Consider the following 57671-nt stretch of genomic DNA (forward strand, 5'->3'; position numbering starts at 1 on the left):
CAGCGACCACGAAGCGAGGGCCGCCTGACAAGGGTGACGCGAAGCGCGCACGGCCACGTTCAAGTCGCGCGGCCGTCTCCGCGGACGACGAGCGCAGCGCAACCGCCGTGTCGCCGTCGAGAACGACGTGAGCGCCGTTGGCGAGTGTCACGATGCGGACCTCGCCCGGCGCAGTGACGTATCGTGTCTCGGCCAACGATCCGAGGCCCGAGCCGGAGCGATGGATCACGAGCGCGCCGAGGCCGACCGCAAGGAAGATTGCGGCCGCCAATGCGGCGACGCGTGCGCCCGGACGCGTCCATAAAGGACGTGCGAGATCGAGATTGCGCGATCGCGACACGCCGGCGTTCGCGATGAAGGCGCTCTGATCCCAGCGCCGTTCCAACCGGAGATAAGCCGCATCGTGTGCGGGGTCCTCGGTTCGCCAGGCTTCGAAGGCGGCCCTCACCTCGGCTCTGTCGGAGGTGCGCAATCGCGACCACCAGTCCGCCGCCTCGCGCCGGATGCGGGACTCGGAATCCTCGATCATCGCGCCGACAGGACGCGGTCAATATAGGCTATCGCCCTGCTCATGTGCTTCTCGATGCACTTCACGCTCAGCCCCGTTCGTGCCGCGATCTCAGCATAGGAATATCCATCGACGCGGTGTGCGAGAAAGATCTCCCGCGTGCGCGGTTTAAGGCGCTGAATGGCAACTTCCAACCGGCGCAACATATCGCGCGCTTCCAGGGCCGCGACCTGGTCCGGCGCGACCAGCTCGACGTCCTCAAAGGGCACGTCGAGCTTCGACGTACGGGCGTTCTTGCGGCCATTGTCGATCGACAGGTTAGCGGCAATGCGCCGGAGATAGCCCGCGGGGCTGGCCAATACCGACCTTTTCTCGCCCGGCATTTCGGAGAATCGTACGAAGGTACGCTGAACGATGTCCCCCGCCTCGTCGCCGCTTCGGCTACCGAGAAATCTGAGCAGCCGCGGACGTTCGGCACGGTAAAGCGCATCGATGGAGGGGACATCGGCGACAACGCGGTCGTGCCCGGGCGGAATGGGGTCGTCTTCGGCCAGGGGCAGGCGAAGATCGCTACGGTGCTTGCTCAACCCCATGAATGATGCGCTTCGGGTTGAGCGGATGTGCGGTACATCGGGACAGCCTCACGTCTTCATCACGAGGCAGCCGGCAAAAGCCGGGAGTTGAGACCATGCTTGAAACATGTGCCTACGCTTTTAGCCGCAAGCGGCCTGGACATGTGCGTAGGCCACCCGGCCGCGCGAAGCGGATTGGTCATCGACATCAAGCGAGGGTCTCAAGCCTCGACACCGCGTTGGCGGTGCTCCGCTAGACTAGCGTGGCGATTCTGTGACGCAAGTCGGCGGCGGTCGCACATTCAGATCCTGCCGGCAGCGCAAGCGGGATCGGCAGGAGCCGGGAGTTGAGACCATGCCTGAGGGCATGCGCCCGCGCTTTTAGCCGCATGCGGCCTGGACATAGCGCGGGCCACCCGGCCGTATACCTGTGCGCTTGCGCGACCACTTCAAAGAAAACCGAGCGCCCGAAAGCTTCGGTGTTCGCCGAAACCGATGACGATGTGCTCCAGCACGGAGACGCCGAGCGGTTGGCCTGCCGCGGCTACGTGGCGGGTGAGCTCGATGTCGGCTTGGCTCGGCGTCGGGTCGCCGCTGGGGTGATTGTGGGCCAGGACAACGCCGGCCGCCGCGAGTTCGAGCGCCCTGCCCACGACCTGCCGCGGTGCGATGTCCGCGCTGCCAAGGCCCCCATCACAAACGATCTCGTCACTGATCAGGTGATGCCGGGCGCTCAGATAAAGGACACGAACGCGTTCGAATGGCAGGTGCTCGAGGTCGATCCGCAGATAATCCACGACGGTGCGGAGGTCGGGCAACAAGGGGCCGACAAGAATTTGCTCGGCCAAGCCATGCCGCATCGCCGTCGCGGCGCTGACCAGCAGCGCTACGATCGCGGGATGCGACGGTAGGCACGCGGCAAGCCGCGATCGCCGAGCGCCCAACACAGCCGACACCGACCCGAATTCGGCGAGCAGTAGCATCGCCAGCGCTTCACTCTCGCACGGCGTTACCTTGGCGATGAGGTCCGCCAGGACGGATCGTGTCCAGAACGCCTGACCCGCACCATATGCCGTGAGGTGCCGGCCAGCAGGATCAGCAGCCCGAGATAGGCCGGCGCGATCTCCAGCACCGCATAGGCCAGCGGCTGGGAGCGCCGCAGGCTCACGCCAAGATGGCTCATCACGGCGACGATCTGCAATACGGACAGGGCTATCGGCCAATGACGATCTGCCTTGATCGAGAGAAGAACGAAAAGCGCCGCCATCGATACGTCGATCACCATCAATGCGGGATCGATCGCCCCGAACCGGATATTGACGTCTCGATGTTCGAGCAGTGCCGAAGCGGCTTCGCCGCTAAGCATCAGCAGTGCGGCCATCCGTTCGGGTTTCCCACCCTTCCAAATCGCAAATGCCGCGACGAGAAGGAGCGGGAGAACGTATCTGAAGAATGGCGAAGGCATCCTGGAAAGGATGCCTCTCCACCTCGACAGGTCAAGCCGCAGCGCGGTCCACCACCACAACGAGCTGGCCGGTCGGCTTGGCGGCTTTGTCGGGACAGCCGTTGTCGCCGTAGCCGACTTCGCGTGCGACCTGCGCCATCAGCGGATGCACGTCCGCGATTTGCGCTTGTGCGATCACCGACTGGTGAACGGCGCCAGACAGCGCGACCAGCGCCTCGTTGCCGACGGTCGCGACGAGACCGGTTCTCGCACGCGCCTCGAACGCGTCGACGATGAGCTGTGCGCCGCGACGGGCGAGTTCGGTGGCACGTGCCTCGAGCTCCAAAAACTGCGTCTCGATCAGGTCGCCTGCCTGCTTGATGCGGTATTCCTGTGACATTCCTTAGCCCCGGCTGTTCGGGGAAGCCGTCAGACATCGCTAACGAAGCAGATCTTCGACCGATTTGAGCATCGCCGGAGCTGCGATGATCGCAAAAACGACCAGCACGGCGAGCAAGATTGTCCAGAAGACCAGTCCTTTCGTCGAAAATCCTGCTAGACGACTCCCGGTTTCGGTTCGATCGGAACCCGCGGCCGAAGCGATATCCAGACCGAAGGGTGGATATTCCTCCCTCAGGCTCGGAGCCGTCGTTCCTGCTGCGCGTCCGGGCTCCGATCTTGCAAGGTCGATGGCAATCGTCGTCCCCTCCTGAAGCATACCCTCCTTCGCGCCGGGGGTACGATCAAAGCGGGCGAAAGCTCGCGCTGCCTCGGCACTGGTCGCGCAGCCCAGCCGATTTCGCGCCTCGCCCAAATGCTCCTTGACGGTGTACTCGCTCAAACCCAGCCGCTTGGCCGTTTCCTTCGCGCTTTCGAGCGCGAGCACACCGCGCAGGCACTCCCTCTGGCGTTCAGTCAGCGAATCGATCTGCGGCGCGGTCGTCACGCCGTCATCCTATGCCGCGCTTCGCGAGCCTGTCATCGATTTCGCAAGCCGAACAAGACCGACGGAGAGGCATTCGGGGCAACAATCGCAGGTCGCCGCCGGAGACGTCGTGCGCGAACGCGGATACAATGGAAATCCGTGGCAAGATCGCGACCTCGATGCTGGCCGCTCACCCGCAGACACGGGTCACGCGGCCTAAGGATCTGGCATAAATTAAACCTATTGGTCTAGTAGGATTTGCTTTATTGAATTTCCTACTAAGTCACTGGGATAAGCCCCGGAACGGCTCAGGGGGAAATTCAGTGGCTAAGCGACATCTCGGTTCAGCAGTCTACATCGCTGGTTTGGGCATCGCTTTGGCCTGCTCTGGGGCGCTTACGCCATCCGCGCATGCACAGACGCCGAGGCCTATCAGCGGCCAGCCCGAGGCAGGTACGCCAGAAATCCTCGTCACCGCCCGCCGGCGCGCGGAAGATCCGCAGAACGTGCCGATCGCACTGACCGTCTTCGGCGGCGCGGAACTCGACAAGCAGAATGTCTTCACCATCGATCAACTCCAGCGCCAGGCGCCCAGCCTTCAGATAATCGGCAACAACCCGCGCAACACGAACATCAACATTCGCGGTTTGGGCGCCAACATCGGGCTGCAGAACGACGGACTAGAAAACGGCGTCGGAGTTTACGTCGACGATGTCTATTACGCGCGAACCGGCCAGGCCACGTTCGACCTGATCGATATCGACCATATCGAACTGCTGCGCGGGCCGCAGGGCACGTTGTTTGGCAAGAACACCACGGCCGGCGCGCTCAGCATCTACACGCGCGAACCCAGTTTCGAACCCGACGTCCGCGCGGACGCAACTGTCGGATCGCGCGGGAGCTATCAGGTGCGCGGCTCGGCGAGCGCGCCGCTCAGCGATAGTGTCGCCATTCGCTTGTCGGCCGCGCAAACGTCGCACGAGGGCTACGTGTTCAATACGGCATCCGGGCGACGCATCAACGATTACAACAACTTTTCCGTGAGGGGGCAGGTTCTCGCCGAGTTGGGCAACGTCAAAATACGTTTGATCGGCGATTATGGCCGTCAGCATGAAGACGGCTATGCGCCCGTCAACACCGGCATCGCCGCCGAGCGCGCCACACCGGCTGGTGTCACGAGCGTTATTCCCAACGGTATTACGCTGCGCGCGTCGCGCGCCGGGTATGTTTTGCCTGCCATCGACCCGTTCTCACGCAAGGTCGATCTCGATGTAACCCCGCAGGCGAGAATGGAGCAAGGCGGCGGTTCGGCGAAGGTCGACTGGACCCTTCCCAACCACATCCTGACATCGATCACCGCGTACCGGTTCTGGAACTGGTCACCCCGCAATGACGCCGACGGCACGTCGCTACCGATCCTGACGGCCGCCTATAACGAGAGCAAGCAGACCCAGTTCACGCAGGAGTTTCGGTTTGCTTCCGCCGGGAAACACACGATCGACTATGTCATCGGCGCCTTCTACTTCCACCAGAGTCTCGACAGCCATAATCTGACGTCCTACGGCTCGGCCGCACCGATCTGGCTTCTCGGCGCGGACAATCCCCGGAACCAGGCGGCGCTGAACGGTTTCGCGGTAACGGGTGATTCCACGCTGCGGACGAACAGCTACGCTGCCTTCGGACAGGCGACCTGGAATATCAGCGCACGCCTCGCGCTCACGGTCGGCGCCAGATACACCAACGAAACCAAGGACGGCACCTTTGTGCAGACCGTGGCGGGCGCGAGCCTTGCCACCCTGTCCCCCGCGGACCAGGCGATCGCGGTCGCCACGCGAGCCGCGTTCGGCGCACCGAATGCCTATGATATCCATACCAACGAAAGCAATCTATCCGGGCAGGCGAACCTCTCATACCGGTTCAGCGACACCGTTCTGGGCTATGCGACGTTCGCCCGCGGCTACAAGTCGGGCGGTCTGACGCTCACAAATGTGGCAGCGAACGTGCCGAAAACAATCGCGCCGGAATCGATCGACCATTACGAGATAGGGCTGAAAACACGCACCGCCGACCATGTCGCCACGCTGAATCTGGCGGCGTTCTGGACGATCGACCGGAACTATCAGGCGACGATCTCGGACCCATTCCGCACAACGACCTATGTGTCGAATGTGGGGGCCGTGCGATCCCGTGGCGTCGAGATCGAAGGAACGGTCGCCCCGGTGACAGGGCTCACCGCCTATGGCTCCCTCACCTATCTCGACGCGAGCTACCGCTCGTTCAAGGACTCGCCATGCCCGATCGAGAATGTCGCGACGACATGCGATCTCAGCGGACGCGTATTGCCGGGCGCGCCAAAATGGTCGGCAGCGCTGGGCGGTGAATATAGCCGGCCGGTGAGTGGCAAGGTCAGCGCCTATATCGGCGGCGACTACAGTTATCGATCCGGAATCTTCTTCGCCGCGAACTTATCGAAATACTCGTACATTCCGGGATACTCGCTGGTGAATGCGCGGGTCGGGGCCCGGATCGGCGAGAAGCTCGATCTGTCGCTCTGGGCGCGCAACCTGTTCGACCAGCACTATTACACCGTTCTCCAGCCTGGTGCCTTCAACACAGGTTTGATCACGGGATATCTCGGCGACCCGCGCGTCGTCGGCGTCACGGGTCGCGTGCACTTCTGACGGTCTTCCATACCAAAATAGCTTTTAGGAGAGCTGCAATGAACAAGCCGGTTCTAATGAACAGCGTCATGGGTATTCTTGCCGCGGTGATCGCCACACACGGAGTGTCTGCCGAGGCACCTGTCGCCGCCACGCCAGTCCTTGCGACACCCGAACAGCTCGCGGCGGAGAAGACGCTGCTCAAGCTGCTCGTCGACCCCGATGTACGAGCGGCGGAGGCCGGGATCGTGAAGGAGTTCCGTACCACCGCCGCGGCGCAGACGCCGGAAGGCAGCGCACGACTGGCTAGCGCTGTCGAACAATGGACGACCTCGCTGATCCTGCGCGAGATCGCCGCCGACCCGGTACACCCGGCGATCCTGTGGACGACGGACGATACGCCGCACCGGTGGTTCGGCTATTCGGTGCCCGGTATTGGCATTGCCGGCGACAATCCCGACCACATCTATCGCAGCTCCTTCGTCGACGGTGGCGGGCAATATGAAATCCGTGGCCAGATCGATCCTGCGCACCGTCCTGCGCAATTCAGTGTCGAGGTGACGCGCGGCCAACCCGGCAAATTGACGCTCGCCCGCCAGACCCGCGACCATCCCGACATGGGCAATCAGATTGCCATGCTCACCGACCAGAACATCAAGGTTGACGCCGATGGCACCTTCACCATCGCGGTGGGCGGCGCACCGAAGAACGCCAATTATGTGCCGCTTGCGGAAGGAAGTATCGCGCTCAACTTCCGGGACGTGCTGTCAGACTGGCGGCAGAAGCCCATCGCCCTCACCCTTCGCCGCCTCGACCCCGCCACCCCGGCGCCGCGCCCGGACTCCGAATTGCGCCAGAAAGTGATCGAGGATTTGCCCGGATATGTCCGCTTCTGGGCTGGATTCAAGGATACATGGCTCGGCGGTATCCAGCCCAACAAGCTCGTAGGCCCGGTACCGCGCGACGGCAATTGGGGGTTTCTGGCAGGCGGCCGTTACGATCTCGGGCCCGACGAGGTGATTGTTCTTACGACGACACATGGTGTTGCACGGTACACCGGCGTGCAGGTGACGGACCCGTGGATGATCGCCGCCGACGCGACCAAGTATCAGACCAGTATCAACACGTCGCAGGCGACGCCCAATGCCAACGGCAGCTTCACCTATGTCATAGGCCCGAAGGACCCTGGCGTGGCGAACTGGATCGACACGGCAGGGTTTCATCACGGCTACCTGCTCGCGCGCTGGCAAGGGTTCCCAGCCGGCGCATCGGGCGACGGCTTGCTCAAGGAGTATCGTGTGGCCAAGTTTGCCGACGTCGCGAACGGCCGGCTAGCAGGTGTCGCGAAAGCCGCCGCGAGCGAGCGGAGAAAACAGCTTTCGTTGCGCGCATCAGGCTATGCCAACCGAACCAGGTGACGAACCCTTTGGCGCGCGATTGCCTGGGCTGGCATGACTCGCGCGCCATCAGGTTTCAGGGCACCCATTTCAAACTCCGGGCTAGCCTTGCCCGTTCCGAGGAGATAGAGCGTATTTGACCAAACCGTCAAATTTGGCGCGGCTACTTTCGTGAAGGGAGAGATCTCATGGACGTCGAAAATCTTATCATCGTTAGCGTTGATGACCACGTCGTCGAGCCGCCGACCATGTTCGACCAGCATCTCTCCATTCAGCACAACGCGATCAAGCCGAGCGTCCAGAAGGATGCGAACGGAGCCGACTTCTGGCTGTTCGAGGGGCGCCGCGCTGGGAATATCGGACTCAACGCCGTCGTGGGCCGGATGCGTGAGGAATATGGGTGCGAGCCGGTTTCCTTTGAGCAGATGCGAAAAGGGTCGTGGGATCTCGACGCACGCATTGAGGATATGAACGCCAACGGGATATTGTCGTCGGTGAATTTTCCGAGCGTCGTCCGGTTCGATGGCGAGCTCTTCCACCATTTTACGGACAAGGCGGCGGCGCTGACGCTCTTGCGGGCGTACAACGACTGGCACATCGACGAATGGTGCGGACGGTATCCCGGTCGCAACATTCCGAACGCGATCGTGCCCTATTGGGATATCGACGAAACGGTCAAAGAGATCGCGCGCGTGGCCAAGAAAGGATGCCACGCGATATCGTTCAGCGACAACCCCGCACTGCGCGGCCAACCCTCGATCCATGATGATTATTGGGAGCCGCTCTGGAAGGCGTGTGCCGATCACCAGATCGTGATCAACCTGCACATCGGATCGGGCGCTGCGGCACCGCATGCCTCGATGGCCTCGCCGATCGATGCCTGGATCGTCACCATGCCGATCTCGATCGTCAACTCGGCCGCAGATTGGCTCTGGTTGAAGGCAATCCAGAAATACCCGCTGAAGATCGCCCTTTCCGAAGGCGGGATTGGCTGGATTCCCTATTTTCTGGAACGCTCCGACTTCACCTACGCACATCATCGCGCATGGACGCATTCGGATTTCGGCAAGAAGAAGCCGAGCGAGGTTTTCCGCGAGCATTTCATGACATGCTTTATCGACGACGCGTTCGGGCTGAAGAATCTCGACGCGATCGGCGAGGACAATGTCGCCTATGAATGCGATTATCCGCATTCGGATAGCGTCTGGCCGGAGTCGGCCGACCTACTGATGAAGACGCTCGGCGAGTTGCCTGATGCGCAGGTCGACAAGATCACGCATCTCAATGCGCTCAAGCTCTATCAGTTCGATGCCCTCGGGATGATGGGCGGTCGCGAGAACTGCACCACGGGCGCGCTGCGCAAGCTGGCGAGCCATATCAATACCGATCCGGTTTCGTTCGGCGGCCCTGCCCCGCTCGCCCCCGGCGAGACTGCGCGTGTCGTGACCTCCGGCGACATCACGAAGATGTTCGCTCAGGTTCGCGCCTATGACGATCAGTTGGGAGCCGAGGAGCTAGCTGCGGCGCAATAGGCCGCATGGTCCGGCTTCGGTTGCGGAAAGGCGGCTCGCACCGCTTTTCGGCAGCCCCTTGATGCCGTCGCCTTTGAGAGGCAGTGCGTAGGGACTTTCGAGGGTTTTCAAGGCGGCATGAGTATCGACGAGCCGGATCGGCACGAAGAAACCGACATCGTCCCACGGTGGGGGGCGCTGATTCTGCTGATGCTCGTCTATTGCGTGCATTCGATCGATCGCAACGCCTTCAATGTGCTGCTCCAGCCGATCAGTCGCGAATTCAAGCTGAGCGACGGTCAGACCGGTCTGCTGGCCGGCTTCGTATACACGATACCGTTTGCGCTTGCTGCGATCCCGCTTGCGACGCTCGCGGATCGGGTCAACCGCAAACACCTGTTGGCGATCCTCCTGACGACATGGAGCGTTGCCACCCTTCTAGCGCGTTGGGCCGGGAGCTTCGGTTCGTTGGCGGGTCTTCGCGCGTTGGTCGGCGCGGCGGAAGCAGGGTCGCCACCCACCTGCCTCTCGATGATATCCGATCATTTCCCACCCCGGCTCCGCCCGACCGCCGTATCTGTCTTCTACATCGGCGCGCCGATCGGCGTCCTGGTCGGCTCGGTGGTGGCGGGCAAGGTCAGCGGCGTGTGGGGTTGGCGCTGGGCGATGATGGCGATCGGTCTGCCGGGGATCCTGCTAGCCGTCATATTAATGCTGGCGCTTCGGAATCCGCCGCGCCGGACGGCACAAACGGACGTTCTGACCACCTCAGCCCCGGCTCGGCAGATTGTGGCCTGGTTTATGATCCCGGGAATCGCGTTGACTGTCCTCGCCATGGTCATCGCCAGTATGGTCGTGCTGGGTGTCGGATCATGGGCATCAGTGCTGCTCATTCGCGAGAGGAACGTGCCGATCGCCGCAGCCGGAGCAGCATTGGGATTGGTCTTGGGGGCAGGCGGCATCGCCGGGACGCTCCTGGGAGGCGTCGCGGCACGTTTCCGCGCCGACCGGGGCAATAGCGGGCTCCCGGTGATCGCCGGACTGGCCGCGCTGATCGGCGCGCCGTGTCTGGCAGTCGCGCTAGCGAGCCGTTCGGAAATCCTCACGCTTGTCGCGCTCGCACCCTATTCGGTTTTGCTTTCAGCATATTATGGACCGGCCTTCGGCTTCTGCCTCAATCTCGCGCCTTCCCCGGTTCGTGCCCGTGCGCTGTCCGTGGTTTTCATCCTCTGCAATGTCGTCGGGGGAGGCTTGGGGCCGTTAGCGATCGGATTGCTGAGCGACTGGCGACGGCTTTCGGGTGATCGATACCCGGTGTCTCATGCGCTAGGCCTGATGGTCGCACTGGCGATGCTGGCCGGCCTCCTGTTTCTTGGCGCCGGTTACAGCATGCGCCGGGCGGGCGAAGGCGCCAATGACGTTGGAGACGAATGACGCCAGATCGTTTTCGCTCGTCTAGCGGATCAAACGCGAAAGCTTGTCCTCGATCCGGTTCAACTGGTCCTCTGTGGTCGCAAGGGTATTGGCATTATCCAGGCGTGAGAAGACCGGCATGATGAAAAGGCGGACCTGCCGGCCGACCCACAAGGAGTCCGTCATGGATTCGCCCCCCAGCACGAGAATCTGTCGCAGCAGCCAGTGCAAAAGCTCATCCGTTGAGACGTCGTCCGTCCATTTTCGTTCACTGGCACGCGCTGCGAGCATGCGGCGAAGAACATTCCCGCCCAGCGACCGATTGACGCCGTCGAACAACGCAAGGCTTGGAGCCGACAGTCCTTGCTGAATAATGGCTTTGAGCCAAGGGTATTCATCCATCGTGTTGATCGTGAGATTGATGACGGCCTCCAGTCTCTCGAGCCAAGTTCCGCTTCCTGCGGCGAGAACGGCGCTGCGCTCCTGATGGGGTGTCGCCAACTGGGTAAGCATGGCGTGCAGGATTGCGTCTCTCGTGCCGATCTTGCGGTAGATGGTTGTGCGAGGCACGCCTGACAGGGTGACGATGTCGTCGATTGTCGTGCGATCGAAGCCGTTGCGTGAGACGCAAACCAACGCCGCATCCGTGACGCGCGTGACGATGTCATCTCCTGATGGGCAGGCGGGAATTTCCGGAATCTCGTTCATGGTTTCGACTCTGCGCAAATCGTTCGAACCGGCAATCGTAAATTTGGTACGAGAATCCGTTTGAATTCCAATTTCTGGAATAGTACGATAATTTCGTACCAAAGCGCAAAGGAATCCAATGCCTGCGATCGAAGTGACCACGCGCGATGGCGCCAAGACGCAGCTGAGAGGTGCGTCCGGACTGAGTGTCATGGAAATGATCCGCGATGCTGGTATCGACGAGCTTCTTGCGCTGTGCGGTGGATGCTGCAGCTGTGCGACCTGTCATGTTTTTGTCGATCCGGCCTGGTCTGAGCGCGTGGGCGGGCCCGGCATCGACGAGAGCGACCTGCTCGACAGTTCCAGTTCGCGTGGTCCGACGTCGCGGCTTTCCTGCCAGATAACGGTCGGCCCCGAGCTGGACGGCCTGCAGGTCACAATCGCGCCGGAAGATTGACGGTTCACGAGAATTTCGGAGAGAGATGATGGGAAATACCGCGACCAGTCCGCAATGGCCCGCGATGGGCCATATCCCCGATCACGTTCCGGCCGAACTGATAAAGCCCTTCAGCTTCGCCGGCGAACCGGAGATGAGCCGCTGCCCGTTCTCCGCGACATCGCGCCTACACGAAGGGCCCCGCATTTTCTGGAACCCCGCCAACCCCCAGTTCGGCGGTTCCTGGGTACCGACCCGCGCCGAGGACATACGCTATGTGCTCAATACGCCCAGCCTGTTCTCCAACAAGGGCGAGGCCGGCTTTTCGGGACTGGTCGGCGAGCAATGGGATTTGATCCCGTTGGAACTCGACCCGCCCGAGCATGGCAAGTTCCGGCAGCTGCTCAATCCACTTCTGGCGCCCCCTGCGGTTGCGAAACTGACTCCGGGTGTGACGGAACGCGCCGTCCGTCTCATTGAGGCGGTTCGTGCAAAGGGCGGGTGCGAATTCATGGATGCCTTTGGCCGGGCATTCCCGATCGGCGTTTTCATGCAGCTCATGGGCCTGCCCGAAGAGCATTACGATACTTTCGTCACCTGGGAGTTCGAACTGCTCCACTCCGGCGACATGGCGCGGCGCGTTGCGGCGGCAGTCGCCATTCGCGATTTCCTGAGAACGCTCGCTTCCGAACGCAGGGCAAATCCCACCGGGGATCTGACAAGCTTTGTCGTCCAGGCGCAAATCGACGGCAAGGACCTGAGCGACGACGAGGTAATGGGCATCCTCTATCTCCTGTTCGCGGGCGGCCTCGATACCGTTGCAGCATCGCTAGGATTCTTCTTCCGCCACCTCGCCGAAAACCCCGAGCAGCAGACGTTTCTTCGCGAGAACCCGGACAGAATCGATAAATCGATCGAGGAAATGCTCCGCCGATTTTCGGTCGTGACGGTCCATCGGATGTGCAAGGTCGATCTGGAAATGGCAGGCGTTCAGATGAGGGCCGGCGACTGGATCACGATCAACGATTCGCTCGGTAGTCTCGATCCAGCTGAGTTCGACGAGCCGATGGAGGTCGATCTCGATCGCAAGAACGTGAGACACCTCGCTTTCTCCTTTGGCCCACACTTCTGCATGGGGTCACACCTCGCACGCCGCGAACTGTCGATTGCGCTTCACGAATGGCTGGCACGCGTTCCGACCTGGCGAATTCGGCCCGGTTCTCCGGTGCAGGTGCATGGTGGCCTGTTCGGCGTCGAGCATCTCGAGCTCGAATGGGACGCCGCCTGACCACCTACGATATCGAGTGAGCTTGATTGTCGCCGGAGGCGCCTCAAGTGTTTAGATCTGTTTTCCCGTGTGCGCTGCGTCCACGCGTGCAATGCTAGGCCTGCTGAGTATGACCGAAAGCGCGGACTATATCATTATCGGAGCGGGTTCAGCGGGATGCGTTCTGGCGTCGGAGCTTTCTAGCAATCCCTCGAACTCGGTGCTCGTTGTCGAAAGCGGGCCGATGGATAGCAGTTTCCTGATCGATATGCCGCGCGGCATCGGGAAATTGCTCATGCCGGGAAATCCGCACGTCTGGTCCTATGATGTAAGCAAGGGCGGAAATCGCGGAACCGAGGTTTGGGTGAAGGGGCGCGCCATCGGCGGATCGAGCTCCGTCAACGGCATGATTTATGCTCGGGGCTTCGCTTCGGACTATGATCGCTGGGCCGAACTGGGGTGCACGGGATGGGCGTGGAGTAACATCCTGCCGCATTATATTGCGATGGAGGATCATGAACTGGGCGCCTCGGCCGAGCGCGGTGCCGGCGGCCCGCTTCGCCTGACGCGACATCCGCGTGATGCGATAGGCGCCGAGTTATGCGAAGCCGTCATCGATGCGGCCGCGGAGGCGGGTACGCCGCGCGTTGACGATACGAACGCCTCGCCGGAGGGTGGCATCGGCTATCAATCCCGCAATATCTGGCGCGGTAGGCGACAAAGTGCTGCCAAGGCTTTTCTGCATCCAGCGATGTCGCGTTCCAACCTCACGGTCTCGCCGGACACCGACGTGCTGCGCATTGTCTTCGAGGGAAACAAGGCGGTAGCGATCGATGTTCGCGACAAGGCTGGCGAACGCAGGATTGTCGCGAACCGGGAAATCATCGTCTCGGCCGGCGCAATTCAGACGCCGAAGCTGCTTCAGCTCTCCGGCATCGGCAACGCGAGTATTCTTCGGGGCCTGGGCATCGAAATCGTCCACGATCTGCCGCAGGTCGGTCAGAACCTTCGCGAGCATTTTTATCTCCAGACCAAATATCGTGTTACCGGCGGCAGCCTGAACCAGGAATTTTCTGGGATGAAACTGCTATGGAACGTGCTGCGCTACGCGGTCGCCCATTCAGGGCCGATGACTCACGCGGCACAGGAACTGATCGGCTATATCAAGACCGATCCGGCGCTCGCACGCCCCGATTGCCAGATCGGCGTCGGCCTTTACTCGATGGGCAAAGGTCCAAAAGGGTTGGAACTCGATTCCGAGCCGGGGTTCACGATCGGCGGCTATCCAATGCACCCGCGGTCGCAGGGCGAAGTCCAGATCGCGTCGTCGGATCCCGATGCCGCGCCGGTCATCATCGCAAACTACCTGGCCGACCCGAAGGATCGCGCGACAGCGGTCGCCATGGTCCGGTATATCCGCAAGATCATCGCTCAGCCGGCGATTGCTCCAATGATTATCGAAGAGCTCGCGCCCGGCACTGCGGTCGCGACCGATGACGCACTTCTAGACTATTATCTGGAAAATGGTGGGACCGCTTTCCATGTCGCGGGTACCTGCCGCATGGGTTCCGATGACGCGGCGGTGGTCGATCCGAGCGCGCGCGTTCGTGGCGTCTCCGGTCTCCGGGTCGTCGATACGTCGATCTTCCCAGAACTCCCGTCAGGCAACACAAATGCGCCTGCGATGGCCGCAGGTCGCCATGTCGGCAAGATGATGCTCGCGGGTGGATAACGGGCTCACGCCTCTTGTTTCTCGCCACCCGATGTAAAATCCAAAAAACAATTTGACCACCTAGTCTAAAATTACGAAAGGTGTGCCAGCCGTCCCACGCCGAGGACGTGCGTTGGAGAGTATTGAGATGCGCGGATTGCCGATCCGAAGCAGCGTCTTTTGAACATGCGGTTTCGCACCTTGACCGAAGGCTTGTCTTTTGCGGAAGGGCCTGTCGCGACGCAGGACGGCAAGCTGCTGTGCGTGGAAGTGCTGGCCGGTCGGCTCACGGCGATCTCACCAGACGGTGAAACGCGCTTGGTGGCACAGTTGGGCAAAGGCCCGAATGGAGCTGCTATCGGACTGGATGGCCGTTGCTACGTCGCCAATAACGGCGGGCTATCGCGTGCCGATCTCGCATGCCTTGCTGCGGGAAAGGACGGCGATCTCGCCACGCCTCCGGCAGGATGTGTGCAGGTCGTAGATCTGGAGACCGGCTCCTTCGACACCCTTTATGACCGCTGCAAGGATGTGCCGCTCATCGCGCCGAACGATCTCGTTTTCGATCGCGCCGGCGGTTTCTATTTCACGGATTATGGAAACCTGCGGCAAGCGACCCCGGCCCGTGGACGGATCTATTATGCCAATCCGGACGGAAGTTCGGTGCGGGACCTCGGCCACGACCTCGAACGGCCGAACGGCGTCGGCCTGAGCCCTGACGGCAAAATACTGTATGTGTCGGAGACGAGCACGGGAATGCTGTGGGGATTTCCCGTAGCGGCACCGGGGATTCTCGGCGATCGCGCTCTGATTTTTCAGGACGCATCGCTGGCGATGGATTCCCTTGCGGTGCAGGCCGACGGCCGCATCTGTGTCGCCTGTCCGCATAACGATCTCGTGGTGCGGGTTTCGCCGTCAGGTGAAGACGAGCGTTTTACGACACCGGCGCAGGGCCCGTCGAATATCTGTTTTGGCGGCGCGGACATGCGCACCGCGTACGTTACCTGCCTCCAGGCCGGCGTCGTCTTGATCGCAGAATGGGACACGCCGGGGCTGCGCCTCCCTCATCAGCTTGGGCAGATCTCGGCCGCGTTGCAGGAGCAAGAGGATGATTGAGCGATCGCGTCACAATGGCGGACTGGACCCGGAACTCGACCTGGCGCTCGTTGCCGGTCATCCCGATCCGGGAACCTTCGAGACCTATAACGTCTGGATGGTCGATGGCGCCCGCCGCCTCGGCGTGAACCTGCATCTCTATTATCTCCGAGACGGTGTCGCGCGGGAGCGTGCGAGCCTCTTTCTCCCCGATGGACGCACGTTCATCACCCATTCCGAAGGGCAGTACACCAAGGCCAGCGAACCGGGCGGTTCGAGCTTGCGCTATCGGTGCGTCGAGCCGTTCGAGCGCTGGGACTATCGGTGGTCGGGTTCAGCGATCGGCTTAAACGAAGCCGATGAACGCGCCGGCTTCGTCGGCAGCGGTCCAGAGGCAGCGGTCGAGGTCGCCATAGAGGCAGAAACCCTCACCGAACCCTGGATCATTCCGCTTTCGACAGGGCCGTTCAGCCTTCAGGGCCCAGCTGCGATCGGCGATGGGGCGATGCTGGGAAAGTATGAGCAGATCATCCGGGGCGTCGGTCAACTTCGCGTCGGTGACGAGACTTTTCCTTTCGACGGCGTGGGCCTTCGCGGTCACGTTCGCGGACCCCGCGACACCACAGGGATGGGCTCGCACGCATGGTTGACCGGTTCTTTTCCGAGCGGCCGCGGCTTTGGCCTGAAGGTCCTCTACACGCTCGAGGGCGAGGCATATTTCGACGAAGCTTATGTCGCCGATAACGGCGTTGTCACCCGCGCAGCGACACGAACGGTGCCGCGCTTGTCACGTGATCCAGACAACCGTCGCTACATCGTAGAACTCGAATATTCGGGCCAGACGGCCCGCATCGAAGGCGAGGATTTCCATAGTACATGGATCCCGCTTGGCGGTTGGGGAAGCGACCAGGGCGGCACGCGCAAATCGGGCGGCGGAACGGGAGCGTTCGCCTTGGGGCACGGCCTCGTCAAGGACGCCGCGAAAATCATGAGCCAGTCGTGTGCGCGCTTCGTCTGGGATGGCGAAGAAGGCTTCGGCATGTGTGAGCTTTCAGGTTGAGCAGCGCGCAAACATCATTTCAGGAGAGGGACGAAATGGCATTGAGTGTGGAGGATGTACTGCAGCGCGCCGAGGCCGCGACGGGACTGACAAATTGGGGTACGGACCAAGCGTTCCGAGTCGGTCTAGCCGAGCTTCTGGGCGCGGCGGCAACCGCCAATCTTCCAGCGATGGGCAGCGCGGCACTCGAACGGCAGATCGTCGACTTGCTCAGCATCAGACTCCGCTTTGTCGAAGACGAGCGGCTCCATCCAGAAATTGTCGCGCAGACAATCGATCGACCGTTGATCCTGACGGGATTGCCGCGCACCGGCACGACGATCCTGCACGATCTTTGCGCGCTTGATCCGGCGGGGCGCGCGCCGCTCGAATGGGAGTCCTCCCGCCCCTGGCCCGCGCCGGAAGCCGCGACCTACACCACCGATCCGCGCATCGCGGAGTGTCAAGCCGAAATCGACGCGCGCCTCGAGGCCATGCCAATTCTGCGGTCGATGCACCCTTGGGGAGCGACGCTGCCGGCGGATTGCCTGAGCTTTCTCTCGCTCAGCTTCGTCTGCACGCGCTTCGTCGCAAGCTTCTATGTTCCGGAATATTCGCACTGGCTTTCGGTAACGAAACCGGAGGGGGTTTATCGCACCCACAAACGCGCTCTGCAGCAACTTCAATGGCGCGGTCCCCAGGGAAGGTGGATCCTGAAGGAACCGCAGCATCTGCTCGACATGGAGCAGCTTGTCGGCGTCTATCCAGATTCCTGTATCGTGCAGACGCACCGCGATCCCGTGCGGACGATCGTCTCCGTAGCGAGCCTGATCTGGACGATCCAGTCCATGCTTCGCCCGGACATCGACAAGAAGGAGACCGGCCGGCTCGCGCTGGAATTGTTTGGCGCGCATCTCGAGCGCGGGACGATCGCGCGGCAGGATAAGGCGATCGACAACCGCGTCATCGACATCGCCTATCGAGACACGGTGCTTAACCCGGTCGGTACGGTGGAACGCATTTACGACCATTTCAATTTGCCGTTTTCGTCGGAACATGCGGACCGGATCAAACACCACATCGCCGAAAATCCGCAAGGCAAGCATGGCGCTCACAAATATACGCCCGAAGAATTTGGCCTCGATCCGGCGACACTGAAAGGGTTGATGCCCGAATACCGTCACCGCTTCGCGGACTTGCTCGAAGAGCCGGCACGGTAGCAGAAATGCCGGCGTTCGATCGTCACAGCACCGCTGTCGAAGTCGGCTCGACTATCGAATCGGAGGGCGCTTGGGCGCTGATCACCGGCGCGTCATCGGGCATCGGGATCGAAACCGCCCGGGGCCTCGCGGCGGCGGGTTGCAATCTGGTCCTGGGCGTTCGCAACCCCGCTGCGAGCGAGGGGCTCGCCGCGGGATTGCGTGCCGAGTTCGGCTGCGATGTTCGGGTTGGCGCTCTCGATCTTGCGGAGGTCGCTTCGGTCGTGGCGTTTGCCCGAAATGTTGCGGGCTATATCGACACACTCGCAATTCTTGTCGCCAACGCCGGCGTCTCGAAGACGCCGGAATGGCATCTGGCGAACGGCCTGGATGTTCGGTTCGCCACCAATCATCTCGGGCATTTCCTTCTGTCACGATTGCTCCAGGAGCAATTGGTCGACGCCTGCGGACGTTTGGTCGTGCTGAGTTCGGCAGCCCATAAAGGGCGTCCGCTCCGGCCCGACGATTTGCAGTGGCAGCGTCGCGAGCGCAACGACCTCGCAGCCTATGGCGAGTCAAAGACCGCCAATCTCCTGTTTTGCCGGGAATGGACGCGCCGGATCGGATCGCGCGTGACCGCCAATGCAGTGTTGCCCGGGTCTGCTCGCACCGGGCTGCAACGGTATCACGGCGACGCGCTGATCAAGGCGATCGGGTTCGTGGATGCCGATGGCAACCCGAACCCGGTCATGAAGACGGTCGAGCAAGCCGCGGCCACATCGGTGTGGGCCGCTCTTGCCCCCGAACTCGCAGGCCGGAGTGGCCAAATTCTGGAAGACTGCGCTTCCGCATTGCCGGTCGACGAGAACACGCACGCTTGGTCTGGCTACGACCCTGCGGTGCTGAACGATGATCTCGCTGCGGTCCTTTGGGAGACTTCAGAAGCGTTACTCGATGGGTTCGGTATTCGGCCTTGAGGATTGGCGGCACCGCGGGCGGTGCCGGTGCGCTATAGCGGGCGCCCTACCCCGGTTTCGATGCTGCTCCGGCGCAGCGAACGCTCGAGCATGTTGACAGCTGTCTCGTCGCCGAGCCGATACCGCACCGCCGACTGAAAGATCGGAATCTGCTCACCCGCGGTTGCGGCAGGTATCATCATGCCTGGGACGCTCAGCAACGTCTCGCCCTCGATCTCGACCACGTCACCGTCGAAGCGCCTTAGCCGAATGGCGAACCCTTCCCCGTTGGGCCGGTAGTGCCGCAACCACGGGGCATCGACAATTTCCGCTCTGGCAAGCGCGCCGTCGACCACCGTGAAGGCTTCTCCCCACAGGATGCCGCCGTCGACAGTAGGAAAGATCTGGAGACCGAATGCGGCGCCGCTCGGAAAAACGGCTGCGGACCAAACGTGACCGAGCATCCGCATGGCGCCCGGTCCCGCAGCCAAATTGCGGGTTCCGTAGCGATGGGTGCGGTTGCCAAAGCCCGACACTGCGACCGTGACGCCATCGACTTCGAGCGTTCCGGTATGTTTGAACAACTGCTCGTACCGCTCGCCGCCGATAAACGCCTTGACCGGTCCCAGGCCCTCTGGAGTGAGGGCGCCTTGCATCCAGGCCGGTGCGACCATCTGGGTATCGATGCTGAACCGGACCGGGATGCGGGGCGGATCGAGCGGAGCGCCGGTGAGATAGCTGCGGCCGATTGTCACGTCCTGCATGACACCGGCGTAATCGCAATTCCACCGGCGGAATGGCTCGATGCAACGAAACCGCATAGTGGCGCTAGCGGGTGTCGAAGCCGTCGTACCAGGCCCCGCTTCGCGCGACTGCAGAATTCTTCCGTCGGGAAATGCCACTGACAACTTGCCCAGCCGCAGGCTGAAATCACCGAGATCGTCCGTGGTGTTGAGATGCCCGTTTATTTGCAGGCCGCTGAGCTCGTCGTGAATCCAGAAAGCGTGATTTTCGCCGTAAGCTGAAGACTCGATCGGCGGCTCGATGAGCGCTCTCTCGAGTTCGCGGTCGATACCGGAACTCAGATCATGCGTGCGGGCCATGGCGATCCTCCAACGATAAGGCGCGGTGCTCCAACGGCAACTCTCAGGCGGCGTCCGCTTGAGCGAGCAGACCGATGATCTGACCGGCAATGGGTTTGGAACAAATCAGCAGATCAGGCAGATAGGGATTCTCATTGTTATAGGACAACGCGGATCCATCGATCCGCGACACATGCAAACCGGCGGCGAGCGCGACAGCGGCGGGTGCGCAATTGTCCCACTCGAACTGCCCGCCCGAGTGCAGATAAATGTCCGCTTCGCCACGAACCACCGCCATCGCCTTCGCGCCCGCCGATCCCATGGGCACGAGCTCGGCATCCAGTGCGTTGGCGATCGCAATGGCTTCCGACGCCGGGCGGGTGCGGCTGACCAGCATGCGGAGTCTGTCGGGGCTAGGCGGAACCAGCACCGGTGAACCCGAACACAGTGTCAGGTTGAGGCCCGGAAGCGCCACGGCACCGATCGTCGGATGTCCGTCGATCGCCAGTGCGATATGCACCGCCCAGTCGGTTCGGCCCTCGCCATATTCGCGAGTGCCATCGAGCGGATCCACGATCCAGACGCGGCTCTGCGCACACCGCGCCAAGTCATTCGCTTCCTCCTCGGACAGCACCGCATCGTCCGGCCGCTGCGTCGCGAGCGCTTCCATGATGAAGGCGTTCGCGACCCGGTCCCCCGCTTTACCCAGCGCCTTGCCGTCGAACAGGCCGGATTTTTGCAATTCGAGCAAAATCCGTCCGGCGGTTTCGGCAATCTGGCGGGCAAGGTCCGTGTCAAGCTCAGGGCTCATTTGAGCAACTCCTCGACGATCAGATCGGCAGCCTGCTCAGGCGTGAGCGAGGTCGTGTCGATGCGAATCTCCGGCGCTTCCGGGGCTTCATAGGGGCTGTCGATACCGGTAAAGTTCGCGAGGGCACCGGCGCGCGCTTTCTTGTACAGGCCCTTCACGTCGCGGGCTTCCGCTTCGGCCAAGGGTGTATCGATATGCACCTCGATGAATTCGCCGGACTTCATCATTTCGCGTACCATCTGACGCTCGGCGCGAAACGGCGAGATGAAGGCGGTGATTACGATCAGGCCGGCGTCGGTCATCAGCTTCGCGACCTCCCCGACCCGCCGGATATTCTCGATCCGATCTGCGTCGGTGAACCCGAGATCGCGATTGAGACCGTGCCGCACATTGTCGCCATCCAGCAGGAATGTGTGACGGTTCATGCGGACAAGCTTCTTCTCGACGAGGTTGGCGATCGTCGATTTACCGGCGCCGGACAGCCCGGTGAACCACAGGACGGCAGGCTTCTGGTTCTTCAACTCGGCGTGCTTGTCCCTCGTGACATCGAGTGCCTGCCAGTGCACGTTCTGCGCACGCCGCAACGAGAAGTGCAGCATGCCGGCCGCAACTGTCGCATTCGTGATCTTATCGATGAGGATAAAGCCGCCGAGCGTGCGATTGTCGCCATAGGCCTCGAAAATGACGGGCCGCTCGGTCTGCAGGTTCGCAACGCCAATGGCGTTAAGGTCGAGCGTCTTGGCGGCAAGATGCTCCATCGTGTTCACATTCACCTGGTACTTCGGTGCCTGAATGGTGGCGGTCACCGTCTGCGTCGCAAGCTTGAGCCAATAAGGCCGCCCGGGCAGCATCGCTTCGTCGGCCATCCAGACAATCGTCGCTTCGAACTGGTCTGCGACTTCGGGCGGGTTTTCCGCGATGCTGATGACGTCGCCCCGCGAGCAATCGACCTCGTCCGCTAGCGTCAACGTCACCGATTGCCCGGCAACGGCAAATTCGAGATCGCCGCCTTGCGTCACGATACGACGGACCGTCGAGGTCTTGCCGGAGGGCAGGATACGCACCGGGTCGCCCGGCCGGATCGTGCCGGCCGAGATCAGGCCCGAAAAACCTCGAAAATCGAGATTTGGACGATTTACCCACTGGACCGGCATCCGAAACGGCATGGCGCGGGCGGCCGTCACATCGAGCTCGACGTTTTCAAGATGCTGGATCAGCGTGGGTCCGGTGTACCACCGAGTATTGTCAGACGGGCTGGTGATGTTGTCGCCTATAAAACCGGAGATCGGCATGGGCGTGAAGGCGCCAATACCGATCGATGCGGCAAAGCTCCGATAGTCCTCGACAATCGCATCATAGCGACTCTGATCATAATCGATCAGATCCATCTTGTTCACGGCCAGCACGATGTTGCGGATGCCGATGAGGTGCGCCAGATAACTGTGCCGCCGGGTCTGGGTCAGAAGGCCTTTGCGGGCATCGACGAGAATCACGGCAAGATCAGCCGTCGACGCTCCTGTCACCATGTTACGCGTATATTGTTCGTGGCCCGGCGTATCGGCGACGATGAACTTGCGCTTTTCGGTCGCGAAGAAACGATAGGCAACGTCGATCGTGATACCCTGCTCACGCTCGGCAGCAAGACCATCGACGAGGAGTGCGAAATCGATGTTCTGGCCCTGCGTGCCGACCCGTTTGGAATCGCTTTCCAGCGCTGCCAGCTGATCCTCGAAGATCATCTTGCTGTCGTACAGAAGCCGTCCGATCAGCGTCGACTTCCCGTCATCGACCGAGCCGCAGGTGATGAAGCGTAGCAGCGACTTGTGCTGGTGCTGGAGCAAATAGGCGTCGATGTCCTCGGCGATAAGGTCCTGGACTTGATAGGAAGAGTTTTCCACCGCGGTTGCCATTTCAGAAATACCCTTCCTGCTTTTTTTTCTCCATCGACGCGTCGCCCGCGTCGCGATCGATCGCGCGACCTTGTCGTTCGGATGTCGTGGTCAGCAGCATCTCTTGGATCACTGCCGGCAGCGTCGCGGCTTCGCTCTCGACCGCGCCCGTCAGCGGATAGCAACCAAGCGTCCTGAAGCGGATCGAGCGCGTGACCGGTGCCTCTCCAGGTTTCAGCGGGAACCGGTCGTCATCGACCATGATGATCATGCCGTCGCGTTCAACCGTCGGCCGGGGTGCAGAGAAATAGAGCGGGACGATCGGGATGTCTTCGAGATGAATGTATTGCCAGATGTCCAGTTCGGTCCAGTTCGAGATGGGGAATATGCGGATGCTCTCGCCCTTGTTCTTGCGCGCATTGTAGAGATTCCACAGCTCAGGCCGCTGACTCTTGGGATCCCAGCGGTGGCTTGCGGACCGGAAGGAAAAAACACGTTCTTTTGCGCGACTCTTTTCCTCGTCGCGGCGCGCGCCGCCAAAAGCCGCGTCGAAGCCGTATTTGTCGAGCGCCTGCTTCAGCCCCTCGGTCTTCCACATGTCGGTATGCAGCGCGCCGTGATCGAACGGGTTGATCCCCCGCTCTTTCGCCTCAGGGTTCTGGTAGACGAGCAGTTCCATGCCGCTCTCAGCCGCCATTTTGTCGCGCAGATCGTACATCGCCTTGAACTTCCAAGTCGTATCGACATGGAGGAGCGGAAACGGTGGCGGCGAGGGATAGAACGCCTTGCGCGCCAAATGCAGCATTACGGCACTGTCTTTGCCAACTGAGTAGAGCATGACCGGCCGCTCGCACTCGGCGACCACTTCGCGCAGGATGTGGATGCTTTCCGCCTCGAGTCGCTGAAGGTGCGTAAGGGAACCGCTTTCCGGTTTAAGCTCCGCGTTACCCGTCACACTCATTCATCGCTCTCCTCTCACGTCCGCGGACATCGGCTCACGGCCGCCCGCTTAGCGTTCCGATAGCGATATTTGACTATTTAGTCTAGTACTCGGCTATACGATTTCGTGTGACCTCGCTGTTACCGCTCGACGTTAGTCGGTTTCGTCGGCGACCCAGTTGATCATCGTGGAGGTCCGCATCTTCGCGGTCCACCAGGGCGGCATTCGCTTGGGCATGGGCACCGGCAGCATCTCCGCGCCATGGGCATCCAGGCACTCTTGCCAAAGCTTCGGATCACCCTGGAAGGAAGCGCCCTCGCCTGCGACGAACCCGTAAAGCGTACAGCCTTCCGGTCCTGCGACCCACGGCCCGAACGTGTCGCCATATTCGAGCATGATATGCGTGCCTTCGCGACACACGATATCGCCACAGCGTATCTCGCCCTGAAGGATTAGATTGATGTGATCGCCGTGATGACCGTGGTTCGCGGTCATCGCGCCGGGATCCCATTTGTTGTAAAATGCGATGTAGCGCGGCGACAGTTCGATCCACTTTTCCCAAATCGACGCGATGGTTCCGTCACGCAAGCGAAAGCGCAGCATCTCTTCCCACGGAACGTCGTCGAGGTGCTTGATTTTTGGTCCACCCTGCACGTCTCTCTCCTCTGCTTGTCTGCTTACTTGCTTGCTTTCAGGACGATCTCGGGATGCCGCAGCGCGAGCGTTCTGCGAACACCATCGCGCCAGGAGATTTTGCACTGTCCGGCCAGCGCACGACGTGCTGTCGGATCGGGATAGCAGCTCGGAAAATTGAACTCTGCCCTGCGCACGAGCTTGGGAGTCTTGCCGATCAGTTCCGCAGCAAACTCGAACATTTCCTGCCAATCTACTGGTTCGTCGCCGCCCCAGTTGACGATCCGGGCCGGTACCGATGCGGCAGCAAGGCATGGTTCGATCAAATCCACGATATCGGCCTCGTGTATCGGACCGATAACCAACGGACCCGAAGCGGGGAGGAGAATTTCGCCCGTATTCACGAGGTGATCGAGGAAGCGGTCGATCAACCCGGGATCCGTACCGCCGCCGCCATATTGGACATTCTGCCGGCAGATGATTGTGGGAAGATCGAGGATCTGCGCAGCCGCCCGCACCGCGCCCTCGCCGGCAAGCTTCGTGGCCGAATACAGCCCGCCATAGGCGCCGCCGAGATCGGCAGTTTCCGGATAGACGAAATAGGGGTCGGAATGCTGCGCGTAGACGCCCGTCGCCGACACGTGGAGGAAGGCTTTGGCGTTGCGGCAACGGCTCATCAGGCGCGCGGCGCCATCCGAATTGTCCTGCATGCCTGCTTCCGCGCTGTGAGGCCGGATGTCGGCGGCGACGTGCACGACATAGTCCAGTTCCGGGGGTATGTTTTCGAGCGAATCTCGCGAGAAATCGCCCCTGAGCGGGATGACGCCGGTGCGTTCGACCTCTTCCATGGATCCGGCGCGCCCATAACGCGCCAATCCCCAAACAACGTTGGTCGGCGCAAGGGCCGCAGCAATCGCACCGCCGATTCGGCCTGTAACGCCGGTCAGAAGAATCCGCTGATCCTGAAGCACGTCCCAGGTCCCCTCGCATAGTTTGAGGGACAGCATCGGAATTATGAACCAACTAGTCAATAAAGCGTCGGATTTGCCTTTGCCTTACGCGCCGGCGCGCTTGCTTCCAGCGATCTCACCGATTTTCTGCGCAACCGCCGATCCCGGTGGGTCGCCAATCCCGACCAGCGCGAAAATCGATTCAGGAAAGGTGTCGAAGCCACTGAGAGAGTTGCTTAGGCGACTCTCGATCATCACACCGTGGATGAGCCGATCGACCATAGATGCGAGCCAGCGGCAATAATCATGCGTCTCGCGGGCGCCGAGAATTGCGATGAGCGCGTTCTCCACCAGCGCTAGATGGGCGGCATGTCCGGCTCGAACGGTCTGCAGAACCTGCTCTGGCACATTGATGTCGAGGACCATATTGAACGTGCCCGGGACAAAGCCGTATTTGGCTTTCAACCGGCGCTGCGCGATGCCGAACCATTCGAGATGCTCGTGGAATTGGTCGATAATCGGCGCCCCGTTGTCGTAAATGCGTTCGATCTCGGCCCGGTCCACGTCGCGCACCCGGATCAGTGCCGCCAGCAGCAGTTCCGCTTTCGACGCGAAGGCGTGGTAGAAGCTTCCTTTCTGTACCGCGGCAGCCGCACAGATCGCATCGACTGACACCGCATGATATCCGTCCCGCCAGATCAGTGCGGTTGCGGCATCCAGAATCCGGTCTCGCGTCGAAAGTTTCTTCGTCATCCCGTCATCTTTCGGGATTGGGGTAGCCGTTGTCTAGGGACCGCGGGCTGAAGGGCGAGCGAGTCGGCAGACGCGGTCCCTCATCGAAGCCGATTCGTCCCCGAGCGATGCCGGCAACCGATCCTCCGCCTTGACCGATCAGTAAAATCATTCCAGTCTTTTTGCGTTACTGCCAAGAAGCGGACGATGATCGGAGAGCGCATGTCCACGTTTGACATAACGGGCGGATACGATCCGATTTTCGACTACCCCATCGGTGCGCGTCCCGAAAACCCGGCGATGCGAGACAGCGTATCGATGTGGATATCGGACGATCTTGGCCGTTTCGGGCTTCCAAGGTTTGTGATCGAAGCCGTCGGAGGCGAATGGGATTATCGCGGAATTGAGGCGAATATCGCCTTTCCCGACGGGCGCGTGCTGATTGGCGCCGGCGGCTTTGCGCCGAGTGAACCGAAGATTGTCGGTGGCCGCGCCGTGACGCTGGATGCCGGACCGCTTGCCTTCGAAGTGATCGAGCCGCTGCGCCGCTGGCAGATGCGTTTCGACGGCACCGCTTACGAGACGACCATCGATCGCCAGGTGGCGGGTGACATCGGCGGACCGACCCGGCACGTCCGCATCACCATCGACACGCAAAGCGCCTGTCCCCCCTGGACGCCTGGAGAACAGACGACCGACAACGCCACCGCGCTGGCGGTCGGCGCCGTCGGCGGGCATCGTCATGAGCAACTGTTTCGCTGCTCGGGTCGCCTTGCAATCGAAGGGGATGCGGCAATCGACTTTAACGGAAGCGGCCTGCGCATCCGACGCACGGGGGTCAGGGACATCGGTGCATTCCCGGGTCATTGTTGGCAGTCGGCGCTGTTTCCCAGCGGCAAGGCCTTCGGCATTCTCGCATTCCCGCCGCGCGCGGACGGGACCGCGGCCTACAGCGACGCATTCCTGTTTGATGGCGAAACCAAGACATATGGCAAGGTGGTCGAAGCGCCCTGGATGACGAGCTTCGCACCGCATGGCGGGGCCGTCGATATCGTCATCGAAACCGACGCGGGACGCGTGCATATCGGCGGCAGGACCCACGACTCGACCTACATCGCCAAGGATAGGCCGATGTTCGGCGATTGGGCTCCCGGCGGGATGCTCAGCGGCGTAGGCCTCCCGTTTCACCAGGGCGGCGCTCTTTACACCTGGGACGGCGAGCAAGCCTATGGGATGATCGAACGGTCCCTCCCCGTCGAGAAAATGACGGGCACGCAATGACGCGACTGCACAACATGACGTCGTAGGACCTGCAGCAGTCCGGACAGGACCTCGAGCCCACCGCGAGTTGCGCGGGCTTCACGCCCGTTCCGCAGATTGCGCGTCAATCCGCACTGACCGTGCCGCATCAATGCCAACCAGGAGAATATCATGCGCGTCTTTGTGATTGGAGCGACGGGCTTTATCGGATCTCATGTCGCCAAGCATCTTGCGACATGCGGTCACGAAGTCGTCGGTTTTGCTCGTAACGAGGCGGGCGCTGCAAAAGTGCGGGCTGCCGGTCATGACGTCTTCGTCGGGGATGTCGATGACGCTGACGGCCTGGTCCACGCGGCCAGTCAGACCGACGCCACGATTTTCGCTGCTCAGCTCTCGCTCGAAGAGGAACATCGGACCGTCGGACTCTTGCTGGAGAGCTACCGCGATACGAACAAGACCTTCATCATGACCTCGGGCACCGGCGTGATCGGTCAGCGAACCCGCGGCGCCTGGAGCGAAGACAGCTTTGCCGAAGATGATCCCATCGATCCGCCACGATCGATCGCGATGCGCGTCGCGAGCGAAAATCTGGTTCGCGCGTCCGTTTCATCTGGCATGCGCGGGATTGTCGTGCGTCCGCCCATGGTATGGGGCGATGGACAAGGGCCGCACATCGAACTGATCGTCGAGTCGGTGCGCAAGACGGGCGCCGCCTGCTACATCGGGGCCGGCCTCAACATGTACTCGAACGTCAACGTTGACGATCTGTCTGATCTCTATGGTCTTTTGCTCGAAAATGGCAGCGCGGGGGCGCTTTATCACGCCGTTGGCGGCGAGCTAAACAATCGTTGCCTGGCTGAATTCGTGGCACGCAGACTGGGGTGCCAGACCCGCAGCATCACGATGGATGAAGCAACAGAGCTTTGGGGCAAGTTTGCGACCGTGATCGTAATGGGCGCTTCGAGCCGATCGCGCAGCCCGCGCGCGCGCGCCGAGCTCGGCTGGCAGCCGACACGTCCAGATATCATCGAATATATCCTGTCCGATCCGACCGGCGGCTGCGGAGCCTGATTTTTCTCGATCCTCAACAAAGGAGACTGCGATGAGTCGCCCTCAACTGCTCCCACCCGGCGTCGTGCCGACCAAATCCACCGATCTCTACAGCGACGTGTCCGACCCCTTTTCATGGGGCCTCCGACCCGAGCAGGATCATATTCTGACCGGGCCGTTGCCGGAGGACCCGAGCGCCATTGAGACCCTCAACGTGTGGTTTTTCGATTCCGCCCGCAATATCGCCTTCAACATCCATCCGATCCTGCAAAGCGGGTCGATGTTCGCGATGGTCACGGTGTTTCTGCCCGACGGGCGGATACTCCGGCAACGCGCCGATGAAGCCGCGCTTTCGGACAATCCGCAGATAGCGCGTAGCAAGCATGTCGAGCTCATCTGCGATGTGCCTTTCCGCAAGTGGACATATGCTATCGAGGATTTGCCGGTCTGGGCTACGGACAAGGAGGCGCTGGTGGCTGGTGTCATCACCGACGAAACCGCAACGACAACGGTTACGCTGGTTGCGCAGGCGACGATGGTCGCGCCCATCTACATGCAGGGTGGCCTGCTGCCCGAAGCCGCAGAGGCTGTGGCAGGCGAAGCGGGGCTTTGGCTTGCGGCGCGCCTTCCCGCCGGCATGAGTTCGGAATCGTATCGCTTCGACCAAATGTTCCACGCAATGGGCCATTTGCGCTTTGAGGGAAAGTCCTACGACTTCGACGGATACGGGCTGCGCGGACACGTGCGCGGCGTTCGCAAGCTCGGCGGCATGGCGGGTCATACCTGGCTCGCCGGCGTCTTTCCCAGCGGAACAGCTTTTGGAATACAAACCTTTCCGCGACCCGACGGAGGTTTCTTTTTCAGCGAAGGCTACGTCTACAAAGACGGCATCATGTACCCCAACCGTGTGCTCGACGCGCCGCGCATGAGCTATGACCCCGATCAAGGCGACTATGCGATCGAACTCGCCTGCGACCAGCTCGGTCTGACCCGCATCGTTGGCCGTGACAAGCGACTGTTCTGGTGGTCGATGCCGGCTTGGGGAACGACGCACGCCCCCCGCTGGGGCATCGATCCCGAAGCGACCATGGTCATGCGCCAGGCGGTCACCGAATATACCTTGGATGGCGAAACCGGCTACGGCATGAACGAGCGCTCGGGACCGCGCTGACAACAGAAACGCCGGCTAGAACTAAGCGGTGAAGGCGCGTCCGGCGTGCGGTCTGCCTCGCCGGATTTGTGTGATAACGTTAATCCGGCTTCCTCGCGCAGTCGCGAGATCTCGGATGCGAGCTCCGTCGGACCGTTGACCGAGACGCGGTGATGCGGCGTGGCGGTCAGCCACGGCCACACGTTTCCCGACCCACTAAAAAAAGGCGAGCACACCGCTTCCGGTATGCTCGCCTCACGATCAGCGCACCTGGGAGGAAAAGCAGGACGCCAAAAGGGTTGAAGTCTAAGTCTATTTCGCGCCGAAATTGTAGCTCACGGTGACGCCATACGTTGCGGGATCGTTGCGTTGCACGCTGACGACGCTCAACGGCGCCCCGAACAGCAGCGCGTTTTCGTTGACCCGGCGGTTCAAAATATTTCGACCAAAGATCGCCAGTTCCAGACGATCGTCCATCAGCGAGATAGCGGCCCGGGCGTTGAGCGTTCCACCGGCCGGAAGTGTACTCGCGGCCTTTGTCGCGACGGCGTCGGTGGCAGTGAGCACGGAACCGTCCGTCGCATCATGATAGACCCCTGCGCCGTCGACATAATAGTTGAACGGCGCGATCGCCGTTGTCCCCTGCCACGCGTAATTCGCATTGAGCGTCGCCTTTCCGAAGCTCAGCTCTTTTTCGTAGGTGCCGGCAACGCTGAATGTCCATTCCGGCACTTGCTCAAAACGCTCTCGCGAGCGGTCAAAACCGGTGCCAGGGTCGACGTAGCTGACGTATTTGGGTTTCACATGGGCGCCGTTTGCCGACAGCGTGAAGCCGTCGAACAGAATCGCCGTCAGCTCCGCCTCGCCGCCGTAGAACCGCGCCTTGCCCGCGTTGCCGACGATTGTCGCAGTACCTGTCGCGCTGGTCACGATCGTGTTGCGCTGGATATCGCTCACGTCGCTGAGAAATGCCGCGACGTTGAGCCGCAAACGCCGATCGAAAAATTCGGTCTTGAAGCCGATTTCGTGCTCGCGCGCCGTTTCCGGCCGGAACGGAAGAAAGTTGCTCAAACCCCCTGCAGCGCGCAGATTCTCGCCGCCGGAACGGAAGCCCTTGCTCGTCTTGGCATAGACCAGAATGTCGGGGGTAATCTGGAAATTGAGCCCTGCGGTGTAGGAGACGCCGTCAAAACTGTCGCGCCGCTGGGCACGGCACGTGACCGGGTCTGCGCCGGTGATCGAACAGGCGACCAGTGTATTGCTGGCATCCGCCGTGCGGGTTTGATTGGTGAGAACAATTCCCTTGTCCTCGACCGAATAGCGCAAACCGCCGGTGAAGGAGAGCTTGTCGGTAAAGTGCGCCGTCCCTTGCGCATAGAGGCCCATGCTGTCGGTCGCCACGTCGCCAATGAACAGCGCGGCGGTTTGAACCGCGGAGAGACGCGGGAGAAAGATTGCACGAGACTGATCTATGCCGCTTTCGTTGAAGTAAAATACGCCACTCGTGAAATCCAGGAAATCATGGAATGCCTTTCCCGTGATCTGAAATTCGCCGGAATATTGCTTCAGATCCTGCGCTCCGACGGAAGTCACGATATTGTAGGGCGCGCCTTCCAGGTCATTGGTCGTGCTGGCTTTCACGCCCCGGTACCCGCCGATAAACTTCAATGCTCCGAAAAACGTATCCAGCGTTATCGTCGCGCTTGCGGTATTGGTGGTTGCGAAGGCGGGCATCAATGAGTTGAGCCTGACATTGTCCGTGCCGGCTACCGATGCGATGTAGTTCTGAAACAGGGCGTAGCCGCCTGGCACGGCCACGGCTGGGGCGGCGGGGCCGTTCGCTTCGAAATAGGCCTCCAAATTGGCGGCTGAACTGGGGCTGATGTATGCCGTTTGGAATGGCCGCGCCTGGAAATCGGTGTGGAAATGTTCGCCGCTGAGCAGCACGCTCAACGTGTCGGTCACCTGGCCGAGAATCTTGATCCGCGCCGTCCAGCTGTTGCGATTGGCCATGTCGGTGCCGGTGTTGAGTTCGTGATAAAACCCGTCCCGCTTGGTTGCGGTAATCGCACCGCGAATGGCCAGCCGATCCGTAATGAGCGGGAAATTGAGGATGCCGGTGACCGAGCGTTCGTTGAACCGGCCATACGTCGCCGATACTTTTCCGCTGATGTTGTCGAGATCGGGGTTGTTGGTTTCCATCAGGATCGCGCCGCCCGTCGTGTTACGCCCGAAGAGCGTGCCCTGTGGCCCACGCAGAATCTGCGCGCTGCGAACATCCAGCAGATCAGCCGTCAAGCCGTAGGCGCGTCCCCAGTACAAACCGTCGACATAGGTTCCGACTGATGGGTCAAGAGTCGCGAGCACGTCGCTTTGATACTGGCCGCGAATTTGCAAGTTGACCGCAACTGGGGTCGAGCTTGCAATCTTGAGTGTGAAGCCCGGGGTGAGGCGAGCGAGGTCGGGGATTCGGACGGCATTCTGCTGCACAAGATTCGCGCCCGAATAGGCGGTGACGGCGACCGGAACTGCTTGAAGATTTTCGGAGATTTTACGTGCAGTTACAACGATATCCTGCAGGCCAGCCGAGCTGCTCGGCTCAACGGTTTTGTCGGGCGGTGTCGGAACGGTAGACGGTGCGCTTTGGGCATTGGCGGCTGTAGCCCAAAGGGCGACGCCGAGTGCGATGAGTGACGAACGGCCAGCGGCAAACTTCATAAATCAACCTCCCCTTTTATGGCCCGCTTTGTGCTGGCTCTGGCGAAGGCATCCGATATTTGGACCGTTCGGTCAAGGCAATTGACCGAGCGGTCAATAATCTATTATCGTCGCGGGACTATCATCAGTGCGTCGCTCACTCAGTGCCCGGTGACGTCGAATTCGAAAACAAAATGACAGTGACGCGAGAGGATGGACGAAGTGCGATCGCGACGATCGATGATCCACAATGCCTACGACTTGCGCGAGCACCGCTCTAGGCCGTGGTCGCTCGTGTGCGGCCTGTTCGCCAACTAAGGGACGCCTTTTCCATGAGCCTTTTCGATCTGACCGGCAAAGTCGCCGTCATCACAGGAGCCACGAAAGGAATCGGCCGGGGCATTGCGGAGCAGATGACCGCGCACGGCGCTCGGGTCGTTGTCTCCAGCCGCAACGCGGAGGACTGTTCAGCCTTCGCCGCCGAATTGGACACGCGCTACGGAAAAGACGGTGCTCCCGTCGCCAAAGGCGCGACCTGCGATCTCGACGATCTCGCTGACATACAGCGGTTCGCCGAAGACGCGATCGAGGCTTTTGGCAGCGTCGATATTCTGGTTTGCAACGCGGCAGTCCTGCCGTTCATCGGCCCGTCGGTTCAAACGCCGCCCGACACGTTCACCCAGATTCTCAATACCAATATTCACCACAACTTTCGGCTCGTCCAAGCTCTGCGTCCGGCCATTGCCGCACAAGGCGGCGGATCGATTGTTCTCGTTGGCTCCATCGCCGGTCATGCGCCGAGCCCAAATTTGATGGCATATGCCGCGGCCAAAGCCGGAGTGTCCCACATGGCGCGCTGTCTCGCCGACGAACTGGTCGGCGAGAAGATTCGCGTCAATTGCGTAGCGCCGGGTTTCATCCGCAGCTTCAGCTCGGCGCCGGTGGTGGCGGACGAGCAGGCGATGGTACATATTGTCGGTTCGGTACCCCTCAAGCGGATCGGCGAGCCGGAAGATATCGCTGGCGCGGCGATCTTCCTGTCTTCGCGCGCGGGCTCTTATGTGACCGGGGCCACTATCCTTGTCGATGGCGGACGCCTGCAGCTGTCACCCCCGTCGCCCGCCGGGCACGATCCGACCTCGGCCTTGCGCGCAAGCGCGGAGCGCCTCAATAAAAACTGACCCACCCTCAACTGTAAGCGCGGGGGGTGCCAGCGCACCGATCGGCGACCCTCAACTTCTCGTCACACGGAGTATGTGAGCATGAGCAGACCTCTGGAAGGTATCAAAGTCGTCGAGGTCGCAATGTGGGCATTTGTGCCTTCAGCCGGCGCGGTGCTGGCTGATCTGGGTGCCGATGTCATCAAGGTTGAGCCGCCAACGGGTGATCCCATCCGCGGCCTCGTAACCGGTGGTCTTGGCGAGACCAACGGTCTGAATTTTATGTTCGAGATCTTCAATCGCGGCAAGCGCAGCATCACACTGGATCTGAAGCTGGAGGGCGCGCTCGATGTGCTGCATAAACTGCTCGCCGACGCCGATGTCTTTCTGACCAACCTGCTGCCGGCCGCGCGACGGTCCATGAGCATCGATGTCGATGCCATAACCGCGCGACATCCCAATCTCATTTACGCCGTCGGCAGCGGACAAGGCGCTCATGGGCCCGATGCCGAAAAGGGAGGCTATGATAATATCTCTTTCTGGGCGCGCTGCGGAATTGCGTCCGCTGTGACACCGGCAGGCCAGCCATATCCGGTCGGGATGCCTGGAGGTGCTTTTGGCGACGGACTTAGCGGGGCCATCTTCGCTGGCGGTATCGCCGCGGCAATTGCGCAGCGCGCGATGACCGGCAAAGCGTCCGTGGTCGATGCCTCTCTCCTCGCCACCGGCATGTGGGCAATGCAGCCTGGTATTGTCGGCTCGTCATTGGCCGGGCTCGAAGAAATGCCGAAGCCCGGACGTCTCGTCCTGCCCAATCCGCTGGTCAACACCTATCGCACCTCGGACGGGCGCTTCGTTTCACTCTGCATGTTGCAAGGCCAACGCTATTGGCCGGGTCTCTGCGTCGCAATCGGTCGCCCGGATCTCGCGACGGACCCGCGCTTCGAAAAAGAGCCTGACCGCGTCGCGAACATAAGCGCGTGCGTCGCGGTTTTGGATGAGGTTTTCGCCACCGGAACGCTTTCGGAGTGGCGCGACCGACTGGCTACTCAGGACGGGCAATGGGACGTCGTGCAAAAGGTTGGAGAGCTTGCCTCTGACGAGTCCGCATTGGCAAACCGCTTCATCCAGGATGTCGATTATGGCGATGGTCGCAGTCTCAAGATGGTCAGCGTTCCCGTGCAATTCGATCGAGAAGCGGTGACGCCGCAGCGCGGCCCTGAGCTTGGCGCCGACAGCGACGGAGTGCTCACCAGCCTTGGCTACAGCGATGATGAAATCCTCGATCTGAAGATCGCCGGCATTGTCTTCTGAGAGAATTTGTGCCGGTAGGGGGGACGGGCAACCGGCTTAGCAAAAAGGGTCTTCCGAACACCCGAAGGTCGCGAGTACGCGGGGCCGCCTTTCAGGGGTTCGCGAGGTTTGCTCGTGTCTCGTCGGTACGTAGAAAGACGCGCGGGACAAAACCCGCGCGTCTTTCATCCGTCGGGCGTCCTCGGAATCTTCGGGGATCGCGCAAGTGAGCGGCTGGATGGCCTCTCCAGCCGCGCGCCCTTCCGCGGCGACGATGCAGGCGGCCGTCCAGCGCCGCAATCCGCCGACGATTTCGTTACCGGTAAAAGAGGGACTCGGCGCCAGCGAATTGGTAGCCTCAACCATCACGACGCCGTCGTAAACGGCAGACCCAGACCGGTTGGCTGCCCGCTTTGCGCACGCTCGGCAAGACATCGGCAAAATCGGGAGGACGCTTCGCGAAGCACATGTTGGTCCTGCTGACGACCAGCCTGTCGAGCGGTATAAAGTCGAGTTTCGGAGCTGGCGACTGACCGAATATCCGCCTATCGTCACCGTCCACTCCGAGAGCGAGAGAATCGAGCTTCGGGTCCGCTGAATGCTTGCTCGGAACGTTCGCGTTTTAATAGCGGGCCTGCGGCATCGCTGATGCGATCCCGCGTCAATACCCTCCCCTCACAACATTTCCCTATGTCGCCAAGCCCAGCGGAACGATATCCCTTATGGACCGCCCGGTCCTCATAATGTTTAAGCCGCTCAAACCGTGCCAGATGATGAGAAACTACATGATCGAAGCGGAAAGGGATCGTTTTGGCAACGAAGCTACCGCTTTCACACTGAGAGACGTTAGAAAACCGGATATCTTAACTGAACAGGAGTCCTATCAATGGAGATGACATCCGCACCTCCGGCGATCCTCTTGCTACATCCCCTTCTCAATCGTATTTCACCGCGGCTTAAGACGATCGCCGAAATCTGTTCGTTGGAAGATCTGAACCGCACTCCGTCGGTTGCGCACCGCGTCCGAGTAATTGCGTCGATCGGCACGATACCTTTCAACGCAGCGGTGCTGGATCAATTGCCTGCGCTTGGCGCAATTGTCTGTATGAGCGCTGGCTACGATGCAATCGATACTGGATTGCTGACACAGCGTGGCATCTTGCTCGCGAATGCACCTGGGGCCGGAACCGATGACGTCGCGGAACTCTCGCTCGCGCTGGCCCTCGCATCCTTGCGCCGCATTCAGGGGGGTGACGCGCTCGTGCGCGGCGGTGGCTGGACCGCAGCGAACCGCGGCGAACGACGTCGCTCGCTGTTCCGGTCGAACGTCGGCATTGTCGGTCTCGGAAGCATTGGCCAACGCGCCGCCCGGCTATTTCGCGCTATCGGTGCAGAGGTGGCATGGTGGGGGCCGCGCGAGAAACCCAAAGCCTCGTATCCCCGCGCGACAACGCTCAGGGCGCTTGCAGAGCAGAGCGATGTTCTGGTTCTCACCCTGCCCCTATCCGAAGAGACTCGCGGACTGGTCGATCGCACGGTGATTGATGCGCTCGGCCCCGATGGCCTGCTCATTAATGTCGCACGCGGGCCGATCGTAGACGAGGATGCTCTTTGCAATGCGCTCGTGGAAGGAAGATTGGGTGCAGCGGCTCTCGACGTCTTCGTAGAGGAGCCCACACCGGCGTCACGATGGGCGAACGTTCCCAATGTGCTTCTTTCCCCACACGCCGGCGCTTACACCTTCGACGCAGCGGAGCGGCTCAACGACCTCGTCGTCGCGAATATCGCGCGATTCCTTACGGACGGCACGCTGCTGACGCCGGTCAGGGCGTGATGCCTGCGCCCCTCTGGTTTCGCGACGCCATTGCTTTCGCGCCGCAGCGTTCCACCATATCCGTTGCAAACGCCATTCTCGAGATCGAACAATGGGGCGCCGGGCGCGGAGTACCCTTACTCCTTTTGCACGGGCACCGTGCGAACATATCCTGGTGGCATTTCACCGCACCGCTGCTCGCGACGGATTACGACGTTACCGCCCTCGGCTTTTCCGGGATGGGAGGCTCCTCGTGGCGGCCCCTTTACACAATCGAGACATTCCTGCTCGAAGCGCGCGCGGTAGCGGAACGACTCATGGAGGAAACCGGCCAGAAGCCCGTCATCATCGGTCATTCGTTGGGCGGCCACATCGGTGCGGAACTGGCGCATCACGACAATAGCGTGCTGAGCGGGTTGATCATAATCGATGCCGGGCCAATCGCGGCCGAACGGGTCAGCGACGCGCCGGCCGCAGGCCGCTCGCCACGCGAGCTTACGGTAATGCAAGATCGTAATGCTCTGGTCAGCCGGTTTCGTCCGATGCCGACGGGGCCGGGGGTCGATCGCTACATCCTCGATCATGTCGCCGAACACGCGGTTGCGCCCGTCGCCGGCGGTTGGTCGTGGCGCGTAGATCCCGACTTACCGTCATCCCTCGGTGCCGCGCGCGCCGCTACGCGGTTCAGCGACCTGCCCTGTCGCGTCGCTCAGATCCACGGCGCGGAATCGCCGGTTATGGGACCGCGCGACGTCGCGCGTTTCCTGAAGGTCGCGCCACCGGGAACGCCCGCGGTCGCGATCCCTGCAGCCGGCCATCACGTGCTGCTGGAACAGCCAATCGCGATGGTCGCCGCGATCCGTGCGCTGCTGGCGACGCATTTCGCGCGGTAACTATGCCCCGCGCGGCAGGCCCAGTTGCCGCGTTGCCACGATATCGCACTGGATCTCGTACGCGCCCGCTGCAATCGCGCTGGCGATCGTGAAGCTGTGCGCCCAGGACAATTGCCAATCCCCGCCGATCGGCTCTTCGGATAGCACCTCCGGCATCCATGTCGAAACGAAGTCGTTGAAGGCCATGATGCATTCCTTCGCCGACATCCGCGCGACGCTCGCATCTTCGCTCGGCGGCAGGTTGCGCGCCCGCTGGTCTACCACTTCATAGGATATCAGTCGCGAAGCCTCGCACTTCGCCAGCACGATCCCAGCGTCGCGCTGGACGAGCGGATCGTTGTCGAATGTTCCGCGACGTTTCAGCTCCTTTACCGCCTGATGCATCGCATCGTGGATAATCTGATAACGCTGCACACCGACGCGCTCGTAATTGAGCGCGTAGGTCACCGGTTCCCAACCGCGATTTTCCTCAAATAGCCGATTTTCGACATGCACCCGAACATTGTCGAAATAGACCTCGTGCAGGTGCCCGTCCTCGACGATACCGGGGAAGGGCCGGATCGTGATGCCCGGCGATTTCATATCGACCAGCAGGATCGTGATGTCACGTCTTGCGGGGCCCGACCGGGTGAGTAGGAAACCCCATTCGGCAAGCCGCGCATAAGACGTCCACACCTTCATTCCGTTGACGACATATTCTTCGCCTACACGAACCGATTTCGTCTGCATTGCTGCAAGATCGGAGCCGGCCGATGGTTCGGAAAAAAGCTGACACCAGATGACGTCGCCGGCGATAATGGGCGGCAGGAAGCGCTCGCGCTGCTCGGCACTGGCGTATTTCATCAGCGCCGGCCCGAGCCAATTGACGTTCATATATTGCGGACCGCGCGGTTCGCCGCGCGGCCACATCTCTTCACCCAGGATGAAATGCTCCCAGGGTTCGCCGTCCCCGCCGCCGAATTCCTTCGGCCAATGCTGAACAAGCAACCCCTCCTTTGCCAGCTTGCCTGCGAACACGCGGCCTGCCTTTGCCTGCTCGGGCGAAGCGAGCCCGTGGCGGTGGATTTCTGGCCAATCCTCGGGGAGGTCGCGATCGATGATCGATCGTACACGCTCACGATATTTACGTTGAGCTTCTGGCCAGCCAAATTCCATGTCAGTCTCCTGATTCAGGCAGCGAAGGCAAGGCGCGACACCGCTACAGCGTTGCCACCCGGGCCGCCCATCTCGCTTTCGAGCGCGCGCATCCTGTAAGTCCAGAAGTGCAGCAAATGCTCGTTGCTGATCCCCATGCCGCCATTGAACTGATGCGTGTCAAAGCGCGTCTGGTCGATGTGGATCTGGGCGTATGTGGCCGCCGTCGCGGCATCAACGGGGTCACTGCTCCAAGCGGCCCGCAGCGCCAGATAGCGCGCGCCCCGCGCGTATTGGTGCCCTTCCGCGAGCCGGTGCTGTACCGTCTGGAACGATCCCAACGCGCGACCGAACAGATGCCGCTCCCGCACATAGTCGACGGTGAAGTTTACGGCCTGCTCCATTGCCCGCCCAGCTTCGACCGCGAGCGCCACGCGCCACCATTGTTGCAGGATCGGGATCTTGTCCGGGCCGAGCCTTGTCGCCTTGTCCAGATCGGGAAGCTGACGAAAGCGGCCATAGGGATAGGCGAAGATCGAATCCGCCAGCTCGACATTGTCAGGATCGACCTCGATCGCGAGCAGGTCGCCTTCAAATTGATATAAAGCGATCTTCGCGACCGGCAGGTAACGTTGCGGAAAATGCAGCGGACCGGAAATCAATGTGACCGGGCGCGGAAATCCCGACGGCAGGACTTTCGGCGCCACGAGGAGCGTCGTCGCCGCCTCCACCACCGATGGCAACGTACCAATCGCATCGACGACCAGCGCTGCCTCGAGCGGAGAGAATTCCTCGACGCTCGCGATGTCGAGAAACCCGCCGTCGGCGAGCGCCTGGTCCAGACCGTGATCGTAATAATGCCGGCTGAGCCGTCCTTCGCGCGGCATCTCCTGGTGCCGCGCAAGGATCGGGGCGAGGCCGTCGAGCAGCGCCTGTTGATCCGAAGACAATGCGAAATTCATGGGGCCTCCCTCAAAGTGATGGTGCTGCTGCCGGCGCCCGCGTGGCGCGGCGGCGACCAAAGAGAACCGGCATGGTACTGGCGAGAACGACGGCGAGAACAACCGCGCAGACCGCCGCCATCGACGCGCCGATCATCGCTTCGTCCCGGAAGACATATTGCGTGAAGAAACCGACTGCGGTGGGGCCTATCAACTGACCGGTGGCACTCGCCAGCAGCAGGAAAACCGCCGACATGCGGCCGCGCATCTCGACCGGCGTCGCGAGCTGGACTGCGGCGGCGGCATAGCCGGAGAAGGGAATGAACAACGTGTAAGTAACCGTCATTAGTGGCCAGTAGATCCATAGCGACCCGCCCAGCAGCGCAAGTATCCCGCAAGGCATCCCGATGACTGTCGCGACTGTTCCAAAGATTAATCCGCCATTCGGCAATCCGCGGGTGTGGATCGCATCGACGACCATGCCAGAGATCAAATGCCCCGTCAGTCCGGCCGCGAACAGCATGGCGCCCAGCCCGAGTCCGATCGTCCCCTGATCGAGGTGATAGGTGCGCAGCATATAGGTCGGCATCCACTGCAATAGCGCGATCGAGCCGGTTCCGATCGCGCAGAAGCAGCCAAAGATCGGCAACATGACGCGCCATTCGCGTAGCATGAACGCGAAGACGGATCCGCGCGCCTTCGACGCAACATCGCCCGCTTGTGTGGGCTCGCCACCGACTGGCACAGGGAGGCGGAACGCCAGCAGCGCCAGCAGCAAGCCGGGCAATCCCAACGCCAGAAAGAGGATCTTCCAAGCGCTGAGAAAGCCGAGACCTGGCAACGCGAGGCCGCTCCCTTCGCTCGACAGCCGCGCCGCCAAACCGCCGAGATAAAGTGCGAAGCCGAGACCGATCGAGGAGCCGGCCGCATACATCGAGAGCGGCAGCGCGATCTTGTTGCGCGGGAAAAGTTGCGAGATGAGCTTATACGACGACGGTGACAGCGTCGCTTCACCGGCGCCCACCATCATGCGCGCGAGCGCCAGGCCCACAAAGCCCGTCACCAAGCCGCATGCGGCGGTCGCGATCGACCAGACCGTCACGCCCCAATAGACGACGCGGCGCAGCGGACGATGGTCGACGATCCAGCCCATCGGCAGTCCGCACAAACCGTAGAAGATTGCGAAGGCCGGTCCCAGGAGCAGCCCCATCTGAAAGTCGCCGATGCCGAGTTCATGTTTGATCGGCTGCACCAGCGGCGCGAGCACGATCGAGTCCGCCTTGTTGAAGACGTAGAGAAGCGTCAGCAACGCAACCGCACGCCACGCACCCGGTACGGCTCGTTCCTGGCCCGTTTCGATTGGTGACACCCTCTTCTCCGATTCCATATTATGGATCCGGACGCTATCGGGCTGGGGCAGCCGCGACCAATAGGTCGCTGCGACCACCGATAGGCCGGAGCGATGAATCGACCCGTTCATCACCACCGCCGATCGACTGCGCGGCGCTCCGATTGGCGCTTCTGCAAGGTGCGCGGCTAGACCGACCACGAGAGCACACAGGGAGAGAAGACGCATGTTCGGCGCGCCATTGCCACTCGACGGAGTTCGCATCCTCGACATGGGCCGCCTGTTCGCAGCGCCATTCGCAACGCAGATGCTGGGAGATTTCGGCGCCGAGGTGTTTAAGATCGAGCGGCCGGGACGCGGCGACGAATTTCGCCACTATGGCCCGCCCTGGCTGATCGATGAAATGGGAAATCCAAGCCCCGCCGCACCCGAAGCGCCAGGCTATGTTTCGGTCAACCGCAACAAATACTCACTGGCGATCGACTTCCAGATCGCCGAAGGCGCGGCGTTGATCCGTGACCTCGCCCGCAAATGCGATGTGTTCGTCGAGAATTACAAGGTAGGCACGCTCGCGCGATACGGGCTGGATTACGACACGATTCGGGCGCTCAACCCTAATGTCATCTATCTATCGATTACCGGGTTCGGCCAGACGGGGCCCTACGCTCCGCGCCCCGGCACCGACATCGTGTTCCAGTCGATGTCCGGGCTGATGAGCGTCACGGGCGAACCGGACGGGCCTCCCGTTCGCAGCGGGATCGTGATGGCGGACATGGTGACGGGATTCTACGCAGTCTCCGCGATCTTGGCGGCGCTTCGCGCCCGAGAGGTTCAGGGTCACGGCGGGCAGTTCATCGATCTCGCATTGCTCGATTCGACGGTTTCGGTGATGACCGCCAAGGCAGCCGAATATTTCATGACCGGCACGGCGCCGCACCGCACCGGCAATCGCATTACCGGTTCCGTACCTGCGCAGATTTTCGAATGTGCCGATGGGCTAATCAATTGTCAGGCGAGTGCCGATCCCGATTTTGTGCGGCTTTGCGATGTGCTCGGCATTACCGAGGTGGCCGCCGATCCGCGCTTCGTCAAACGTGCCGACCGCGCCATAAACGCTGATTTATTAATCCCGTTGCTCGCTGTGCGCTTCGCTGAGCGACACGTGACTGAACTTTACGAGGCCCTTGTCGCGGCAAGCATCATCGCAGCGCCTATATACTCTCTCGACCAGACTTTTGCGGATCCACAGGTCAAGCATCGCGGCCTCAGTACGAAAGTGCAGCATGCCCATGCCGGCGAAATCGAGATATTGACCAACCCTGTCCGCTTTCACGGTGAGCCACTCACGGCTTACCGCGCCCCGCCAACACTGGGACAGGATACCGAAGCCGGCTTGACGCGCATACTCGGGGTGGACGCGGGCGAGATCGGGCGACTCCGCCGTCTTGGCGCTATCGCAACCTGAGACGACTGCGGCGCGGTCCGTCGAGGTGACAGACCGCGCCGGCCATTACAGCCTCACGCCAACTTCAAGGCCGTATGAAATCGGCCGTACGAAGCTCTGGTTCTCACCCGTCCCCGAAGTAACGATCGACAGATGGTTCTTGCTGTTGGTCAGGTTCTCGCCCCACACTCCGATATGCCAGTTCGCATGTGCCGGCTGGTAGGTTATGCTGCCGTTGGCTTGCGTGTAAGGCGGCTCCCGAAGGCGATTTAGCGGGTCCCAGTAGCTCAATCCCGCATGAAAGATATTTCCGGCAAAGGTGACGGCACCGCTTCCGACATCCAGACGATAGTCGCCGCCGAAGTTCAGCGTCACGAAGGGCGTACGGATGATGTTCTTGCCGGAGACGTCGCAGATCAGCGAGCGGTTGCCCGGTATCGCGGTGCCGGTGCCCGGAACGCAAGCGGTTGCGGGGACAGGATTCACCGACGTAGACGGGATCGTGACCGACGCGTTCGGGAAGCTGGTGAATTTGCCGCGAAGTCCCGTCGCGGCTGCGCGCAAGTTGAACGCGGGCGTCACGCGCCACTGCAACTCCGCTTCGAAACCCGTGATCTCCGTCGACGCTGCGTTTTGTAGGAAGGTCTGCCCCGTGACCGGATCGCGCGCCGTTAGCTGAACACCGTTCTGATTGCTGCGATACCCGGCAAGATTGAGTTGAACACCGCGCAGGATCTTCAGCTTCGCACCAACTTCATATTGCGTGATGTCTTCGGGATCGACTGGCGTCAAGATCAAGCTACCTGCGTTGAAAAGGCCCGATTTGAATCCTTTACCCACCTTGAAATACAGGTTGACCGCATCGGTCGGCTGATAGGACAGCGTTCCGGTCGGTGTGAAACGCGACCAGGTTTTGTGATTGAATATGGGGCCGGTCAGCGTCGACACGTTGGTGCTTTCGTTGAGCGAAGTCGAACTCGTCGAGAAAGCCTTGGTCTCCGAAGTGTAGCGACCGCCCAAAATGAGGATGATCTGTTTCGTAAATGAGATCTTGGCGTCGACGTAGCCGGCAAAGGAATCGGTTAAAAGACGCGAATAGGTGTCGGTTTTGGTAACCTGCAACGTCGTCAGATTGCGCGCTTCGGACTCCGAAGGATTGGAACGCGACGCATCGTGGAAATATACCCCGCCCACCGTCAGATCGACTGGCCCAACCGTGGCCGTGCCATAGATCTCCTGGTAGAGTGATTTTCCATAGGTGAAGAACCTAAGCTGCGATGCGAGCGGCAGCAGCGCATCCGAATCGTTCGTCCCTTTTACGATGCCGCTGGTGTACCCGGATATCGAGTGCAGCGTGACCGGGCCAACGTCCCAAGCGAGATTCAGCGAGACGTTCGTCAGGATTGTCTGGATGTCGGGATAAAAACCGAGCGAACTCTGATAGGGCTCGGTCGGGACGACCGCCGTCGGATCGACGCGAAGCGCAGTCGTGTTGCGATTGATCGGCTGGATTGCGCTGCTCGTATTGTCGCGTCCGTTGCGATACAATACGCCTAGCGTAGCGGTGAAAGTATCGGTGGGGTGCGCGACCGTTTTCCAGTGCAGTGATACGTTGTCGATCCTGGCGAGCTTCGCCCCTGAAATGATATCGCGGGCATAGCCATCATCACGCCGCCAACGACCCGCGATGCTGGTCGCGATCCGATCGCTGCCGAAAGAGACGTAGCCGCTCAAGTCGGTCATGTTGAACCGGCCGTAGCGGAAGTTCAGCTCCGCCGTCGGATCGGCGGTCGGCTCGCGTGTGATAATGTTGATCGCACCGCCGGTGGCATTGCGGCCGTAGAGTGTACTCTGCGGCCCGCGCAGTACCTCAATGCGTGACACGTCGCTCAGGTCGAAGAACGAGGCGAGCTGGAACGGCTGATATACACCGTCGATGAAGATCGGCACGACGGACTCATCGCCCGCATTCACGCCGCGCGTGCCGACGCCGCGGATCGTCGCCTGGGGTGCGAAAGCAGATTGAGTGAAGTTCAGCGCCGGTGCGACCTGCGTGAGCTTGGCGGTGGAATCGATACCGCTGCGCGCCAACTGAATGGCCTCGATCGCAGTTACGGAGATCGGCACATCTTGCAGCCGCTCACTGCGACGCTGCGCGGTAACGACAATATCATCGGTGTCAGGCGCAGCGGTGGCCGGCGCCGAATCCGGTGCGTTCTGCGCCATCGCCGGAACACTCCATCCGAGCGCTGTCGAGGCGAGCAACAGCGCACCAACCCATCGAAAATCTGATTTCCCCATTTACCCTCTCCTGTTGGAACCCGCGGTTCTCTGTCAGTGGACGGTAGGTTGGGCCCTGTTCACACGCCAATCAGTTGGGTGAAGCATCGATAGCTAGCGGCAATGGCTCAGCCTTCGCGCGGTTCGGGCGCATAGCTGGTTGCCATCTGCCACAACAGATCGACCGCCGGATTGGCGGAATCTCGCTTTCGGAATAGCGCGAGCGTAGTCGTCAGCGGTGCACCGGACATCGGGATTCCGATAACGCCGTCCAGCAGCTTGCGCGCCGCGACGATCGATCGCCATTTGATCGTTAGATGGCCGCGCGCTCGCGCGAAATCCTCGATCGTCCTCCGGTTGGACTCAGGCCCCTGGACTAACTGGACTCCCGCCGCCGCGAAACGCGTGTAGATCAGGTCGTAGAGCGCAGGATCGTCGCCACGCGGAAAGGTCACTAGTCGCTCGCCCGGGAGATCTTGGATGGCGAGCGTCGTGCTTTCTGCAAGTCGGTGCGCCGTCGGCACGAGCAGATGCGCGATACTGCGATGAATCGGGCGCATCTCGAACTCGCCGTTTGAATCCGTGGGATAGTAGAAGCCTATAAAGGCATCGACCTCTCCCGCCCGCAGCATTTCGCGAAACGAGTGCGGGCCATCGACTATTTCCAGACGCGTCCACGGGGCAGCCGCAACGAAACCGTCGATCAGGGCGATACGCTCCGGGACTTCCCGCGTCAGGGCGAGAGTGCCGAGACGAAGCGTGCCGTTGACGCCCGAGCGCACCATGTCGATGAAGCGGCGTCCTTCGTTATGAGCATGAGTGATGCGCTGCGCGTGCGGCAAGAACGCGATCCCCTCCACCGTAAGCTCGACGGCGCGCGACGTGCGCGCGAACAGCGAGAAGCCGAGTTGGCTCTCCAGCTTCAGAATCTGTTCGGAAATCGACGGCTGCGACAGGCCCATCAGCTCGGCTGCGCCTGTGAAGGACTTGTGTTCGGCAACGACTGCGAAGCAGACCGCGAGGCGCGGTTCAAATACTGTCGTCACGATGCGATGGCCTGCCTCGTGTCTTCGTCTTCCGGCGCGCAGTACAGCATCCGCGCCAGCCGCCAGACCCGGTCGGCGGCGGTCCCGGGCAACAGCCCGCGGCACCGCGCCAGCACCAGTGTGCAGCTGATCGGGGGATCAACGATGGGGATCGCAACGCCGCCGTCCAACGTCCGGCGCGACCCGCCCGGCCGCCCCCAACGTAGCGACGGCAAGCCGCGCTGCGTCGCAAAGGCGTTGATCGCGCGGGAATCCGATTCCGGCGCCTCCACGCAAAATTTGTCGAAACCCTCAATTGCTCGGAACACGCGGGCATGAAGCTGCGGATCACCGCGTACCGGCCCACACACCACAGCCCTGCCCGCCAGCGAAGCCGCCGTGACGACCTTGTGTCGCGTTAGCGGGTCGGTCGGCGGCACCAGCAACTGCGCCTCGTAGCGTGCCAGCGTCATCGCTTCGACGCGCTCCGCTCCCTCGACACTCTCACCAAATGTGATGACCAGATCGATCTCACGATCCCGAAGCATCCGCAGTAACGCAGGGGTGTCGTCGTTGATGATCGAGACATCCACTGTCGGATTGCGCCGCAGGAACTGCTCGATCAATCGTCGCCGGTGGGGATCGGCAGCGAGCTTGCGGCACGCTCCGATCCGCACCCGGTGCGTCATCAGCGTTCGGACACCGGCGGCATGGGCTTGGGCGTCGGACATGGCAGCCGCAATCTCGCGCGCGCTCGGCAGCAGAGCCTGACCAAGCGCTGTCAGCTGAACGCGGCGCGATGACCGGACGAACAATTGCTGTCCAAGCTGCGCCTCGAGCCTCGCGATCTGTTCAGAAACCCAAGGCTGGCCACGATCAAGGTCTCGCGCAGCGGCCGTGAACGAACAAAGCCGCGCAACGGCCTCGAACGTTAGGAACATGCGCATATCCAGCGCGACATCTTCAAAATGCGGAATGCCGAAGCGAGTGTCGCCAGCCATTCAGGTGCCTCTCAACGCCCCGTCCATTGCGGCGGACGCTTTTCTACGAACGCGCGCGGCCCCTCGGCATAGTCTTGCGTTCGGATGAGCCGCTCCCGTGCTTCGGACGTAATATCACGCAGTTCGGATTCCGTGCAATCCCACGCCCTGCGTGCCACCCTCAAGCTCTCGCGCACTGCTACCGGCGAACCCTTGCAGACCAGCGCGGCAAAGGCCAACGCCTCGTCTATCAGTTGGTCTTGCGGCACCACTCTATTCACCAGATCGAGCGCCAGTGCGCGTTCCGCCGCAATCGGAATGCCCAGGCCGATCATCTCGAACGCGACCGCGCGCGGAATCGCGCGCGGCAGCCGCCACATGCCCCCCGCGCCGGCCATTACGCTGCGATGCACCTCTGGCAGGCCGATTGTTACGTTGTCGCCGATGACGCTGAAGTCGCACGCCAGCATCAGTTCGCAGCCGCCGCCTAGCGCCGGGCCATTAACCGCGGCGATCCACGGCTTCTTTCGATCGGCAAAAACGAAGCCGGCAAACCCGTTTTCGGGTGTGCTCAATTCCGCCGTGCGCCCGGCTGCAACTGCCTTAAGGTCGGCACCGGCGCAGAACGCTTTGTCGCCCGCGCCGGTGAGGATAGCGACCCAGATGTCATCATCCTCGTCGACCTGGCGGATCGCGGCGGCGAGTCCCTTGGCCACATCAGGGCTGACTGCGTTGCGCGCGTTCGGCCGGTTGATCGTAACCAGGAGAACATGATCGCGAACCCGCTGCGTCAGTAACTCCGCCTCACCCTGCGCTGCCACCATTGCCATCCCGATACCTCTCATTGTTACCTGCCGTCTGCTGTCGCCGATGGCGCTTGCGAAATCGATTGGTGCAGGGATTGATAGGCGCGACTGATGATATCGGCGTCGCCGATACCTTCACGCAGCATTTGATTGTTAGCGGGCGCCGAGTGTCGCGTAGGGGCGATGGCCAAGTAACGCCGTTACGGCGGATGCGGGGAGAGATTTCATGGCGTCGCTGCTGGACGGGATACGCGTGCTGGATCTCGGGCGGATGCTTGCTGCCCCCACCGCGACGCAGATGCTGGCGGATTTCGGCGCCGAGGTCATCAAGATCGAACGCCCGGGTCGCGGTGACGACAATCGAAGGCTGGTCGCTCCCGAACTTCGAGATGCGCACAGCGCCGTCAATGCGCCGCTTTTCGTTGCCGCCAACCGCGGCAAACGATCGGTAACGATCGATCTGGGGAGTGCCGAAGGGCAGCAGCTTGTCCGCGACCTCTCCCGGCACTGCGACGTCCTGATCGAGAATTTCAAGCCGGGCGACCTTGCGCGCAAGGGTCTCGACTATGACAGCATCCGCGCGATCAATCCCGACATCGTCTACTGCTCGCTGACGGCTTTCGGCCAAACCGGGCCGCTTGCCTCTGGCGGCGGGATCGACAGCGTGTTCCAGGCGATGAGCGGCGTGATGGGCGTTACCGGCGAGCCCGATTCCGGTCCACTCAAAGTCGGCTTCTTCGTCGGCGACGTGCTGGGCGGGCTCTATGCGGCGATCGGTATTCTCGCTGCTTTGCTCCACAAGCAGCGCGGCGGTGGCGGGCAAGCGATCGACATCTCCATGGTCGAGACGATGATCGCGGCGCTGGGCCATCATTATCAATCCTATCTTATGACCGGCACCGTGCCTCCGCGCATGGGCAACGGCTCCGCTGAGGGATCGGTCCCGGTCGGCGCGTTTCGCTGCACCGACGGATATGTTCAGGTGTCCGCAGTCGGTCAGGATCGCTACCGGTTGTTGTGCGAAGGGCTTGGTCGCCCGGACTTGCTGACACATGCCCATTTCGCGACACCTGAGGACCGGGTCGCCCACAAAGGCGAGACGATGGGGATATTCCAGGACATTTTTGAAACCAACAGCTGCTCGCACTGGGTCAACCTGCTCGCCCCGAAGGGCGTCATCATTGCCCGCGTCAACACCATTCCCGACGCGCTCGCCGAACCGCAGATGGTCGCCCGCGAAATCGTTCGTGAAGTGACCCACGCGGAATCCGGCCATATGCGCTTGATCGCCAACCCGGTTCGTCTCTCCCGCACACCAGTGGACTACAAGCCGACGCCAGTCCTGGGGGAGGACAGCGTTGATGTCCTGCGATCGATCCTCGGGCTCGACGATACCCGCATTGACATGCTGCGGGCGGCCGGCATCCTGTGACGGTCGGAGCCTCGCTCATGACGGATCCAGCGAACGACGCACCGGTCTGGTTTATCGAGGCGATAAACAGGCCTCACGTCGCACACATCTCGCAAGCCTGCGATTGTTCGATACAGTGGCTGGAATGGGGTTCGCGCGACCGGCCGACACTTTTGCTTTTGCACGGCATCCTCGCGCACGCCGGTTGGTGGCGCGCAGTCGCAGGCTTGATGTGCGACGATTGGCACGTGGTGGCGCCGTCCTGGCCGGGCATGGGCGGATCGCAGTGGCGTGAGCGGTACAGCAAAGACGATTATACGGCGACACTGATAGATTTCGCGATCGGGTCCGGCCTCTTTGAAGACGGCAGGCGACCGGTGATCGCGGCGCATTCCTTTGGCGCCGTCGTCGCGCTTGGAGCGGTCGGACTTGAAGCGCGCTTTGGTGGTCTCATCATGATCGATCGCGCCATTGAGGCCGAATTCAATGGCGACCGGATTCAGCCCAGCGCGGCGCGCCGTCACTTCGCCACCGTTGCCGAAGCGCGCGCACGCTATCGACTGTTCCCGGAAGAGCCCGCTCCCGATTTCATTATCGATCAGGTCGTGGCAGACGGCTTGTGCGCGGCCGACGGAGGCGGCCACTATTGGCGGCAGGACCCGATGTTACTGCGGGACATCGGTAGTACGCCCGATCTTTCCCAGGCCTTTTCAGCCGCACTGTGTCCCGTTGCGTTTGTGCGTGGCGACGCAAGCGAGGCCTTTGACGCGGCACGTGAGGTACGCAACCGCGCTATCACACCGTCGGGCACCCCACATTTGGTAATTACCCGAGCAGGACATCACGTTCCGCTACAGAATCCTCCCGCGCTGGCAGTCGCGATCGCCATACTCGCATCGAAAATGATTGGGAGTTCCACGTATGACTGAGACCGGCCAAGATTTTGCCGTCGAGCGGGCCACCCGAAAGCGATCCCTCGCAATCGCGTTCCGCGCGTTTGCACGACACGGGTTCGACATGGGATTGGCCGGTCACATCACGGCGCGCGATCCAGAGTTTGCGGACTGCTTTTGGGTCAATCCGCTCGGAATGCATTTTAGCCGTATCACGGCGGGCGATTTGCTGCTGGTCGACCACAATTCGAAGGTGATCCACGGCAGCGGGTCGCTTAACCGCGCTGCATTCGCAATCCATTCGGCGATCCACCACGCCCGACCCGACGTGATCGCCGCGTGTCACGCGCACAGCACTGCGGGTCGCGCTTTTTCGGCGATCGACGATGTGTTGCTGCCGCTGACCCAGGACAGTTGCGCGTTTTTCGGGGACTTGGCAGTCTACGACGAATATAGCGGCGTCGTGTTTGGCGAGGACGAGGGAGTTCGGATCGCGAGGACGCTTGGACAAAGCAAGGCAGCGATCCTTCGCAATCACGGTCTGCTGACTGTGGGCCAATCGGTCGAAGAAGCGGCTTGGTGGTTCCTCAGCCTCGAAGACTGCTGCAACGTCCAGCTGCTCGCGCGCGCCGCGGGCACGGTGAAGCCCATGTCACAAGAAGCTGCCGCACATACCGCTGGCCAAGTTGGAACGACTGTTGGCGGCAAGCGCGCATTCGGTCCGATCGCTCGAATGATCGCCGAGATGGAGCCGGATGCGCTCGAAGACGTCGAATTGACCCTGCGGGAGGCAGTAGCCCAGCCTGCACCATAGCTTAAGACAATGACTGTGGATTTACGGACTCGGGTGAAGCCAGGTTCAGCCTGCAGCAACGCTGATCCCGCCACAGGTTAGCGGTCAACGTCGGATGCAAACTCATTCGGCGTCGGGCTTAAGAAACTCCTATTTCGCAAGAGCTGAAGCCATCGAGCCGCCCGGCGCAGTTTACGTCCCTTAGGCGGCGATCGGAATGACCGCGCGCGCTGCCAATTCGTCGAGACCCTCTGTGATCCAACGTGCATAATGCCTTTCGATCATTCCCACAGAGGTGTCGTGGAGCGCCGCGACAAGACGGATAGGCAACCCGAAACGCAGGCCACGCACAATTGAGCTATGCCGTAACGCATACGGAATGGTGGAGGTTGGCAATCCTGCGGCAACAACGGTTTGTTTCCATAGTTGGGACATCTCCGAAGCGGTATACCACGGACCGCGATCGACGCGCTCCCATGTCATCGGGGCGATTTGCTTGTGCCTCCAGCGTTCCAGCAGGGTCGCGGTTGGGCTGCGGCCTTTGGTGACTGGAGCGAGTTCAGCGAGGGTATCGGCTCCAACCTGAACGCGAATATATTGGAGGACGCGCTTCTTACCCTTAAATGACTGCGGCACCAGCACACGGTTGTGCTCCGCCTGAACGTCGCCGACCGTCATGCGTGCCAGCTGCGCAAAACGTGCACCGGTGGCGGCGAGCATCACGACGAGTCGACCGAAATCCTCATCCAACGCGCGCGCGGCCGCCACTATCTTACGCATTTGGTCGTCGCTTAAGATCTGGTTCTCGCGAGCGATTGGCCGGGAAATTTCGGGTGCGCTCACGGTAAGGCCCCATTTGATCGTGTTAGGCAGGTCAGCGGGAAGTTGCCTGCGATGCTCGGCATACGCCGCGTTGAGCGCAGCCTTGAAATCGTTGACCAACCGCTGGACGCCCCCCGGATTGGTTCGCGAAATGCGCATCTGCCATTCGCGCAGGTCTTTCTCGGCGATATTCGCGAGCAGGAGCGGCGCAATGGTTTCGTCATCGAGAACATGGGGGGTGAGCTTATAATGGGCGTCTGATCGAACGAGCCGTCCGACTTGCTTGGCGCGCCGAGCATCACGCAAAACAAGATAGGCACGCACCGCTTCCGCAACCGTGATCTGAGAATTGTCGTCCGTAACATCGGGGCCTCGCAGGCTCGCCTCGACCCAGCGAAGCGCCGCCTCGAACGCCTCGCGATAACTGAGGATCGTCTTTCCATCACGGTCGCAGTGGTCATCGGCCTCGCCGAGCACCCCGGTTACATATCGCGCATCCGGCATCTTACATCGCGCAATCCACGATCCTTTCAGCCGCCCCTTCCGATAGCCGAGGTGGACCCCTTCTGAGAGGGAACGCCAATACGTTTCGTGGCGAACCTTAAGACGACTGCGAGCGGCGCGGTCCTGAAGGCGGTAATCGATGACGGTGCGAGCCATCTGCTTGTCCAGAATTTGTCTACTATACAGCTCAGATTCTACCGGATCAGCATGGATAGTCCAGCCATAAGTATCTGAAATTATTATGTCCTGGGAAGTCCGAGAACGTTTTCGATACGCTCTTTCACGGCTGAAATACGGGTTCGAATCCCGTAGGGGTCACCAGCGAGACGCGAAATGTGCGGGGCACATCTCGCGCACGCTGGTGACGGGAGCGCAAGCGACCTCACTCAGCACGGCGCCCTCCCAGCCCTCAACACTCCACCACGTTCACCGCCAGCCCGCCCAGCGACGTCTCCTTGTATTTCGATCGCATGTCCTCGCCTGTCTGGCGCATCGTCTCGATGACGGCGTCGAGGCTGACGATGTGGCTGCCGTTGCCGTGCAGCGCGAGGTAAGCGGCGTTGATCGCCTTGATCGCGCCCATCGTGTTGCGTTCGATGCACGGAATCTGGACGAGCCCGCCGATCGGATCGCACGTCAGCCCGAGGTTGTGTTCCATGCCGATCTCGGCGGCATTCTCGATCTGCCCCGGCGTGCCCCCCAGCGCCGCGGCCAGCCCGCCCGCCGCCATCGAGCACGCCACGCCGACCTCGCCCTGGCATCCCATCTCGGCGGCGGAGATCGAGGCGCGCTTCTTGTAGATGCAGCCGATCGCCGATGCCGTCAGCAACAGGTCGTGCGCGCCGCGCGGCGTCGCGCCGTGGACGAAGGTCTCGTAGTAGCGCAGCACCGCCGGGATGACGCCCGCCGCGCCGTTCGTGGGCGCCGTCACGACCCGGCCGCCGGCGGCATTCTCCTCGTTGACGGCGAGCGCCCACAGACTCACCCAGTCGAACACCGTCGACGGATCGCTGCGCGGACCCCGCGCGACCAGCTTGTCGTGCAGCGCCTTGGCGCGGCGCGGCACTTCGAGCCCGCCCGGCAGCACGCCGTCGCTGCGGCACCCGCGCTCGATGCTCGCCACCATCGCCGCGCGCACGCCGTCGAGGAACGCCTCGGTCTCCGCCGGCGCGCGCCACGTCGCCTCGTTGGCGCGTTCGAGATCGGCGATCGTCAGCCCCGTCTCCGCCGTCAGCGCCAGCATCTGTTCGCCCGACGAGAAGGGATAGGGCAGCACGATGTTGAGCCGCGCCGGCTCGACCCCGTCCTCGACGATCGCACCGCCGCCGATCGAATAGAAGCGGCGCGTCACGCTCGCCCCGTCGTCCAGCACCGCGACGCACGTCATGCCGTTGGGATGCCCCGGCAGGAACGCCTTGTCGAACACGAGATCGATCGCGGGATCGAACGGCACCGCCTGCCGGCCCGCCAGCATCAGCGCCCGCTCGCCGTGGATCGCCGCGACGATGGCAGGGACGGCATCGGGATCGACCCCCTCGGGCGTGAAGCCGGCAAGGCCGAGCAGCACCGCCCGGTCCGTCGCATGGCCCCGCCCCGTCAGCGCGAGGCTGCCGTGCAGCGTCACCGAGAGCGACGCGACGCCGCGATCGGCGACGCCCTCGGCAAAAACCCGCGCCGCGCGCATCGGCCCGACGGTGTGCGAGCTCGACGGGCCGATGCCGACCGTGAACAATTCGGTGACGCTGATCGGGCGCGTCGGGTCGGCTTTGGCATGGAGGCTGGGCATCGCCCCCACAGTGGAGGCCGCGTCGCCTCAGGGCAACCGTGTTAGGGCGCGGCGCGCGCTATTCCGCGCTCATCATCAGCATCACCCGCGTCGAACACAGCGCGCAGTCGAGCCCCGCCCCCGCCGCGGCGCTGCACTCCAGCCCTTCCGCGCAGGTGGTGCGGCATCCGACGAGATCGAGCAGCAGGCTCTCATCGCCGCTCGCCGCCGCGTCACTGCCGATCGTCATGCGCCGGCCCAACGCCGCCTCGTAGAAGCGCACGAGGCTGTCGAGCACCGGCGACAGGATCTTGGCGCCGCCAAGCGCGGGGAGTTGCGACAGCGCGACCTGGATCGGCTGACGCGCCTCGCGTGCCGCCGCGCGGGCGCGCACCGCACCGAGCAGCAGCGCCTCGTAAAGCGGCGTCGTCGCCACCGGGGAAGCCACGCTGCCCATATCTCGCATCCTCTTATTGCGAATCGTTCTCAACGATACCGCAAACCCCGATTCGCGCAAGCACGATGACGCGGAACGCCCGGAAATATCGCCACGCCGAGTCCACCCCCGGTCGGCCGGAATCGCTGCGGGATATGGCCGCGCTCACCGCACTCTGATACAGGCGCGCGCAGATGCCGGGCACCCGCACCAATCCCCTCCGCCGCCTGCTCGTCGGGCGCGTGCAGGGCGTGCTCAACAATCGCGCGAGCGGCGAGACGCCGGTGGTGCGCTCCGCCCATGCGCTTTACCCGCCCGATTCCGTCATCTGGCGCGTCCACGGCGATGTCACGACGATGATGATCGGCGGCGTCACCGCGCTTTTGCTGCAGATGCTGCACCCCGCCGCACTGGCGGGGGTGTGGGATCACAGCACCTTCCGCAGCGACATGCTCGGCCGGTTGCGGCGCACCGCACGCTTCATCGCCGTCACTACATACGGCGAGCGCGCCGCCGCGGAGGCCGCGATCGAAAAGGTCCGCAGCGTGCATCTCGGCGTGAACGGCGTCCTGCCCGACGGCACGCCCTATGCCGCCAGCGATCCGAAGCTGCTGGCGTGGGTGCATGTGTGCGAGGTGATCGGTTTCCTCGATGCCTGGATCCGCTACGGCGAGCGCGGCATGTCGCTGGCCGATCAGGACACGTACGTCGCGCAGGCCGGGCTCGTCGCGACCGCGCTCGGCTGCGATCCGGTGCCGCAGACCCGCGCGGAGGCCGAGGCGCTGGTCGCCGCGTTCCGCCCCGCCCTCACCGCCAATGCTCGCACGCGCGAGGTTGCGCGGATGGTGCTGACGCAGCCCGCGCCGTCGCTCGGCTTCGCGCCGGTACAGCGCATGCTGATGCACGCCGCCGTCGATCTGATGCCGCCCTGGGCGAAAGACCTGCACGGCCTCCATCCTTCCGCGATCGAGGTGCCGGTGGTCCGCGCCGGCACGATGGCGATCGCGCAATCGCTGCAATGGGCCTTCGCCGGGCGCGCCACCCCGCGGGACTGACGCGCTGTCCTACACGCAAGGCGTATGATATCGCGTATCGGCTCTTTGAAATTCGGCGTTTTCAGCTGCTTCCGAAAAGGCATAGCGATCCGCGCGCCCCTCGGATCAGTGTGACCTTAGTGTGACTTTCCGCGCCTCAGCGCAGCGCCGCGGCCGCCATCTTCCCGCAGTCGAGCGGCACGAAGGCGAGGCGCGGCGGTGCCTCCCTGCTGCCCAGTCCGAGCGCATCCTTGAGTGAGCGCCCCACCGCCTTGAAGATACCGCCCGTCGTCGGCGCACCCGGCGCGGCCGAGCCCGCAATCGAGACCTCGGGCTTGGTCAGTGTCCCGCCGACGCCGATCGGATCGACGATGCGAAGCGCCGCGCCGCCGCGTTTCGCGCCTGACAGCGACAGCGCGATCGTCTCATCGCGTAGATTGATCCTTCCGCTGCCGCGCCCGATCGAGGAGCCCGTATCGATCGCCAGCGGGCTCGGGCTCAGCACCCCGCCGCGCCCGGAAAAATTGGCGACGAGGCAGCGCAGCGGCACGCGCTCGGACGGGTGGAAGATCGCATGGCCGATCGTCCCGCCAAGATCCTGGCCCAGCACGTCGGCGACCGTCGCCTTCAGGCTGCCCGAAGTCGCGACCATCGCCGCACGGCCGCTGGCATTGCCCAGCGCCTCGCGCACGGTATCGCCCTCACCGTCGAGCAGGATGCGCCCGCGCACCGGCCCGCTGATCTGGCCGGGGCTGCCGATCAGCGCGTCGAGCGTCAGCCCCTCCAGCCGCAGATCGACATTGAGCTTGGGCCGGCCCTCGCGGTGATTGACGGTGATCGTCCCGCCCATCCGCCCATCGGCAAGCGTCGCGTTGACGTTGCGCACGGTCAGCACCTTGTGATCGAGCTCGATCACACCGTTCAGCGTACGGAACACCGTACCCTTGCCGGCCAGAATCCTGTCGATGCGAAAGGCGATCCTGCCGTCGGTCTTCCACAGTTTCGACAGGTTGATGCGCGTCGGCGGCAGCACGCGCGGGCCGGCAGCGGCACGGCTCCTCGCCGCCTGCGCCTGACCCTGAGCGTCGGAAAGATCGTCGAAATCGAACTGGCTCGCGCGGATCGTCGCGTCGATCACCGTGCGTTGCACGTCGCCGACGTCATGCTTCTTGACGGTCGCCCGCCCGACGAAGCGCGAGCGGCCGATGCCGCCGCCGATGCTGTCGACATACCAGTCGCGCCCTTCGTGGCGGATCTTGGCGATCAGCGCGATCGGCTGCGTGCCGAACAGCCCTGCCTCGATCAACCGGTCGAGATTCTTGAGCGAGGGCGCCCGCGCGGTCATCGTCGCGGCGAAATGGCGTGTGTCGAACACGCCGTCCATCGAACCCTTCGCATCTAGGGTGAGCGCGGGCGAGGCGAGATGCACCTCGACCGGATAGGCGGCGGCGGGATCGATGCCGGTGACGCGCCCGCCGCGCAGCTCAAGCGTCGTGGGCGTCTGTTGAAACGTCCCCAGCGCCGTCACGCGCAGGCCTCGCGCCGCGTCGACGCTGACCGGGCCGGCCAGAACGAGCCCGCGCCTCGCGTCGCGCAGCGAGACGCGGCTGTCGGTGACGATCAGGTCTTTCAGCTTCGGCGTGCTGTCCTTGGGTGGCGGATCGCCGGGCTTGCGCTTCCGGCCCCAGTTGGAGGTGCCGTCGGCCAGCCGCACCAGCGCGATATCGGCACCCTCGATCGTCAGCTTTTCCGGCGCCGAATGGCCGAACAGCGCGCCGAAGATCGACAGGCGCAGCTTCACGGCGCGGATTCGCATGAAATCGCCGGGCCCGGCCCAGCCCGGCTGCTGGATCCTGATGTCGCGGATTGCGAGATCGGGCGTGTACGAAAACGTCTGATCGCGCGTGATCGCCCCGATCGTCACCGGCGCGCCGTAGCTTGCCGACAGCCGCTGCTCGGCGAAGGTCTTCGCCAGCCCCGGCGGCAGGAAACCAAGGGCGAGAACGAGCAATGCGGCGAGGCCGGCGAGAATGGCCACAACCCATCCGGCGAGGCGCAGCAGCGACCTCGTCGCGGGTGTCATGGTCATGGCGCGCAGCATCCTTCCACGCCTAACCGTATGAAGCCTGCCTCCGGTTCCGCCAATGGGGCGAATGGTCAGAAGATGACGCGCACGAGCTCATCGAGCGAGCATGCCGCCTTGGCCTCGTCGAGCGTCGCCGCGGTGATCATGTCGGCGAGGCAGCGCTGGCGCTGCGCGAGCCGGTCGATTGCCTGCAATTCCTTGGCGTAGCGTTCGCACAGGTCGGGGTCGTCGGTCAGGAAATTACCGACTTCCTCGGTCCCCTCGGCGGTCGCGCGCAGTTCCGCCGCGATCCGGCGCAAGTCGACGACGGTGTGATAGCGCGCGCCGACATCGCCGCCTTCGATGGTGAGCTGCGCGCCGTCCCAGTGATAGTCGCGCGCGACGTCGACGCCGATGGTGGCCTCGTTGCCGACCTTGCGGACGTCGAGATCTGTCGCCGCCGCCGCCAGCACGACCTTGCCCAGCATCGCCGAGAAGCGCGAAAACTCGTCCGGGCTGGAGCGCGGCGGCTTCGGCACGAAGCTGACCGCGCCGAGTTTCGCGGCGAGGCGGCCGACCGTCGAATTCTTCGGCGTTTGCGAGGAAAGCATGACGACGCGGATCGGGCGCGTGGTCATCAACTCTTCCAGAAACTCGATGCCGGTCATGCCGGGCATCTCGACATCGAGCGTGATCACGTCGGGATGATAGGCCGCGATCATATGGCGCGCCTCCTCGGCGCCGCCGGCCGACCCGACCACGACGATACCCGTATTCCGTTCGAGCGCACTGGTAAGGATAGCGCGCATCGTCGTTG

General features: G+C 62.2%; 50 protein-coding genes (2 of these 50 only partly in view). 23 read left to right on the forward strand and 27 right to left on the reverse strand.

The genetic code is table 11. From position 1 onward, the window contains the following. The 6 genes from Q5H94_RS14760 to Q5H94_RS14785 all read right to left on the reverse strand — a co-directional run. Positions 1-529, reverse strand: the 5' portion of a protein-coding gene (locus tag Q5H94_RS14760) for a DUF4880 domain-containing protein (protein WP_304562050.1). Its footprint begins 452 nt before the window's first position; the window shows 529 of its 981 coding nt (coding positions 1-529); its start codon is at positions 527-529; the stop codon falls past the left edge of the window. Then, complete coding sequence (locus tag Q5H94_RS14765) at positions 526-1101, reverse strand: RNA polymerase sigma factor (RefSeq protein ID WP_304562051.1); 576 nt, start codon at positions 1099-1101, stop codon at positions 526-528. Before Q5H94_RS14765 ends, Q5H94_RS14760 begins: the two co-directional genes overlap by 4 nt. 428 nt (positions 1102-1529) lie before the next feature. Then, positions 1530-2063 (reverse strand): JAB domain-containing protein, encoded by a 534-nt coding sequence (locus Q5H94_RS14770; protein ID WP_304562052.1) that lies wholly within the window; start codon positions 2061-2063, stop codon positions 1530-1532. Positions 2064-2089: 26 nt separating this feature from the next. Then, complete coding sequence (locus Q5H94_RS14775; RefSeq protein WP_304562053.1) at positions 2090-2461, reverse strand: hypothetical protein; 372 nt, start codon at positions 2459-2461, stop codon at positions 2090-2092. 115 nt (positions 2462-2576) lie between these two features. After that, complete coding sequence (locus Q5H94_RS14780) at positions 2577-2924, reverse strand: hypothetical protein (protein WP_304562054.1); 348 nt, start codon at positions 2922-2924, stop codon at positions 2577-2579. Positions 2925-2963: 39 nt separating this feature from the next. Continuing rightward, on the reverse strand, positions 2964-3470 hold the full coding sequence (locus Q5H94_RS14785) for a helix-turn-helix domain-containing protein (RefSeq protein ID WP_304562055.1): 507 nt from the start codon (positions 3468-3470) through the stop codon (positions 2964-2966). Between the two features lie 302 nt (positions 3471-3772). Between Q5H94_RS14785 and Q5H94_RS14790 the strand changes: the two genes are divergently transcribed. The 4 genes from Q5H94_RS14790 (at position 3773) to Q5H94_RS14805 (ending at position 10451) form a co-directional block, all read left to right on the forward strand. Beyond that, a complete protein-coding gene (locus Q5H94_RS14790; RefSeq protein WP_304562056.1) occupies positions 3773-6130 on the forward strand; it encodes a TonB-dependent receptor in 2358 nt (785 codons plus the stop codon). 38 nt (positions 6131-6168) lie between these two features. Continuing rightward, positions 6169-7527: a DUF1214 domain-containing protein gene (locus tag Q5H94_RS14795; RefSeq protein WP_304562057.1), complete on the forward strand. Its 1359-nt coding sequence runs from the start codon at positions 6169-6171 to the stop codon at positions 7525-7527. Positions 7528-7694: 167 nt separating this feature from the next. Beyond that, complete coding sequence (locus Q5H94_RS14800; protein WP_304562058.1) at positions 7695-9038, forward strand: amidohydrolase family protein; 1344 nt, start codon at positions 7695-7697, stop codon at positions 9036-9038. A 117-nt stretch (positions 9039-9155) separates the two neighbouring features. After that, positions 9156-10451: a spinster family MFS transporter gene (locus Q5H94_RS14805; protein ID WP_304562059.1), complete on the forward strand. Its 1296-nt coding sequence runs from the start codon at positions 9156-9158 to the stop codon at positions 10449-10451. A gap of 21 nt (positions 10452-10472) precedes the next feature. On the opposite strand, the gene Q5H94_RS14810 is transcribed toward Q5H94_RS14805, so the two are convergent. Beyond that, complete coding sequence (locus Q5H94_RS14810; protein WP_304562060.1) at positions 10473-11138, reverse strand: TetR/AcrR family transcriptional regulator; 666 nt, start codon at positions 11136-11138, stop codon at positions 10473-10475. Positions 11139-11256: 118 nt separating this feature from the next. Between Q5H94_RS14810 and Q5H94_RS14815 the strand changes: the two genes are divergently transcribed. The 7 genes from Q5H94_RS14815 to Q5H94_RS14845 all read left to right on the forward strand — a co-directional run bounded on the left by Q5H94_RS14815 (position 11257) and on the right by Q5H94_RS14845 (position 18841). Next, complete coding sequence (locus Q5H94_RS14815; protein WP_304562061.1) at positions 11257-11574, forward strand: 2Fe-2S iron-sulfur cluster-binding protein; 318 nt, start codon at positions 11257-11259, stop codon at positions 11572-11574. A gap of 28 nt (positions 11575-11602) precedes the next feature. Continuing rightward, entirely contained in the window at positions 11603-12841 is a 1239-nt protein-coding gene (locus Q5H94_RS14820; RefSeq protein WP_304562063.1) for a cytochrome P450, read from the forward strand. 109 nt (positions 12842-12950) lie between these two features. Further along, positions 12951-14552, forward strand: a complete 1602-nt coding sequence (locus Q5H94_RS14825; RefSeq protein ID WP_304562064.1) for a GMC family oxidoreductase — start codon at positions 12951-12953, stop codon at positions 14550-14552. A gap of 165 nt (positions 14553-14717) precedes the next feature. After that, entirely contained in the window at positions 14718-15647 is a 930-nt protein-coding gene (locus Q5H94_RS14830; protein ID WP_304562065.1) for an SMP-30/gluconolactonase/LRE family protein, read from the forward strand. Next, entirely contained in the window at positions 15640-16686 is a 1047-nt protein-coding gene (locus Q5H94_RS14835) for a hypothetical protein (RefSeq protein ID WP_304562066.1), read from the forward strand. Before Q5H94_RS14830 ends, Q5H94_RS14835 begins: the two co-directional genes overlap by 8 nt. Positions 16687-16721: 35 nt before the next feature. Next, complete coding sequence (locus tag Q5H94_RS14840) at positions 16722-17885, forward strand: sulfotransferase family protein (RefSeq protein ID WP_304562067.1); 1164 nt, start codon at positions 16722-16724, stop codon at positions 17883-17885. Positions 17886-17890: 5 nt separating this feature from the next. Continuing rightward, a complete protein-coding gene (locus Q5H94_RS14845; RefSeq protein WP_304562068.1) occupies positions 17891-18841 on the forward strand; it encodes an SDR family NAD(P)-dependent oxidoreductase in 951 nt (316 codons plus the stop codon). A 32-nt stretch (positions 18842-18873) separates the two neighbouring features. Here the strand turns inward: Q5H94_RS14845 and Q5H94_RS14850 are convergent, their stop codons facing one another. The 7 genes from Q5H94_RS14850 to Q5H94_RS14880 form a co-directional block, all read right to left on the reverse strand. Further along, positions 18874-19923 carry a hypothetical protein gene (locus tag Q5H94_RS14850; protein ID WP_304562069.1) on the reverse strand — a complete coding sequence of 350 codons (1050 nt, stop codon included), beginning with the start codon at positions 19921-19923 and terminating at the stop codon, positions 18874-18876. A gap of 43 nt (positions 19924-19966) precedes the next feature. After that, the gene (locus Q5H94_RS14855; RefSeq protein ID WP_304562070.1) at positions 19967-20713 is read right to left on the reverse strand and encodes a 3'(2'),5'-bisphosphate nucleotidase CysQ; all 747 of its coding nucleotides are present in this window, start codon (positions 20711-20713) and stop codon (positions 19967-19969) included. Next, complete coding sequence (cysN, locus tag Q5H94_RS14860; protein WP_304562071.1) at positions 20710-22623, reverse strand: sulfate adenylyltransferase subunit CysN; 1914 nt, start codon at positions 22621-22623, stop codon at positions 20710-20712. Before cysN ends, Q5H94_RS14855 begins: the two co-directional genes overlap by 4 nt. A gap of 1 nt (position 22624) precedes the next feature. Further along, entirely contained in the window at positions 22625-23563 is a 939-nt protein-coding gene (gene cysD, locus Q5H94_RS14865) for a sulfate adenylyltransferase subunit CysD (protein WP_304562072.1), read from the reverse strand. A 132-nt stretch (positions 23564-23695) separates the two neighbouring features. Continuing rightward, positions 23696-24196, reverse strand: a complete 501-nt coding sequence (locus Q5H94_RS14870) for a hypothetical protein (protein ID WP_304562073.1) — start codon at positions 24194-24196, stop codon at positions 23696-23698. Positions 24197-24219: 23 nt separating this feature from the next. Next, complete coding sequence (locus Q5H94_RS14875) at positions 24220-25146, reverse strand: NAD-dependent epimerase/dehydratase family protein (RefSeq protein WP_304562074.1); 927 nt, start codon at positions 25144-25146, stop codon at positions 24220-24222. 84 nt (positions 25147-25230) lie between these two features. Then, entirely contained in the window at positions 25231-25878 is a 648-nt protein-coding gene (locus Q5H94_RS14880; RefSeq protein WP_304562075.1) for a TetR/AcrR family transcriptional regulator, read from the reverse strand. A 201-nt stretch (positions 25879-26079) separates the two neighbouring features. Here Q5H94_RS14880 and Q5H94_RS14885 point away from each other — a divergent pair, with 201 nt between their 5' ends. The 3 genes from Q5H94_RS14885 to Q5H94_RS14895 all read left to right on the forward strand — a co-directional run bounded on the left by Q5H94_RS14885 (position 26080) and on the right by Q5H94_RS14895 (position 29338). Further along, a complete protein-coding gene (locus tag Q5H94_RS14885; RefSeq protein WP_304562076.1) occupies positions 26080-27138 on the forward strand; it encodes a hypothetical protein in 1059 nt (352 codons plus the stop codon). 150 nt (positions 27139-27288) lie between these two features. Beyond that, complete coding sequence (locus Q5H94_RS14890; RefSeq protein WP_304562077.1) at positions 27289-28188, forward strand: NAD-dependent epimerase/dehydratase family protein; 900 nt, start codon at positions 27289-27291, stop codon at positions 28186-28188. A 31-nt stretch (positions 28189-28219) separates the two neighbouring features. After that, positions 28220-29338 (forward strand): hypothetical protein, encoded by a 1119-nt coding sequence (locus Q5H94_RS14895; RefSeq protein ID WP_304562078.1) that lies wholly within the window; start codon positions 28220-28222, stop codon positions 29336-29338. Between the two features lie 291 nt (positions 29339-29629). Here the strand turns inward: Q5H94_RS14895 and Q5H94_RS14900 are convergent, their stop codons facing one another. After that, positions 29630-32035, reverse strand: a complete 2406-nt coding sequence (locus tag Q5H94_RS14900; protein ID WP_304562079.1) for a TonB-dependent receptor — start codon at positions 32033-32035, stop codon at positions 29630-29632. Positions 32036-32346: 311 nt separating this feature from the next. Between Q5H94_RS14900 and Q5H94_RS14905 the strand changes: the two genes are divergently transcribed. From Q5H94_RS14905 to Q5H94_RS14920, 4 genes are all read left to right on the forward strand, one after another. Continuing rightward, positions 32347-33195, forward strand: coding sequence for an SDR family NAD(P)-dependent oxidoreductase (locus Q5H94_RS14905; RefSeq protein ID WP_304562080.1), 849 nt, complete (start codon positions 32347-32349; stop codon positions 33193-33195). Between the two features lie 81 nt (positions 33196-33276). Continuing rightward, a complete protein-coding gene (locus tag Q5H94_RS14910; protein WP_304562081.1) occupies positions 33277-34488 on the forward strand; it encodes a CaiB/BaiF CoA transferase family protein in 1212 nt (403 codons plus the stop codon). An 865-nt stretch (positions 34489-35353) separates the two neighbouring features. Further along, a complete protein-coding gene (locus tag Q5H94_RS14915; RefSeq protein WP_304562082.1) occupies positions 35354-36301 on the forward strand; it encodes an NAD(P)-dependent oxidoreductase in 948 nt (315 codons plus the stop codon). Next, positions 36301-37173, forward strand: a complete 873-nt coding sequence (locus tag Q5H94_RS14920) for an alpha/beta fold hydrolase (protein WP_304562083.1) — start codon at positions 36301-36303, stop codon at positions 37171-37173. Before Q5H94_RS14915 ends, Q5H94_RS14920 begins: the two co-directional genes overlap by 1 nt. Here Q5H94_RS14920 and Q5H94_RS14925 read toward each other — a convergent pair whose 3' ends face one another. From Q5H94_RS14925 to Q5H94_RS14935, 3 genes are read right to left on the reverse strand one after another with little or no spacing between them, the layout of a single operon-like run. Continuing rightward, positions 37174-38328, reverse strand: a complete 1155-nt coding sequence (locus tag Q5H94_RS14925; RefSeq protein WP_304562084.1) for an acyl-CoA dehydrogenase family protein — start codon at positions 38326-38328, stop codon at positions 37174-37176. It abuts the gene before it with no gap. A gap of 14 nt (positions 38329-38342) precedes the next feature. Beyond that, positions 38343-39269 (reverse strand): acyl-CoA dehydrogenase family protein, encoded by a 927-nt coding sequence (locus Q5H94_RS14930; protein ID WP_304562085.1) that lies wholly within the window; start codon positions 39267-39269, stop codon positions 38343-38345. A gap of 10 nt (positions 39270-39279) precedes the next feature. Further along, positions 39280-40557: an MFS transporter gene (locus Q5H94_RS14935; RefSeq protein WP_304562086.1), complete on the reverse strand. Its 1278-nt coding sequence runs from the start codon at positions 40555-40557 to the stop codon at positions 39280-39282. A 265-nt stretch (positions 40558-40822) separates the two neighbouring features. On the opposite strand from Q5H94_RS14935, the gene Q5H94_RS14940 reads away from it, so the two are divergent. Next, on the forward strand, positions 40823-42061 hold the full coding sequence (locus tag Q5H94_RS14940; RefSeq protein WP_304562087.1) for a CaiB/BaiF CoA transferase family protein: 1239 nt from the start codon (positions 40823-40825) through the stop codon (positions 42059-42061). A gap of 45 nt (positions 42062-42106) precedes the next feature. Here the strand turns inward: Q5H94_RS14940 and Q5H94_RS14945 are convergent, their stop codons facing one another. The 4 genes from Q5H94_RS14945 to Q5H94_RS14960 form a co-directional block, all read right to left on the reverse strand. Next, positions 42107-44341: a TonB-dependent receptor gene (locus Q5H94_RS14945; protein ID WP_304562088.1), complete on the reverse strand. Its 2235-nt coding sequence runs from the start codon at positions 44339-44341 to the stop codon at positions 42107-42109. A gap of 107 nt (positions 44342-44448) precedes the next feature. Further along, positions 44449-45366 carry a LysR family transcriptional regulator gene (locus Q5H94_RS14950; protein ID WP_304562089.1) on the reverse strand — a complete coding sequence of 306 codons (918 nt, stop codon included), beginning with the start codon at positions 45364-45366 and terminating at the stop codon, positions 44449-44451. After that, positions 45363-46346: a LysR family transcriptional regulator gene (locus Q5H94_RS14955; RefSeq protein ID WP_304562090.1), complete on the reverse strand. Its 984-nt coding sequence runs from the start codon at positions 46344-46346 to the stop codon at positions 45363-45365. The genes Q5H94_RS14950 and Q5H94_RS14955 overlap by 4 nt, the downstream gene beginning before the upstream one ends. Before the next feature lie 11 nt (positions 46347-46357). Beyond that, a complete protein-coding gene (locus tag Q5H94_RS14960; RefSeq protein WP_304562091.1) occupies positions 46358-47155 on the reverse strand; it encodes an enoyl-CoA hydratase-related protein in 798 nt (265 codons plus the stop codon). A gap of 202 nt (positions 47156-47357) precedes the next feature. Here Q5H94_RS14960 and Q5H94_RS14965 point away from each other — a divergent pair, with 202 nt between their 5' ends. The 3 genes from Q5H94_RS14965 to Q5H94_RS14975 are packed head-to-tail and all read left to right on the forward strand — an operon-like array spanning position 47358 to position 50249. Further along, positions 47358-48563, forward strand: a complete 1206-nt coding sequence (locus Q5H94_RS14965; protein ID WP_304562092.1) for a CaiB/BaiF CoA transferase family protein — start codon at positions 47358-47360, stop codon at positions 48561-48563. Between the two features lie 17 nt (positions 48564-48580). Continuing rightward, positions 48581-49471, forward strand: a complete 891-nt coding sequence (locus Q5H94_RS14970; RefSeq protein ID WP_304562093.1) for an alpha/beta fold hydrolase — start codon at positions 48581-48583, stop codon at positions 49469-49471. After that, the gene (locus tag Q5H94_RS14975) at positions 49464-50249 is read left to right on the forward strand and encodes a class II aldolase/adducin family protein (protein WP_304562094.1); all 786 of its coding nucleotides are present in this window, start codon (positions 49464-49466) and stop codon (positions 50247-50249) included. The genes Q5H94_RS14970 and Q5H94_RS14975 overlap by 8 nt, the downstream gene beginning before the upstream one ends. A 180-nt stretch (positions 50250-50429) precedes the next feature. On the opposite strand, the gene Q5H94_RS14980 is transcribed toward Q5H94_RS14975, so the two are convergent. From Q5H94_RS14980 to Q5H94_RS14990, 3 genes are all read right to left on the reverse strand, one after another. Next, positions 50430-51710, reverse strand: coding sequence for a tyrosine-type recombinase/integrase (locus tag Q5H94_RS14980; RefSeq protein ID WP_304562095.1), 1281 nt, complete (start codon positions 51708-51710; stop codon positions 50430-50432). A 253-nt stretch (positions 51711-51963) separates the two neighbouring features. Next, a complete protein-coding gene (locus tag Q5H94_RS14985; protein WP_304562096.1) occupies positions 51964-53340 on the reverse strand; it encodes an L-serine ammonia-lyase in 1377 nt (458 codons plus the stop codon). A 58-nt stretch (positions 53341-53398) separates the two neighbouring features. Then, complete coding sequence (locus Q5H94_RS14990; protein WP_304562097.1) at positions 53399-53776, reverse strand: hypothetical protein; 378 nt, start codon at positions 53774-53776, stop codon at positions 53399-53401. A 173-nt stretch (positions 53777-53949) separates the two neighbouring features. Here Q5H94_RS14990 and Q5H94_RS14995 point away from each other — a divergent pair, with 173 nt between their 5' ends. Further along, positions 53950-54810 (forward strand): oxygenase MpaB family protein, encoded by an 861-nt coding sequence (locus Q5H94_RS14995; RefSeq protein ID WP_304562098.1) that lies wholly within the window; start codon positions 53950-53952, stop codon positions 54808-54810. A 136-nt stretch (positions 54811-54946) separates the two neighbouring features. Here Q5H94_RS14995 and Q5H94_RS15000 read toward each other — a convergent pair whose 3' ends face one another. Then, a complete protein-coding gene (locus Q5H94_RS15000; RefSeq protein WP_304562099.1) occupies positions 54947-56878 on the reverse strand; it encodes an AsmA family protein in 1932 nt (643 codons plus the stop codon). Positions 56879-56946: 68 nt separating this feature from the next. Next, positions 56947-57671, reverse strand: partial view of a response regulator gene (locus tag Q5H94_RS15005; protein ID WP_304562100.1) — the 3' portion only. The gene runs 34 nt beyond the window's last position; only the last 725 of its 759 coding nucleotides appear in the window; the start codon falls outside the window, past its right edge — the gene reads right to left on this strand; its stop codon occupies positions 56947-56949.

This window comes from Sphingomonas immobilis (assembly GCF_030580995.1).
In the GTDB taxonomy this organism is placed as follows: domain Bacteria; phylum Pseudomonadota; class Alphaproteobacteria; order Sphingomonadales; family Sphingomonadaceae; genus Sphingomonas; species Sphingomonas immobilis.

Excerpts from the sequence above, each read along its gene's own strand:
- Q5H94_RS14765 (WP_304562051.1), bottom strand. The coding sequence starts at position 1,101 with ATGGGGTTGAGCAAGCACCGTAGCGATCTTCGCCTGCCCCTGGCCGAA.
- Q5H94_RS14770 (WP_304562052.1), bottom strand. The coding sequence starts at position 2,063 with ATGCTACTGCTCGCCGAATTCGGGTCGGTGTCGGCTGTGTTGGGCGCT.
- Q5H94_RS14775 (WP_304562053.1), bottom strand. The coding sequence starts at position 2,461 with ATGGCCGCACTGCTGATGCTTAGCGGCGAAGCCGCTTCGGCACTGCTC.
- Q5H94_RS14780 (WP_304562054.1), bottom strand. The coding sequence starts at position 2,924 with ATGTCACAGGAATACCGCATCAAGCAGGCAGGCGACCTGATCGAGACG.
- Q5H94_RS14795 (WP_304562057.1), top strand. The coding sequence starts at position 6,169 with ATGAACAAGCCGGTTCTAATGAACAGCGTCATGGGTATTCTTGCCGCG.
- Q5H94_RS14800 (WP_304562058.1), top strand. The coding sequence starts at position 7,695 with ATGGACGTCGAAAATCTTATCATCGTTAGCGTTGATGACCACGTCGTC.
- Q5H94_RS14805 (WP_304562059.1), top strand. The coding sequence starts at position 9,156 with ATGAGTATCGACGAGCCGGATCGGCACGAAGAAACCGACATCGTCCCA.
- Q5H94_RS14810 (WP_304562060.1), bottom strand. The coding sequence starts at position 11,138 with ATGAACGAGATTCCGGAAATTCCCGCCTGCCCATCAGGAGATGACATC.
- Q5H94_RS14815 (WP_304562061.1), top strand. The coding sequence starts at position 11,257 with ATGCCTGCGATCGAAGTGACCACGCGCGATGGCGCCAAGACGCAGCTG.
- Q5H94_RS14820 (WP_304562063.1), top strand. The coding sequence starts at position 11,603 with ATGGGAAATACCGCGACCAGTCCGCAATGGCCCGCGATGGGCCATATC.
- Q5H94_RS14825 (WP_304562064.1), top strand. The coding sequence starts at position 12,951 with ATGACCGAAAGCGCGGACTATATCATTATCGGAGCGGGTTCAGCGGGA.
- Q5H94_RS14830 (WP_304562065.1), top strand. The coding sequence starts at position 14,718 with ATGCGGTTTCGCACCTTGACCGAAGGCTTGTCTTTTGCGGAAGGGCCT.
- Q5H94_RS14835 (WP_304562066.1), top strand. The coding sequence starts at position 15,640 with ATGATTGAGCGATCGCGTCACAATGGCGGACTGGACCCGGAACTCGAC.
- Q5H94_RS14840 (WP_304562067.1), top strand. The coding sequence starts at position 16,722 with ATGGCATTGAGTGTGGAGGATGTACTGCAGCGCGCCGAGGCCGCGACG.
- Q5H94_RS14845 (WP_304562068.1), top strand. The coding sequence starts at position 17,891 with ATGCCGGCGTTCGATCGTCACAGCACCGCTGTCGAAGTCGGCTCGACT.
- Q5H94_RS14850 (WP_304562069.1), bottom strand. The coding sequence starts at position 19,923 with ATGGCCCGCACGCATGATCTGAGTTCCGGTATCGACCGCGAACTCGAG.
- Q5H94_RS14855 (WP_304562070.1), bottom strand. The coding sequence starts at position 20,713 with ATGAGCCCTGAGCTTGACACGGACCTTGCCCGCCAGATTGCCGAAACC.
- cysN (WP_304562071.1), bottom strand. The coding sequence starts at position 22,623 with ATGGCAACCGCGGTGGAAAACTCTTCCTATCAAGTCCAGGACCTTATC.
- cysD (WP_304562072.1), bottom strand. The coding sequence starts at position 23,563 with ATGAGTGTGACGGGTAACGCGGAGCTTAAACCGGAAAGCGGTTCCCTT.
- Q5H94_RS14880 (WP_304562075.1), bottom strand. The coding sequence starts at position 25,878 with ATGACGAAGAAACTTTCGACGCGAGACCGGATTCTGGATGCCGCAACC.
- Q5H94_RS14885 (WP_304562076.1), top strand. The coding sequence starts at position 26,080 with ATGTCCACGTTTGACATAACGGGCGGATACGATCCGATTTTCGACTAC.
- Q5H94_RS14890 (WP_304562077.1), top strand. The coding sequence starts at position 27,289 with ATGCGCGTCTTTGTGATTGGAGCGACGGGCTTTATCGGATCTCATGTC.
- Q5H94_RS14895 (WP_304562078.1), top strand. The coding sequence starts at position 28,220 with ATGAGTCGCCCTCAACTGCTCCCACCCGGCGTCGTGCCGACCAAATCC.
- Q5H94_RS14900 (WP_304562079.1), bottom strand. The coding sequence starts at position 32,035 with ATGAAGTTTGCCGCTGGCCGTTCGTCACTCATCGCACTCGGCGTCGCC.
- Q5H94_RS14905 (WP_304562080.1), top strand. The coding sequence starts at position 32,347 with ATGAGCCTTTTCGATCTGACCGGCAAAGTCGCCGTCATCACAGGAGCC.
- Q5H94_RS14910 (WP_304562081.1), top strand. The coding sequence starts at position 33,277 with ATGAGCAGACCTCTGGAAGGTATCAAAGTCGTCGAGGTCGCAATGTGG.
- Q5H94_RS14915 (WP_304562082.1), top strand. The coding sequence starts at position 35,354 with ATGGAGATGACATCCGCACCTCCGGCGATCCTCTTGCTACATCCCCTT.
- Q5H94_RS14920 (WP_304562083.1), top strand. The coding sequence starts at position 36,301 with ATGCCTGCGCCCCTCTGGTTTCGCGACGCCATTGCTTTCGCGCCGCAG.
- Q5H94_RS14925 (WP_304562084.1), bottom strand. The coding sequence starts at position 38,328 with ATGGAATTTGGCTGGCCAGAAGCTCAACGTAAATATCGTGAGCGTGTA.
- Q5H94_RS14930 (WP_304562085.1), bottom strand. The coding sequence starts at position 39,269 with ATGAATTTCGCATTGTCTTCGGATCAACAGGCGCTGCTCGACGGCCTC.
- Q5H94_RS14940 (WP_304562087.1), top strand. The coding sequence starts at position 40,823 with ATGTTCGGCGCGCCATTGCCACTCGACGGAGTTCGCATCCTCGACATG.
- Q5H94_RS14945 (WP_304562088.1), bottom strand. The coding sequence starts at position 44,341 with ATGGGGAAATCAGATTTTCGATGGGTTGGTGCGCTGTTGCTCGCCTCG.
- Q5H94_RS14955 (WP_304562090.1), bottom strand. The coding sequence starts at position 46,346 with ATGGCTGGCGACACTCGCTTCGGCATTCCGCATTTTGAAGATGTCGCG.
- Q5H94_RS14960 (WP_304562091.1), bottom strand. The coding sequence starts at position 47,155 with ATGGCAATGGTGGCAGCGCAGGGTGAGGCGGAGTTACTGACGCAGCGG.
- Q5H94_RS14965 (WP_304562092.1), top strand. The coding sequence starts at position 47,358 with ATGGCGTCGCTGCTGGACGGGATACGCGTGCTGGATCTCGGGCGGATG.
- Q5H94_RS14970 (WP_304562093.1), top strand. The coding sequence starts at position 48,581 with ATGACGGATCCAGCGAACGACGCACCGGTCTGGTTTATCGAGGCGATA.
- Q5H94_RS14975 (WP_304562094.1), top strand. The coding sequence starts at position 49,464 with ATGACTGAGACCGGCCAAGATTTTGCCGTCGAGCGGGCCACCCGAAAG.
- Q5H94_RS14980 (WP_304562095.1), bottom strand. The coding sequence starts at position 51,710 with ATGGCTCGCACCGTCATCGATTACCGCCTTCAGGACCGCGCCGCTCGC.
- Q5H94_RS14985 (WP_304562096.1), bottom strand. The coding sequence starts at position 53,340 with ATGCCCAGCCTCCATGCCAAAGCCGACCCGACGCGCCCGATCAGCGTC.
- Q5H94_RS14990 (WP_304562097.1), bottom strand. The coding sequence starts at position 53,776 with ATGGGCAGCGTGGCTTCCCCGGTGGCGACGACGCCGCTTTACGAGGCG.
- Q5H94_RS14995 (WP_304562098.1), top strand. The coding sequence starts at position 53,950 with ATGCCGGGCACCCGCACCAATCCCCTCCGCCGCCTGCTCGTCGGGCGC.
- Q5H94_RS15000 (WP_304562099.1), bottom strand. The coding sequence starts at position 56,878 with ATGACCATGACACCCGCGACGAGGTCGCTGCTGCGCCTCGCCGGATGG.